The organism is Brevibacillus sp. MS2.2, assembly GCF_013284345.1.
Lineage (GTDB): Bacteria > Bacillota > Bacilli > Brevibacillales > Brevibacillaceae > Brevibacillus > Brevibacillus brevis_C.
The window spans coordinates 1-57,671 of the sequence record NZ_JABSUZ010000005.1 but is presented as its reverse complement, the minus strand read 5'-3'; the positions used below and the strand labels follow the sequence as shown (position 1 = coordinate 57,671).

Below are 57,671 nucleotides of genomic sequence, written 5' to 3'. Positions count from 1 at the left end.
CTTTTCTTCCCGGCCTTGATGATTTCCTTGACGATGTTTGCCTTCAACGTCTTCGGTGATGGCTTGCAGGACGCATTGGACCCAAGAATTCGCGAGTAACCTCGCCACGAAGATAGGAGGATCAGACATGGCGGATCATTTGCTACAAGTAGAAAACCTCCGCGTACATTTCAAAACGTACGGTGGAGAGGTACAGGCTGTACGGGGAGTTACCTTTCATGTTGATCGTGGTGAGACGCTTGCGGTAGTAGGAGAGAGCGGCTGTGGGAAGAGTGTAACCGCCCAAGCGATCATGGGCTTGATCCCGAACCCGCCGGGAAGAATTGTGGATGGTCAGATTCGTTTTGACGGAAAAGTCATCACGGGGATGAGCAAGAAGGAATTGCTTTCGGTTCGTGGAGCTGAGATTGGGATGGTCTTCCAGGACCCGATGACGGCACTGAACCCGACGATGAGGGTCGGTGCCCAGATTGTAGAGGGATTTGTTCGTACCCATCAGGTCAGCAAAGAAGAGGCGCGTAAAAAAGCGATGGAGATGCTTCGACTGGTAGGTATCCCCGATCCGGAGAAACGGGTCGATCAATACCCGCATGAGTTTTCCGGGGGAATGCGGCAACGTGTCGTCATCGCGATTGCACTCGCCAATAATCCAAAGCTCGTCATTGCAGATGAACCGACGACCGCATTGGATGTAACGATTCAAGCGCAAATCTTGGACTTGCTCCGAGAATTGCAGGAAAAACAGCAGCTCTCCATCGTGATGATTACACATGACTTGGGTGTCGTAGCCGAAATCGCGCACCGGGCCGTGGTCATGTATGCAGGAATTGTGGTGGAAACAGGTAAGGTAGAGGATATTTTCGCGAATCCGAAGCATCCATACACTTGGGGTTTGATGCGCTCTCTACCGCGGATCGATGGCGTGGAAAAGGAACGACTGGTACCGATTGAGGGAACGCCGCCAGATTTATTCCACCCGCCAAAAGGTTGTCCGTTCGCTCCGCGTTGTCAGTTTGCGATGGAAATATGCGAGCAGCAAATGCCGGACGCTTCCACATTCACCGAGGGTCACCAAGCTGCATGCTGGCTACATGATCCACGGGCACCGAAGCTGGAAGAATTGGTGGCAGCAGGGAGGCAAACGTAGATGAGCCAAGCGTTGGTTGAAGTCAAAAATCTAAAAAAGCATTTTGAGATCGGCAATGGGATTACGCTTAAGGCAGTCGACGGCGTGACTTTCACCATTAATCGCGGCGAGACACTCGGGCTCGTCGGAGAGAGCGGATGCGGTAAGTCGACGTTGGGCAGAACGATGATTCGCCTCTATGAAAATACAGACGGAGAAGTTTTGTTCAAAGGGAAAAATGCACACCGCATAAAAGGGAAAGAGGCAGAGCAGTTTCACCGCGATGTCCAAATGATTTTTCAAGATCCACAAGCAAGTCTGAATCCGCGCATGACCGTGATGGACATTATTGCGGAGGGCTTGGATATTCACGGCTTGTCTCGGGGGGCAAGAGCGGATCGGGTCAAAGAATTGCTGGAGCTGGTTGGTTTGTCTAAGGAACATGCGAACCGATTCCCCCATGAATTCAGCGGAGGCCAAAGGCAACGCATCGGGATTGCTCGGGCACTAGCAGTTGAACCGGAATTTATCATCGCGGATGAACCGATTTCGGCGCTTGATGTGTCGATTCAAGCGCAAGTCGTGAATCTATTGGAAGATTTGCAGCAGGACAGAGGGCTGACTTACTTGTTTATCGCCCACGATCTGTCCATGGTGAAGCACATTTCCACGCGAATCGGAGTAATGTACCTCGGCAAAATGGTAGAAATGGCAAACAGCTTCGAGTTGTACGCAAAGCCACTTCATCCATATACACAAGCATTGTTGTCCTCGATTCCGATTCCTGATCCGACGATCAAGCGGGAGCGCATCATTTTGCAGGGCGATTTGCCGAGTCCTGCCAACGCTCCAAGCGGTTGTGTTTTCCGAACAAGATGCCCAAAGGCCATGGAGCAATGCGCGGCACAAATTCCTGAATGGCAGGAAGCCGCACCGAACCATTGGGTCGCTTGTCATCTCTATCAGTAGTTCGATTTTCTATCTTAATATATAGGGGGAAACAACGTGAAGAAATTAGCTGCCTTTGCCCTGTCGCTCTCGCTCGTCATTCCGGCTCTAGCTGGTTGCGGCGGTAGTGGCGAGTCAGCATCGACTGGAGGTACCACTACGCCAGGCGCTGCTGCCAAACAAGAAGTTGTGTTCAATGCCAAATCTGAGCCACCAGACTTGAACCCGCTCACTTCAACGGATACCACGTCCTTCTGGATCATGGATCACTTGGGGGAAGGTCTGTACACCAAGGACAAGGATGGCAATCCAATCTTGGGAACAGCAAAGGAAGTGAAGCTGTCGGATGACAAGCTCAAGTACACGTTCATTTTGCGCGATGATGCGAAGTGGACCAATGGTGAGCCGGTTACAGCAGAGGATTTTGCTTACACGTATATGAAGCATCTTGATCCGGCAACAGCTTCGACTACTGCTTATCTGCTCTACTACATCAAAGGTGGAGAAGCGTACAATAAAGGTACAGGAAAAGCAGAAGATGTAGGCATCAAGGCGGTCGATGCAAAAACGCTCGAAATCGAGCTGGTCGCACCTACCTCGTATTTTGACAAAATGCTGGCTACCCGTTACTGGCACCCAATCAACAAGAAGCAGGCAGAAGCGAATCCAAAATGGGCAGCGGATGCGGACAGCTACATCTCCAATGGCGCTTACAAGCTCGTTTCCTGGAAGCATGACTCTGAGCTCGTGATTGAAAAGAACGAGCATTATTGGAACAAAGCTGACGTAAAAATGGATAAGATCACCTGGAAAATGGTGAATGACGCCACGACTGCTTATCAGATGTACAAGAGTGGCGAGCTCGACTTCAACAAAGAGATGCCTTCTGACATCCTCGCGCAAGAAAAATCGAGCCCAGATTTCAAATCCGTTCCTTACTATGGTACGTACATGTACATGTTTAACGTAACGAAAGAACCATTTACGAATAAAAAGGTTCGCAAAGCTTTCGCCATGTCGCTCGACCGTAAAGCACTGTCCGAAATGGTAAGCCAAGGTGGAGAGACACCAGCTTACTCCATGGTTCCGCGTGGAGCGATGCAACCAAACGGAAAAGACTTCCGCGAAGAGGGCGGGGACTACTTCAAGGAAGATTACGAAGCAGCGAAGAAGCTGCTGGCTGAAGGTATGCAAGAAGAAGGCTGGTCCACACTGCCAGAAGTTACACTCATGTACAACACCGATGAAAGCCATAAGAAAATAGCACAGGCGATCCAAGAAATGCTCAAGAAAAACTTGGGCGTAGAAGTGAAAATGACAAACCAAGAGTGGAAAGTGTATCTGGATACAACGAAACAAAAGAACTATCAAATGGGCCGTATGGGCTGGGTAGGTCAAATCAACGACCCTGCATTTAACCTGGACTACTATTTGGGTGAAAGCCCGAACAACCGTACTGGTTGGGTGAACAAAGAGTATGATCAGTTGAATATGGCGGCAAAAGTTGAGCAAGACCCGAACAAGCGTATGGAACTGCTTCACCAGGCAGAAGCCATTTTGATGGACGAAATGCCATTCATTCCAGTCTACCACTACCAGCAAAACTATTTGGTGAAACCGATTTTAGAAGGTCTCACTTTCCCAGTCAACGCGTTCCCAAGCGCTCGCTGGGCAACAAAAAAATAGAAAAAAAGAGGAGCTTCTCCTCTTTTTTCTCTTTACATACTCCAAGGAACAACTAGCAAAAGTGGAAAGGATGATTTCTCGTGATTTTGGACTATCTGCAAGTGAAATCCGCGTATCAATTGAAGGTGGTACCGCAGCGTAGAGAGATTACCTTTTTAACGAAGCTGACAGGTATTGCGCAGTTGTGGCGCTGGAATGAAGAGTACAACCGCTCGGAGCAAGTGACCTTTTTGCCTGATCGTGTGGTAGAAGTTGACCATTCCCCGTGCGGAACGAAAACGATTGTCGGTATGGACAACAAGGGTGACGAGCGACAGCAGTTCTTTTTGCTAACAGAAAATGGTGCAGTCGTGAAGCCCCTGACAGACGCTCCTGATTATTTTCACTATTTGGGAGGATGGTCTCCATGTGGGAAAAAGATCGCGTGGTCCAGCAATCGTCGCAATCCGCGCAGCTTTGATATTTTTGTACAGGATGTCGAGAGCGGTGCGTATGAAGAAGTCTTCCGCTATGATGGGCGCACAGATCCAATCGGCTGGCTACCAGACGGGACAGGACTCATTTTCAGCGTGCAGGAGACCAACATTGACAATTGCCTGTATTTGCTGAATCTGCAAACGAAGGAAGCACAAAAGCTCGCCATTTGTAATAAACATGCACGCTACCATTCCTTGGTACTGTCTAATGACGGACAAACGGGATATCTCGTAACCGACCGCGATGAAAACACAAAGGCGTTGTGCCGATTTTCACGGAGTACAGGAAAGCTGGACAAACTGGTGCACGACCCGAAATGGGACATCGAGGAGGCCAAATTATCCCCCGACGAGAAGCTACTTGCCTTCACGATCAATGAAGGAGGCTACTCCGTTCTTGCTCTCTATTCCTTGACAGAGCAACGCTGGGAGCGGGTGGAGGAAGCGCCACGGGGAGTGATCTCTTCCTTGGCGTGGGTGAGTGATGATCAGCTCGCTTTTACGCTGAAAAGTCCAACCCTTCCAGGCGATATCTGGACGTATACCATTTCGGAGAAAACCAGCAGACGTGTGACGAACATTGGTCAATCCGATGCTCTGGAGGATAAACTCATCGAGCCGGAATTGTCCACGTTTCACTCTTTTGATGGCTTGGAAGTGCCGTATTTCCTCTATGCCAAAGATACATCCGAGCATGCAGAGAAAAAACCAGTCGTCGTCTACGTCCATGGTGGGCCAGAGAGCCAAATTCGACCGGAGTATCATCCTGTTTTTCAATTTTTGGCGAACGAAGGCTTTACGGTGGTAGCACCGAATGTTCGCGGCAGTATGAGCTACGGTCGGGAATATGTCCAGCTCGATGATCGCCGCAAGCGGATGGATTCTGTAGCAGATTTGGCTTGGCTGGTCAAAGATTTGAGCAACCGTCCAAGCGTTGACCAGAATGCGATCGGCATCATGGGCCGCAGTTACGGAGGCTTCATGACACTAGCTGCGCTTACGCATTACCCTGACCTGTGGGCCGCGGGTGTTGATATTGTAGGGATTTCCCATTTCAAAACCTTTCTGGAGAACACTGGGGCATGGAGACGGAGATTGCGTGAGGTGGAGTACGGGTTCCTCGGCGAAGACGATGACTTTTTTGAAGAAATTGCTCCTTTGAATCATTCCCATAAGATCACGGCTCCGCTTCTCGTATTCCACGGTCGCAATGATACGCGTGTTCCTGTCAGCGAAGCAGAACAGCTCGTAGCTGACATGCGAGGCAGGGGACAAGAAGTCGATTTGCACATTTTTGAGGATGAAGGCCACTTTACCGAAAAGCTGGACAATCACATCACGTTGAATCAAAAGATTTCCCAGTTCTTTTTGGGGCAACTTGCATCCACCAATAAAATCGAGGAGTGAGTAGCATGACGCAAGCAAAAAGAGGCATAACGGCTGAAGATTTGTATCAAATGCGGTACGCGAGCGATCCGCAGCTATCACCAGACGGAAAAACGCTTGCTTATGTGGAAAATCAAATCGATGAGTCCCATGCTTACCAAAATCACTTGTATTTACGCAAATTGGATGCAGATGATCCACGGCCATTGACGTCTGGCTCCCGCGACACCTTTCCGCGCTGGTCGCCAGATGGTTCAAAGATTAGCTTTGTTTCGAACCGATCTGGAAAACCACAAATTTGGCTGATCGATGCAAACGGAGGAGAAGCAAGGCAACTCACGCGTTGCAAAAACGGTGTCAGCAATCCGATTTGGTCACCTGACGGCACATACATTGTCTTCTCTTCGATCCTGGATGAGGGTGAAACATTCGCAGACCTCGAGGGAACCGAGAAGAAAGAAAATGCCAAAGCCATTCATGTCGGAAGAATGAAGTACAAATCCGATGATCTCGGGTTCATTTACGAGAAAAACAAGCAGTTGGCCGTTGTTCATGTAGAAACAGGCGAGGTTACTCCACTCAGCGATGGCCCGTACAATCATACGATTGGTTCCTGGTCGCCGGACGGAAAATGGCTCGCCATTACGGCGAACCGAGCAGAAGACCCTGATATTCAGCATAGTGTTGACGTTTTTCTCATCCCTTCGGAAGGGGGAGAATGGAAAAAGCTGACTAACAGCAAGGGGATTTTTGCCTATCCAACCTGGTCACCCGACGGTAAGAAGCTAGCGTATATCGGAAGTGAATTGGACACGCATTTGTACGCAGCGCAGAAGCGCATCTGGGTATATGATTTTGAAAAGGGCGACTATACTTGCATCACAAAGGATTGGGACGTACAGGTTGGCGATTCCACCATCGGGGACATGCGCTCGCCAGGTCACCCGAATCCAGGCGCTGTATGGACAGCAGACGGAAGAGGCATGTATTTCATTGCCAGCGAGCGAGGAAATTCCGGCATTTATCACGTAACGCTGGACGGACAAGTCACGAATGTTGTAGCGGGCAACCGGAATATATACGGCTTTTCTCTGCATGAAAACGAACAAACGGTGGTTGCTGCCATTAGTGATCCGTTTACGCCGGGCGACTTGTATCAAGTAAGTCTGAAGGACGGAGAAGAAAAACGTCTAACAGCGCTGAACGAAGAGTTATTTGCGGGTATTGAGCTCCCTGTTCCAGAAGAAATGGAGTTTGTCGCGAAGGATGGCTGGAAGCTGCACGGTTGGATGCTCAAGCCTGTCGGTTTTGAAGAAGGAAAAAAATACCCGATGGTTCTGCAAATTCATGGCGGGCCTCACTCCATGTACGGAAATACGTTTTTCCACGAGTTCCAGCTACTCGCTGCAAAAGGCTACGCCGTACTCTATACGAATCCGAGAGGGAGCTTTGGCTACGGAGAGCGTTTTGTTCAGGCGTGCTGCGGTGACTATGGAGGGAACGATTACCGCGATTTGATGACGGCCGTGCAATTTGCATGCGATCATTTCGATTTTGTCGATGAGGATCGCTTGGGTGTAGCAGGCGGCAGCTACGGTGGCTTCATGACGAACTGGATCGTAGGTAAAACCAATCGATTCAAAGCGGGTGTAACCGATCGGAGTATTTGCAACTGGGTAAGCTTTTACGGTGTCAGTGATATCGGTTACTTCTTCACTGCCGAAGAGATTCAGGCAAATCCATTCACGAATCCGGAAAAAATGTGGCAGCATTCACCGATTCGCTTGGTAGAGAACATCGAGACGCCTCTGCTGATCATGCATGGAGAACATGACTACCGTTGCCCAATCGAACAGGCGGAGCAGCTTTATGTAACATTGAAGCATCAAGGCAAGGCCCCGGTGTCCTTTGTCCGTTTCCCGGGTGCCAGTCATGAGCTTTCCCGCAGTGGTGATCCTGAGCAACGCGTGTTGAGGCTGCAATATACGACAGATTGGTTTGACAGCTATTTGGTTGCACACCAAAAAGAGACAGTCGAATAAGCAGTAAGTGCCAATAGGAGGTGCCCGATCGTGAACAAAGAACAAGTGATAGGTATCGTGCAAGAAAATTTGCCGCATGCAATCGAGAAGCTGATGCAATATTTGCGTTTTCCAACCGTATCCGCACAGCATAAGGCCATCCCAGAGACGGTTGAATACGTGGTCAAGATGATTCATGAGGTTGGTGGAGAGACAAAGGTACTCGACAATCTCGGCGGCAATCCAGTCGTGTATGCGTTTTTTGCAGCAGGCAGTGAAGGAGACGCCAGCAAAACGATCCTGTTTTATGATCACTACGATGTTCAACCACCTGAGCCGTTTCATGAGTGGAACACGGAGCCGTTTAACCCTACGATCATTGATGGAAAGCTGTATGCCCGTGGTGCTGCCGACAATAAAGGTGATCTCGTTGCGCGTCTGACGGCGATTCAGATTTTGCAGCAGCAAGCAGGCGGTTTGCCTTGCAACATCAAGTTCCTGATCGAGGGAGAAGAAGAGATTGGCAGCCCGAATCTGGAGCCATATCTTCGAGCGTACAAGGATCTTTTCCAGGCGGATGCCTGCATTTGGGAATTCGGTGGAAAGGACGAAAATGAGCGAATCAGCATGGTTGCCGGGATCAAAGGAATGGCGTATCTGGAGCTGACCTGCGTTGGGGCAGATATCGACATGCACTCCTCTGTCGGAGCGTATGTAGACAATGCAGCATGGCGCCTCATACAGGCATTGGCGACGATGAAAAATCAGGAAAACGAGATTTTGGTCGCAGGCTTCTTCGATGGGATCGAGGAACCGACAGCGGATGAAAAGAAAGTTGTTTCCGAATTGCCGTTCAGTGAAGAGGCGACAGCAGCGCTATACGGTTTGAAACGCCCATTGATTACCGCGGCAAACCATGTGGACCCACGAGAAGCCATGGTTTTTCACCCGACTATGACCATTTGCGGTCTGGATAGCGGCTATACGGGAGAGGGCGCGAAGACGGTGCTGCCGAAAAGTGCGAAGGCCAAGTTGGATTGCCGTCTTGTCCCAGGACAAGATCCACAGCACATCATGAATTGCATCGAGCATCATTTGGAGAAGCATGGTTTTACGGATATTACCGTCACCATGATCAACGGACAAAAAGCGTATCGCTCCGATTTCCATCATCCATTTGTTGCTCACGTACTGGATACGGCTCGCGTTATTTACGATCAGGAGCCAGTGCTTTCTCCAAACGCGGCAGGCACGGGTCCGATGTATATTTTCGGTGAACAGCTCAAGCTTCCGGTTGTCAGTACAGGGGTAGGCTGGGTAGGCTGCAAAGTACATGCGCCGAACGAATCCATCCGTTTGAAAGACTTCGAGGAAGGAATTGCCCATATGGTTGTCATGCTCTCTGGATTTGCCAAAGCGCTGTCAGAGTAGCAACAGACGAGTGAAGGAATCATGCAATCCGATAGCGAAAAGGGGGCCTTTCGTGTAAAAAGGTCTCCTTTCCTATTTGGAGCCCTCTTGCAGCACTTCCAGAGTGGCTTTGCTTTTGCAAACCATGTACAATCGTAAATGATAGTGTACATACATTTACAGGAGGCGAAATGCGTGAACAGCGATACACATCCATACGAAATCGCAACCTTTGCAGGCGGATGCTTCTGGTGCATGGTCAGTCCGTTTGACAAGATGCCAGGCATTCAAAAAGTCGTCTCCGGTTATACAGGCGGTCATGTCGAAAACCCTACCTATGAACAGGTATGCTCTGATACGACGGGACACTATGAAGCCATCCAAATCACATTTGATCCGTCGCTCATCTCCTACGAGGAATTGCTGCAGATGTTTTGGAGACAGATCGACCCGACGGACGCTGGTGGTCAATTCGGTGATCGAGGTCAATCGTATGCGCCTGCGATCTTCTATCATAATGAAGAGCAAGAAAGGCTTGCGCAAAAATCCAAGCAAGAGCTGGATGCGAGCGGTCGTTTCCAAAAGCCCATTGCAACGCTGATTTTGCCAGCCAAGCCGTTCTATCCGGCGGAGGAATACCATCAGGACTACTATAAGAAAAATCCGGTCCGCTACCAATACTACCGCGCGGCATCAGGCAGAGCGAAATTCACCAAGGAAGCATGGCGCGACCGTACGAAGCTGGAAGAATTGAAAAAAATCTTGACCCCGCTCCAGTATGAGGTAACGCAAAATAACGGGACAGAACGTCCATTTACGAACGAATTTTGGGATCACAAGGAAGAGGGCATCTACGTAGACATCGTCTCCAACGAGCCTTTGTTCAGTTCCCTGGACAAGTTCGATTCCGGCTGCGGGTGGCCATCCTTTACCAAGCCATTGCAAGAGGAAAACGTAACCGAGCATGTGGATTTAACACATAATATGATTCGTACAGAGGTTCGCAGTAAAGATGCGGATTCTCATCTTGGTCATGTTTTCGAGGACGGGCCTGGAGAAAATGGATTGCGTTACTGCATCAATTCAGCCGCATTGCGCTTCATTCCGAAGGATCGTTTGGAGGAAGAAGGCTTCGGGGAGTATAAGCGATTATTTGAAAAAGAATAGAGTGTGGACCGCTACTCTCCGGGAAACATGGGAGAAGGGCGGTCTTTTTGCTAAACATACAACTAGGTAAACATATGAGTATGCCGGGAGGGTCCAATGTACACGCAGAAATCCTTACACAGACGAATTGGACTGTTACTCGCAGCAATCATCGCCATATCAGGCTGTTCCGGTCAGGAGCCGCCTCACAACAATCAAGTCGTACCGACACCCCAAAACGTTGCCGAGGGTGGAACGTTAATCATTGCACGTATGTCGGATGCCGCGAATCTCGATCCCCATTTTATTTTGACGATCAATGAGGCGAGTGTCGTACAAGGAAAAGTGTATGAAGGGCTCGTCAAACGTGATCGGAACATGAACATTCAGCCACAGTTGGCAACGGCATGGAAACAAATCGATGATCTCACGTGGGAGTTTACGCTTCGACAAGGTGTTGTTTTTCATGATGGAACTCCCTTTCATGCACAGGCGGTCAAGAAAACATTTGATCGCGTATTAGATCCAGCCGTGGCTTCTCCTCGGGCAGCCATGTTCGAAAAAGTAAAACAGGTAAGGGTCATCGATCCGTACAGAGTTCAATTCATCCTTCACAAGCCTTTCGCACCTTTGCTTTCTATTTTGGCCAGTCACGAGGGGAGCATCATCAGTCCTGCTGCGATCGATCAATACGGACGGGAATTATCGCATCACCCGGTTGGTACTGGCCCTTATCAGTTCCAATCATGGGAGCCTGGCAGTCAAATTACGTTGAGCAAAAACCAGACTTATTGGGGCGAGACTGCTACGCTTGATCAAGTCGTCTTCAAAGTTGTTCCCGATGATGCAGCTCGTATTGCGATGGTCGAAAATGGAGAAGCCCATATTGCAGAGTCCGTCCCTGTCATGGAGCTGGATCGGATTCAAGCGTCCAACCAGATGCGTGTGTACCGCAGCGATGCGCTCGGGACGGAGTTTATCGGGTTTAATGTATCACGTCCACCACTGAATGATATCCGTGTGAGGAAGGCCATCAGTATGGCGATCGAGACGGGAGCGATCATTAAAGGGGTGTATAACAACGTAGGAACGAAGGCGAACTCACCGATGGGACCACATGTGTTCGGCTACAGTCCGACTGTGAAAAGCTACCCGTACGACATCAACCAAGCGCGTCGGTTGCTCGCAGAGGCGGGCTATCCAGATGGTTTTCCTATTCACATGATTACCTACAACAGACGGGATCGAATCTTGGTTGCCCAAGTGATACGGTCGCAATTAAAAGGGATCGGCATCGACGCGGAGCTAAAAGTCGTCAGCTACGATGAGTTTGTCCGAACCATTGAGAAAACGAAAGATCATGAGATTTTTGTCAGCGGCTGGGCAAATGCAACCGGGGATGCCGACTACAATCAGTACAATTTATTTCATACATCAGGAGGCGGGGCTGGCAACAGTTTTCAATACAGCAATCCCGAGCTGGATCGTCTGATCGAGGCTGGTCGTATGGAAACTGATCCTGCCAAAAGACTCGCCATTTACGCAAAAGCACAAGACGTGGAACTGCAAGATGCTTTGGTTGTTCCGATTCGCAATCTGGAGAATTTGGCTGTGATTAGCAACCATATTCAGGGCTTCTCCATCAGTCCAGCGGGTTATTTAAATATCGATCAGGTCGTGATTTCTCAATAAACATGTAACGAAACGCCGGTCAATTATGTCATAATAGGTACGTACTTTTATTACCTACATAATTGGATCAGCTCCAAAATGAAAGGAACGTTACAATGAGAAGTTTTCGACACCGACTTTTGCATCCGCTCGTACTCGTAACGGCAATGACATTCGTGTTGTCTGGATGTAACAGTACAGCGGCTCCACAAGAACCACAGACACCATCAGCCGTGGAGACGCCAACTCCTCCAAAGAAGGAAGAAGAGAAGCCAAAGGAGGAGACCACACCTCCACCGGCTGAAACACCAAAGCAAGAACAACCGGAGCACCCCCAGAAACCAACGGAAACGAAGCCGGCAGAAAAGCCAACCGCGGGTCAGCCACCTGAGCTATCGTTCCCGGACATCGAGGTCGTGGGTGAGCCAGAGAGTGTTGCTGTACTGGTGAACAAACAACGCAAGCTTCCAGAGAACTATCAGCCAAATGATCTAGTGTTTCCAAACGTACCTTACTTGCTCCCGGAAAAGAGCGAGAAACGCAAAATGCGCAAAGAAGCTGCGGGTGCGCTTGAGCAGTTATTTGCGGCAGCCCAGGCTGACGGAATCCAGTTGGCAGGTGTTTCTGCCTATCGCTCCCACGCCTACCAGAAAGCGCTGTTTAATCGCTATGTAAAAAAAGACGGCGTGGAGAAGGCACGGACTTACAGTGCCGTTCCTGGAACGAGTGAGCATGAAACGGGACTCGCCATTGACGTCTCCGGTAAGGATGGCAAATGTGCAGCAACGAGCTGCTTTGCCGGAACCAAAGAAGCGAAGTGGCTAGATGAAAACGTCGAGAAATTTGGATTTATCATTCGCTACCCAGAGGGAAAAGACGCGATTACAGGCTATATTTATGAGCCGTGGCATTTGCGTTATGTAGGTGTCGAGATCGCGCAAGAAATCGGGGAAAAAGGGATTACGCTCGAAGAATATTCAGGTGCCGTGCCTGTTTCCACACCAACGAATTAAGGAAGAAACGCTGATCTCTCACCGAAGAGAATCGGCGTTTTTGCTATGCAGTTATGCTATAATGTTCACGGGTGAAGATAATGGTCGAAAAATCAATCAGAGAACGTATTATTGAAACATCCATGCGCTTGTTTGAGGCAAATGGCTACCACAAAGTGACTGTGGATCAAATTGTGAAAGAAAGCGGAACGTCAAAGGGAGGATTTTATCACAACTTCAAATCCAAGGATGAACTCCTCTACATCATTCATGATCAATTTATTACGTATGTGTTGGAGAAAGCAGAGGAAGCTTACGAGAAGTGGGATACCCCAACGGAGCGACTCCAAGCCATCGTAAAATCCTTCGTCATGATGATTGATCTGTACCGCTCGCAGGTTACGATCTTTTATCAGGAAAGCTTGTTTTTAGCTCCCGAGTACTACACGGATATTGAAACGAAACGGGATCGCTATAAAAAAATCATGTTCACCGTCATTTCGGATGGGATCGAATCGGGTGAGTTCCGTCCAGAGCTGCCAGTACCGATTGTGTCTATGGCTATCTTTGGCATGGTGAACTGGATTTACAAATGGTATCAAAAGTCAGGGACGTACTCGATCGAGCAAATCGCGGATATTTACGCAGATATGGTTCTTCATTCTGTTTTGAAATCAGAATCGATGGAAAACCCGGCATTTCAACGTTTTTTCCTGCAATCACAAGAAAATCCCTTCAAGCCATTGTAGGGGTGCTAACAAGGATCATGCGGCTACACTCAAGCTTTTCGATAGGAGACAGGGGCATAGTCGCTTGATGGTCCCTTATCAAATACATTGATCAGACCAACTAGTTGGTCTGTACTAGTATTCTGACATTTGTTATAATATCAAAAAGACCAACTGGTCGGTCTTGAACAATCATTACAGACCAACCAGTCGGTTCGTGAGGTTGTGACAGTCAGTATCGGAAATAGGGGAGGAATAGTTGTGCTTACCATTTACGAATTACGAGAACTTGTGAAGCTATTGGAGCAGACGGACATAGAATCTTTTGAGGTAAATGATGAAGATTCTTCTTTGCGTATCAAACGAAGTAATGGGAATCAAATCACAGCCGTACATCAGACCCCCGTACCAACCAAAAGCGCACCAATTGTGACGATGGCACCCGTTGTCCCTTTGCCTAAAAAAGAAACGATTGAGCGCCCGGTCGAAAAAGTCCCTGTAGAAGCGCCTCAGAAATCGGCGGAAGTGACGGAAAACTTGTACAAAATCACTTCACCCATGGTAGGAACCTTCTATGCAGCACCCGCAGTTGACGCAGCACCATATGTATCCGTCAATGATCGGGTAGAGCCAACTACCATTGTCTGTATTGTCGAAGCCATGAAGCTGTTTAACGAGATTGAAGCAGAAGTAAAAGGAGAGATTGTCCAAGTCTTGGTGGAAAACGGTCAGTTGGTCGAGCATGGACAGCCGTTATTCCTGGTGAAGCAGGCGTAATGGAGCAGCTTTTAAGGGGAGGACTGGAAGAGTGAGCAAACATACATGGTTCAAGGAATTCTCCGTTCCTACGTACGAGCAATGGCGGGAAGCGGCAGAAAAATCGCTAAAGGGCGCATCCTTTGATGTCAAGCTACTGACGAATTCGTACGAGGGGATTGTCCGCCAGCCAATCTATCGGTACGAAGATGTCAAAACATTGCCGCATCTGGAAGCGCTGCCAGGAGAAGCGCCTTTTCATAGAGGGAATCAACAGCCTAACGAGCGGAAGGAACACAAATGGCAGGTCTGTCAGGAAATTATCGCAACGAGTGCCAAGGCTTTCAATCAGGCGGCCGTAGAGGACTTAGGGCGCGGGCAAACGATGCTGCATTTGATGGTGGACCAAGCGACATTGGCTGGATTTGATCCTGACGAAGCATTGCCAGATACGATTGGTCACAAAGGGGTATCTGTTTTTTGCCGAGGGGATGTAGAGCAGGCATTTCAAGGGGTGAAGCTTTCAGAGGTCCCTCTTTTCGTGAACACAGGAGCACTTGGCTTGCCCGTACTTTCACTCATTTTGGCACATGTTGAAGCGACAGGCCAACAAGTCTCCGAACTTCGCGGATGCATCGGGCAAGACCCTGTAGCGGTTCTGCTCACAGAGGGCAAGCTCCCTTGTTCCTTGCAGACAGCTTATCACGCTATGGCAAGCATGACGAAATGGGCAAAAGATCATGCGCCTGCGCTGAAGACGATCCTGGTTCAAAGCAATCCGTATCAGGACGGCGGTGGAAACGCAGTAACCGAACTTGCTTTTTCTCTGGCTACAGGGGTCGACTATTTGCAAGCGATGCTTGAGCGGGGGCTTTCCATAGAGGATATCGCAACACGGATGCAATTCTCGTATTCGATCGGTTCAGACGTTTTCATGGAAATCGCGAAGTTGCGTGCAGCAAGAATGCTCTGGTCAAACATCGTGGCGGCCTACGGCGGATCAACGGAGGCCCAAAAGATGACGATTCACGCCAGAACTTCGGCCTGGACGAAGACGATTTACGATCCGTATGTCAATATGCTGCGTTCCACGACAGAAGCGTTCTCAGCCGTCATTGGCGGAGCAGACAGTCTGCATGTTTCCGCATTTGACGAAGCGATCCGTCCTGCCAATGAGTTTTCAAGAAGAATCGCCAGAAATACGCAAATTATTTTGAAAGAAGAAGCGCATTTGGCAAAAGTGATCGACCCTGCGGGAGGTTCTTGGTACGTAGAATGGCTCACAGATGCATTAGCGAAAAAAGCATGGGGGCTGTTCCAGCAGGTAGAAGCACACGGTGGCATGCTGAGTGCATTAGAAGCAGGCTTCCCACAAGGCTTGATTGCCCAGATCGCAGATCAAAAAGCAGCGAGCATCGATACGCGTAAAAAGCGTTTGGTTGGAACGAACATGTATGCCAATACGGCTGAGCAGCCACTGAAGGCCGAGAGTCTTCCGAGCATTCACGAAGAGCGAGCAGCAGAAGCACAATCCCTTCGGCTGAAACAGGACACGACTCTTCTCACAGTATCGCTCGATGAGTTGGCGAAACATACGGATGAGCTCGTGGAACGTGCAGTAAAAGCGGTACTTCATGGAGCGACTGTGGGCGATATCGCGAAAGCCATGAGACGTGAAGATTCAGTACAGACAATCATCCAGCCACTCCGTATCCACCGGGCATCCGAGCGCTTTGAAGCCTTGCGGATGCAGGCAGATGATTTCTTGAAAACAACAGGCAAAAGACCAACCGTGTTTCTTGCGACGATGGGTCCAGTGGCAAAGCATAAGGCACGGGCAGATTTCGCATCAGAGTTTTTTGCGGTTGGCGGCTTTGACGTATGGCGCATGCAAGCATTCTCTACCCCTGTAGAGGCGGCAGAAGCTGCGGTGGCATCGGGTGCGATGATTACGGTCATTTGTTCGGACGATGCGAGTTATCCGGAGCAGGTTCCACCTTTGGCACATGCAATCAAGCAACATGTACCTCAAATGACGGTTCTGTTGGCTGGCTTGCCTGACGCGGAGCAGTTGGCTACTTATAAGGCGGCCGGTGTAGATGATTGCATCCACATGCGTTCCAATTGTTACGAGATACTGCGAGAACTTCAGGAGCGGATAGGAGTGGGCACATAATGAAGCGACCTGATTTTTCACAAATGGCTTATCAGTCTAAAAGAGATGTGTCTGATTTGTTTCCTCAACTGGGTACAAACCCACAAGGAATGGAGCAAATGTGGCAGACACTGGAGCAGATCCCTGTAAAACCTCTTTACACAATGGAAGATGTGCAGGGAATGGATCATCTCGGCTACATGCCTGGCTTGCCCCCGTACACACGCGGACCGTATCCGACGATGTACGTGACTCAGCCATGGACAGTTCGGCAATATGCCGGATTTTCTACGGCGGAAGAGAGTAATGCTTTTTACCGACGGAATTTGGCTGCGGGACAAAAAGGGTTGTCGATTGCCTTCGACCTCGCGACACATCGCGGCTATGACTCTGACCATCCCCGGGTAGTTGGTGATGTCGGGAAAGCAGGCGTGGCAGTTGATTCCATTCTCGATATGAAAATTTTGTTCGACGGCATCCCCCTCGATAAAATGTCCGTCTCCATGACGATGAACGGGGCCGTTTTGCCTATTATGGCGTTCTATATCGTGGCAGCAGAAGAGCAAGGGGTATCGCAGGCGGAGCTCACCGGAACGATCCAAAATGACATTTTGAAGGAATACATGGTTCGGAATACTTACATTTATCCGCCAGAAGCGTCGATGAAGATCATTTCCGATATTTTTGCCTACACCTCCAAGCACATGCCCAAATTCAACAGTATCAGTATTTCAGGCTACCATCTGCAGGAAGCGGGTGCGACTGCGGATATTGAATTGGCCTACACATTGGCAGATGGCTTGGAATACGTTCGTACTGGTCTTGCAGCAGGCATCGACATCGATGCGTTTGCGCCGCGACTGTCCTTTTTCTGGGCGATTGGCATGAACTACTTCATGGAAGTGGCGAAAATGCGAGCAGGCCGCTTGATTTGGGCCAATCTGATCAAGCAGTTCCATCCGAAAAATGAAAAATCGATGGCACTGCGGACACACTCGCAAACGTCCGGATGGAGTTTGACGGAGCAAGACCCGTATAACAACGTGGTGCGGACGTGCATCGAAGCCATGGCCGCTGCTCTGGGGCATACCCAATCTCTGCATACGAACGCTCTGGATGAAGCGATTGCATTGCCGACCGATTTTTCAGCCCGGATCGCGCGAAATACACAGTTGTTTTTGCAGGACGAAACAGAGATAACCAAGGTCGTTGATCCGTGGGCAGGCTCCTACTACGTTGAGTCCTTGACTGCGCAGCTCGTAGAAAAAGCGTGGGCGCACATCGAAGAGATCGAAGCACTTGGCGGTATGGCAAAAGCAATTGAGACGGGATTGCCGAAAATGAAGATCGAGGAAGCGGCCGCACGCCGTCAGGCACATATCGATTCAGCAAAGGAAGCCATTATTGGCGTGAACAAATACCGTCTGGACAAGGAAGATCCACTGGAAATTCTTGAAGTCGACAACACAGCCGTCCGGGAAGCGCAAATCAGACGTTTGCAGGAGCTGCGCAATAACCGGGATGAGGCGAGAGTGCAAGCAACTCTTCAAGCCATTACGGAATGCGCGAAAACGGGCGAAGGAAATCTGTTGGAGCTGGCCATTGAAGCGGCGCGAGCAAGAGCTTCTTTGGGAGAAATATCGGATGCATATGAAAAGGTCGTGGGTAGACACAAGGCGGTCATTCGCTCCATTAGCGGCGTCTACAGTTCCGAATACGCAGATGCCGATGAAGTAGCGGCTGTGCGCAAGATGGCAGACGAATTCGAGCAGTGGGAAGGCAGACGTCCCCGTATTATGATCGCGAAAATGGGTCAAGACGGGCATGACAGGGGCGCGAAAGTGATTGCTACCGCTTTTGCCGATTTAGGCTTTGACGTCGATATCGGTCCGTTGTTCCAAACACCTGAGGAAACAGCGAAGCAGGCGATAGAAAATGACGTGCACGTCATCGGCTTCAGCTCGCTTGCAGCAGGACATAAAACATTGCTGCCACAACTGGTGGAAGAGCTCAAGAAGCTGGGACGCGAGGATATTGTCGTCGTCATAGGCGGTGTTATACCGGCGCAGGATTACGGCTTTTTGCGAGAGCATGGTGCGGCAGCTATCTTTGGGCCAGGAACAGTCATTCCTGTAGCAGCCCAGCACGTTCTGCAAGAGATCGTGTATCGCCTGGAGGCTGCTGGACAATGACCGGGGGCAAGGCTGACAAGAATTTCTTGAACGTTTCCTCCAAGGCACGTCTCCCACGCTTATCAGTGGATCAATACGTCAAAGGCGTACGGGAAAACAACCGAACGGTTTTGGCGCAGGCAATCACGCTGGTCGAGAGCAACGCTCCCGCTCATATGGATATGGCTCAAGAGGTAATCAAACAACTGCTTCCTCATACAGGTCAATCCATACGCATAGGGATATCTGGTGTGCCCGGTGCGGGTAAGAGCACGTTCATTGAAGCATTTGGCAGTATGCTTTGCGAAAAAGGTCATCGTGTCGCTGTTTTGGCCGTTGATCCGAGCAGTACGGTTACGCGCGGGAGCATTCTCGGCGACAAGACGCGGATGGAGCTCTTGTCACGCAATCAACAGGCGTTCATCCGACCTTCTGCCACGGGTGGCACGCTAGGCGGTGTCAATCGGAAGACGCGGGAAACGATGCTGATCTGCGAGGCTGCAGGCTATGATGTGATTTTGGTCGAGACGGTAGGGGTTGGACAGAGTGAGACGACAGTCAGGTCCATGGTCGATTTCTTTTTACTGCTGATGCTGACAGGGGCGGGCGATGAGCTGCAAGGAATCAAAAAAGGCATCATGGAAATTGCGGATGCGCTTCTGATTAATAAAGCCGATGGGGAAAATCGCACGCGTGCCTTGATCGCCAAAGGTGAATACAATCGTGTTCTGCATTACTTGCAGCCAGCAACCACTGGCTGGGAAACGAAGGCATATATGTGTTCCTCCCTGACAGGGGAAGGCATTGAAGATATTTGGGAGGTCATCGGTCAATTTCGTGAAACCACTATCCAATCAGGCGGCTTCGAGGCAAGACGCAAAGCGCAGCTACTCGATTGGATGCACAGTATGGCTCAGGACTACTTGCGCGCGACCTTTTTCGGCAATCAGCAAGTAGCCGAGCTGCTTCCAACCATTGAGGGAGCCGTTGCGAGTGGCGAAATTTCACCGACGAGCGCCGTACAGCAATTAGTGGCGATCTATGAGAATACGATCATGAAAAAGGAATAGAGAGATGGTGGCCCTTATGAGTAACAATATGTACGAAAAAATTGATGAATTGATGGAACGTAAATATAAAATCCAGCTTGGTGGCGGAGATGCTCGTATCGATGCTCAGCATAACCGCGGCAAGTTGACTGCCCGCGAGCGGATCGAGCTTCTGCTTGACCCAGACACCTTTATGGAGCTGAACCCGTTTGTTGAGCATCGTGCTACACATTTTGGTCTCGACCAGATGGAGGCACCGGGCGAAGGCGTCGTGACAGGCTACGGAAAAATCAACGGTCGTCCTGTCTATTTGTTCGCGCAGGATTTCACGGTATTTGGCGGTGCTCTGGGTGAGATGCACGCGATGAAAATTGCCAAGGTGATGGATTTGGCAGCGAAAAACGGCGCCCCCTTTATCGGTCTGAACGACTCAGGAGGCGCACGCATCCAAGAAGGGGTAAGCTCGCTGGATGGCTATGGCACGATTTTTTACCGTAATGCTATTTACTCCGGTGTGATTCCGCAAATCTCTGTCATCCTCGGTCCGTGTGCAGGAGGAGCGGTATACTCTCCAGCGATTACGGATTTCGTGTTCATGGTAGAGAAGACGAGTCAAATGTTCATCACAGGGCCAAAAGTGATCGAAACCGTTACAGGTGAAAAAATTTCCGCAGAGGATCTAGGGGGAGCCAAAGTCCATTCGACGGTGAGCGGCAATGCCCATTTTACGGCAGAGACCGAACAGGAAGTATTGGAAGGTGTGCGCAGGCTACTCAGCTTCCTGCCACAAAACAATCGCGATCGCGCACCTGTGATAAAAGCAGAGGAGAATAATGGTTGGCAAGAGGAGCTCCTGGAGCTGGTACCTGCTGAAAGCACCAAAGTATACGATGTACGTAAGGTCATCGAAAAAATCGTGGATCACGGTGATTTTATGGAAGTACAGCCGAACTTTGCCCGCAATATCGTTATCGGTCTGGCGCGTATCGATGGACACAGTGTCGGCATTATCGCCAACCAGCCGAAGGTCATGGCAGGCGGACTGGACATCCATTCATCGGATAAGCTGGCACGGTTCATTCGTTTTTGCGACTGCTTCAACATTCCGCTCTTGACCTTTGAAGATGTCTCTGGCTTTTTCCCGGGAATCAATCAGGAGCACGGCGGGATTATCCGTCACGGTGCGAAAATCTTGTATGCCTACTCCGAAGCAACGGTTCCCAAAATCACCGTGATTCTGCGCAAAGCTTACGGAGGCGCTTATGTGGCCCTCAACTCCAAGTCCATTGGAGCAGATGTCGTATATGCTTGGCCGAATGCAGAGATCGCCGTCATGGGTCCCGAGGGGGCAGCCAACGTCATTTTTGCAAAAGAAATCGAACAAAGTGAGGACCCGGCTGCGACTCGCGCAGAGAAAATTGCCCTCTACCGTGAAAAGTTCGCCAATCCATATGTCGCGGCAAGTCTCGGAATGGTAGATGATGTCATCGATCCGCGTGAAACCCGCCAAAAGGTGGCGCAAGCCTTGGAAATGCTTAGAAACAAGCAGGAAGACCGTCCGTACAAAAAGCACGGGAACATCCCACTTTAGAAAGGAGCTCTGATTGTGCTATGAAGCTGCATGAACTGCGTGAATTCATCAAGCTGGTGAATCAGTCTTCCATTGAGGAGCTGGAATGGGAGAAGGGCAAGACCCGCATCGTGATCAAGAAAAGCGCACCAGTCGAAGTCGTGGCTGGGAATGTGCCTGTACAGGTGGGAGAAGTGGAGCATGGTTATCAGGAGGCAGCCGCCACTGCTGAGTCCGTCGATGTCGTTGCTGAGGTACCTAAGGAAGTGACACAACAGGTCATGTCTTTAGGAGTAGGTCTGTTCTATGCGGAAGTGACAATAGGGCAGACTGTTAAAGCTGGCGAAAAGGTTGGACGATGCACGGCTGATGCTCTTCAGCTATCTGTCGACATTACGACTCCCGTTAGCGGCATTATCACGGAAATTCTCGTCGTGGATGGTCAATTTGTCGATTACGGAAAAGCATTGCTCGTTGTCAAAACTCAGTAGGAAGGAGTGCGCCTATGTTTACGAAAGTATTGATTGCCAATCGCGGCGAAATCGCTGTCCGCATTATTCGCGCGTGTCAGGAACTAGGGATACGTACAATCGCTGTCTTTTCTGAGGTGGATCGGGAAGCATTGCACGTAGAATTGGCGGATGAAGCGTATTGCATCGGACCTACGGCGTCCAAGGACAGCTATTTGAACATGGCACGGATTATGACGGTCGCTCTTCACACCAAGGCAGACGCTATCCACCCGGGTTATGGCTTCTTGGCGGAAAACGCTTCGTTTGCCCAGCTTTGCCAAGATTGCTCGATTACCTTTATCGGTCCCGATCCCGAAGCGATCACCAAAATGGGTGACAAAGCCGTAGCAAAAGCAACGATGAGTCAAGCGAATGTTCCATTAGTTCCGGGCACAGACGGCTTGATTGAAGACATAGATGAAGCCTTGCAGGTGGCGGAGAAAATTGGCTATCCTGTCATCGTAAAAGCAACGGCTGGAGGCGGCGGCAGAGGGATGCGTGTCGCTTTTGATGCCGATGAGTTATCCAAGGCGATTCGGCAAGCCCAGAAAGAAGCGGAGACGGCATTCGGTAACGCCGGCGTCTACTTGGAAAAATACGTGGAAGAGCCGCGGCATGTGGAGATTCAAATCATGGGCGACAAGCACGGCAACGCTGTGTACTTGGGAGAGCGGGATTGCTCCATTCAGCGTCGTCATCAAAAGCTGGTAGAGGAAGCGCCATCTCCTGCGCTAGACCAAAGTCTGCGTGAGCAAATGGGGCAAGCCGCGGTAGCGGCAGCCAAAGCGGTTTCGTACCACGGAGCAGGTACAGTTGAATTTTTGCTAGACAAGCATGGCCAATTTTACTTCATGGAAATGAATACACGGATTCAGGTAGAGCATCCCGTGACAGAAATGATTACAGGGATTGACTTGATCAAAGAACAAATATCTGTCGCAGCGGGCAATCCGTTATCTTTCTCACAAGAAGACGTGAAAATCAACGGATGGGCAATCGAGTGCCGAATCAACGCAGAGAATCCTGCGAAAAACTTTATGCCATCACCAGGCAAGGTTATCAATTACTTGCCGCCTGGCGGTTACGGTGTGCGCGTGGACAGTGCGGTTTATCCCGGCTACGAAATCTCTCCCTTTTATGATTCGATGGTTGCCAAGCTGATCGTTTGGGGAACAGATCGCAACGAAGCATTGGCTCGCATGAAGCGGGCGCTAGGTGAGTTTGTCATCGAAGGCGTGCATACGACGGTTCCCTTCCATGAGAAGCTGCTGGAGCACCCTGACTTTGTCGCAGGGAATTTCGCTACGAATTTTCTGGAGAAAAATACGCTGGAATTGTAACGAGCATGAAAGAACTGTAACAGAAACCGCTCTTTTGTTACAGTTCTTTTTTCATTTACCCGAAATAGACTGCAAACAAGTCTTCTGCGACCAGCGCTGGTTCCTCCCACTCCAAAAAGTGTCCTCCACATTCAAGCTGAACCCAACGAAGATAGAATGGAAAACAGAATAAGCCTCCTTCGCAGCTTTTTATGTTTCTTTGAAAGTGATCAGGAGACTGCTGCCAAAATGGATAGAGAACGATGAAGGAGGAAGGTATGGCTTACTGGATCTTGATTGCGGAGGATGACCCATCAGAGTCGCTACTGCGGTTTTTTTGGAAATTTCAATCCGATTGAGTTGCAGAGGGTACTGGATTCATAGCAGTGTTGACTTTATATTAGAATGATAGTAGTGTTCGAATATACTACTAAATAGGAAGGAGGTAACAGCTTGATTGATGAGCTTCGAAAAATCGGATTGTCAGACCTGGAAGCCAGATGTTATTTGGTGCTTCACGAGGAACCCAAAATATCTGGATATGAAGTGGCCAAGAAAGTTTCCGTCTCTCGGACAAACGTATATGCTGCACTTCGAGCATTAACAGAAAAGGGCATGTGCCGCATGATCGAATCGGAGCCTGTTCTTTATGATGCAGTACCGATCGAGCAGTTGATTCGTTTGTTACAATCGGAATTTGATCAAACAACCCGCGTCCTTCAAGAACAGCTGAAATCCACTCCCAGAACGTCTCCTTCCTTTTATAATTGGCAAGGTGATAAAGCGATTGAAACAGCCATCAAACGTATCATCTCAAATGCAAACAAAAGCATTGTTGTCGATATTTGGTCTGAAGATGTTCATTGGGTTGAGGAACCACTGGTAGAAGCAGAAAAACAAGGGGTTGCTGTCACGCTAATATCCATTGGTGAATGCCATGCAAAGCTAAAAAATGTTGTCGTACATAAAAGGAGTGCGGAATGGAATCAAGTGCAATCCAGGAAGTTCTCTATTCTTTGCGATGCACATTCGGCATTGCTGGGCGGCTTTGGGCGTGGGATCAAGCCCACTATTCTGGAGACGGACCACCCGTCACTCATTGAATTGCTGCAAAATGCCTTCTACCATGACATTATCATGGGTCAGATCGAGAAGGATTTCAGCCAAGTGCTGGAAGAGAAATATGGGAGTGACTATGCACGTATTATCACCCCTTACAGGGAATACTTATAACGAGTATTTCCTCTTTTTTCAACAAAATTATAGTAGTATTCATTAATACCTCTGATAATCATTGGCAGGGAACTGACTTCCGTATGAACTACACCCATTTAGAAACGACAAGGACGCTGGACAGAAAACGATGGTGGGCACTGTTTGTTTTACTACTCGGAACGTTTATGGTTATCTTGGATTCTTTTATTGTGAATGTTGCCATTCCTACGATCCAGGAGCAGCTTCATGCGAGTACAACACAAATACAATTCATTGTGGCATCCTACGTACTGTCTTATGCCGTATTATTGATTGCCGGAGCTCGCTTAGGGGATTGGCAAGGAAGAAAAAGGATGTTCCTTGTAGGCATGGGGATATTTATTGTGGCTTCGACGTTGTGTGGGATTTCAATGAGTGGGGACTTCCTCATTTTTTCACGCGTAATCCAGGGAATTGGGGCAGCGATATTGATACCTCAGGTGTTGTCGATTATTCAGGTGATTTTTCCGCCTGAGGAGAGAGGAAAGGCTATAGGCTTTTATGGCGCTGTTTGGGACAAGGATTCGTTGGGGCCCCGCTGATGGGGACGATTATGCCAGGTGTACCGAAAGAGCACCTAGGTTCAGCCTCTGGTATTTTAAGCACCTTTATGCAGACAGCCAATCCCTAGAGGGTTGGCTGTTTGTTATGGAGGAGCCTCTCTTCTACGATTTCAACTCGTCAAGAAAGCTTCTTGCGCTGACCACTGAAGGTGTGCAGGCTTGTGAGGCTGAACTTTGACTTGCATCTATGCTGCATGTGCGGCAGGATGGAAGTAGTTGGTTGGAAGGAAATGTAGCGAGAAGTGACATCTTGTTTTTGCAAAGTTCTTGCTTGGGTTGGGGAAAGAAGTGACTGTGCAGCATTCACAGGAAATAATGGACGGCATAAAACCGTATTTGGCAGAACGGATACACATTTACTTGCAATGAGGAGGTAACTATGGCATTACCCAAAAAAGGAACGCGGGGGATAACGGTAGGAGAGCAGCGATATCGGTGGGTCATTAGTCCAGCAGCGAAGGGTCTGCTCGCATTGACGATCCAGCACAATGAAGGGATAGGTCAATTGATTCGCGTGTATGTAAAATCAGATGTGAATGACTTTTGGGCGGAGTTTCCACTTGTGCAGCATTTGGATATGAGAGTGATAAAGCCAGCTGACGTTGCGGCCATCATTGAAGAGGCGATCAAGCTGGGATGGCAGCCTGACAAAAAGGGGACGCCTTTGAGCTTTGACTTCATCGGTAGTACGCTCGTCCAAAAAGGGGATACATAGGAATACCGGAACGGAAATTGTCTAGATAAGCAGAGGAGAAGAAGTCGGATGGAATGGGTAAATGTCAGTAAGACAAAGGATCTAGAGATCGTGCGAGCAGCAGTGGATCAATTAGATATCAACGAACGGGATCAACGCGGGCGAACACCGTTGATGCTTTTTATCACAAATCGAATGCCGCCAGAAGCGATTCAGATGCTTTTGGATAAAGGCGCAGAGCTGGAGGCGGAAGACAAGCTGGGCGATACAGCGTTGAAAAAAGCCGTCAAATTCAAGCAGGTCGAAGCCGTAAAACGACTGCTACAACAGGGAGCCGAGCTTGACTCTCAGCATGGCATTTTGGCCACTGCCTGGAATGCGGCCAGGAACGACAAAGCGATTGCAGACCTGCTGCTCGAAACGAAAGGCGCAGTACGTTTAACACTGTCTACTGAGGAAGAGGAAACGGTAGACGATATTTTATATGAGGAATCTGAGCAGAAGCGGTGCCAAAAAATAAAACTGCTTGATTCATCTGTCCTCCTTCATGCTGTAGTGAATGGCTACAACTGGGATAACGGACCGGAGGCGATGATTGCGGCCTTTGAGAACCCTGCCTGTGCAACGATCACTCTTATGGATATGTATGAATGGATGGATGCCGACTATTGGCTGGAAATGGATGAGGAGGAAATCGCGGAATCGGAGGAACGAAAACGCTGGAGAATGCTCGCCATCCAATTAAAAGAGAAACTGGCAGATGAATGGGATAGGGGTCGATCATCATGTGTCGATATGGGATGTATGGTCCGTATAAACAAATATACGCCTGTTTCCCTTGCCGAAAAGTGTTCAAGCAAACCTCCAAGTATGAGTTAACGGAGGAAGAGTGGAATAAGATCAAGCATAGCTGTCCGCAATGTGGGATTGGAATGAAGGATATGGGGCATGATTTCAAGGCTCCAAAGCAAACAGATGTGAAGCAGTGGAAAAAGGTTGAAATCCTCTATCAGCATGGGTTTACCTATCATTCCTGTGGCTGTGGTGGTCCAGGCTACCGACCAGCCCAATTAAATGAAGTGCACGAATTTCTCGAAAAGAACAAGCGGTTCAAAACAGAGGGAGAGAAATTGCTGAATAGACTCACTGTAAGAATGTAACAATGAGCAGGGGGCGGGGGATCGTGGCAACATTCTTTTTGATCATGATTTACTTGTCGTTTATCAGCTTGGGCCTTCCTGATTCGTTACTGGGGGCAGCTTGGCCAGTCATGCAAGAAGAATATGGCGCGGCATTTGGTGTGGCAGGTGTGATCAACATTGTGATTGCGTCTGGAACAATCGTATCTAGCTTGATGAGCGGTGCATTATTAAAACGTTTGGGGACAGGACAGATCACGCTGATTAGCTGTTTGATGACGGCGGCAGCCTTGCTCGGATTTTCTTTTGCCCCATCGATTATATGGTTGATGGTATTGGCATTACCTCTGGGACTAGGAGCGGGCTCTGTAGATGCAGCACTGAATCATTATGTTGCCACGCATTATCAAGCCCATCATATGAGCTGGCTGCATTGCTTCTGGGGGGTGGGTGCTACGCTCGGCCCCATTATTATGTCTGGCTTTATGCGAGATCATGATTTATGGCGGAATGGATACTTGACCATTTCGCTCATTCAATTTGCGTTAGTCGTACTTCTAGCGATTACACTTCCTTTGTGGAAACGGATGGAGAACATACAGAGACACGCTGTCAAAGAGTCACAGGTTCAGCCGTCTCATGGGCAGGTAGAGCAACCGTTACGGACAAAGGGCGTCAAGCTGACATTGCTGACCTTTCTCTTCTATTGTGGGGCTGAAGCCTCGGTGGGATTATGGGGGAGTAGCTTTTTGGTAAATGCGAAAGAGCTACCTGCGGCTGTGGCGGCAGTGTGGGTAGCTATGTATTACGGTGGCATTACGGTTGGGCGATTTATCACGGGCTTTGTTACCTTCAAAGTGAGCAACCGCGTCCTGATTCGCAGTGGACTTCTCGTATCGTTAGCTGGGGCAGCGCTGTTGATGTTGCCATTACCGACTTTTTGTTCGTTGATCGGTTTTCTATTACTTGGGTTAGGCTTTGCTCCGATTTATCCCTGTATGCTGCACGATACTCCTGAACGCTTTGGGAAAGAGCAAACGCAAAAGCTGATGGGCTATCAGATGGCAGTTGCGTACACGGGTGCCACACTACTGCCTCCGTTGCTAGGGTGGCTTGCTGCACAGACGACCGTTTCGATTTTACCGTTTTTTACAGCCTTCTACATTGTGTTCATGCTATATGGTTCTGAGAGAGTCAATCGAATCATGAAGCAACGGACTGCCCAGTCAGAAATGATCTAGCATGAGGGAATCGCTATTTTGACGATAGCATGTTTTGCAAAGCTTTTCCGTATAAAGACAGGGGTGCCTGGTCGCCGCTAATGTAATAGAAGATGCTCATGCCATTCTCAAGAGCAAGAATCGTCCATGCCATTTCATCCGCGGATAGAGTAGAGTCACTTTCTTTTGGCATCAATGTTTGTATGGCCTTGGAAAGATGCTGTACCGACTCGATGATCATGTTCGACCATCGCTTTCGAACAGACTCTTCACGCATGGCATAAAGCAAAAATTCCAGGTTCAGCATGGTCCACGTGCGATTTTGTTGCTGAACGGACATAAAATAGGCGTCCATGGCTTCGATAAAATGCGATAATGATGGCTGGCGATCAATTACATGATGGATATTGGACACATGTAATTGCATCTGACCTTCCAAAATAGCGAGAAAGAGATCTTCTTTGGACTGAAAATGAGCATAAACAGCTCCTTTGGTAAAACCCGCATGGTCTGCAATTTTATCAACGGAAGCTCCGTGGAAGCCTAACTGAGCAAAGGTCTCAATGGCTGCGTCAATGAGCAATTGCCGTGTTTCCTGTTTACGCTCTGCCTGGGTTAATCTGCGTCTGTTCATTCGTCCGCCTCCTTCTCTTGACAATCATACCATATAGAATTAACATTCCATATAGTATTTAAATCCTTAGTGGTATGTAAGATACAAATGGCAGTTTTGTAGGATTTAACCGTCTACTATGTCATGCTATTTTGGAGTACGATAGATATAGATCATCTAGTAAGAGGGGACAGTGTACGAATGCAGAGGGAAGAAAGCGTTGCAACGCGGAATCGGCCTATGTCCAATATTTTGGCGCAAACGGTTAAGACGGGGATTATCAAATCGAATCTGATTCCGATGTTTGCCGGATTAACATTGGCTTTATATACGTATCACTTCAGTCTAATAGATAAGCTGCCAGAAATCTTATTTGCTACAATCGGCTCTATTTTAATCATGGGTGCAGCGGGTGCCTTTAATAACGTGTATGATCGCGATATCGATTCGATCATGGAGCGGACGAAGAACAGACCTACGGTGACAGGGGATATATCAACGAAGACCGTTTTATGGCTCGCCTCCTTGATGACGATTTTTGGCTTGGTGGCTCTTGTCTTGGCAACACCGTTGGCTGCTATCATGGGTTTTCTCGGACTGTTTTTTTATGTCGTGCCTTATACGATGTGGACAAAAAGAAGGACGGTTTACAATACGGAGGTAGGAAGTATATCTGGCGCAATGCCGCCGCTCATCGGTTGGGCCGCCATTCACCCAGATATCACTCATCCTGCTATCCTTGGTCTCTTTATCATCATGGTCATCTGGCAAATGCCTCACTTTTATGCGATTGCGATTCGCAAGCATGATGAGTACAAGGCGGCTGGGGTTCCTATGTTGCCCGTCGTCAAAGGTGCAAGACGTACCTACATTCAAACAAATGTTTATTTGGTTATTTTGATTGCGAGCAGTTTTCTATTTTGGTCATTAAGTGCTGGTCTTACGTTTATGGCCCTGCTCCTGAATATTTTATGGCTGGTTCTGAGTGTTTTTGGATACCGGAAAATGGATTCACAGAAATGGTCGAAAACGATGTTTATATATTCACTGATTCATATGACGGTGCTGTTCTCGACGGTGATTATTTACTCGCTGATGGGCATTATCTTCAAATTGTAAATCAATGATCATCCAAGCTGCCTTCACTTTGAGGGCGGCTTCTTTTTTTGTCAGGGAACCTTGCCGCATAGCGGGTTTTTCTCATGTTCCACCAAAAATGGGCGCATGAACTGTGCACGAATACCCAACGTCACTTCATAAATCTAGAGTAGTTCCATGAAGTGGCGGAGGTGAAAATGAATGGATGAGTTCAAAAAAGAGCTGAAAAAATTGAAGGCTTCTGAAATAAAAGGAGATCGAATGCAGCGTTGGGACAAAGAAAAAATGAATGACGCGACGCTAGTTCGAAGTAGATGTGGCGGATGTGGTAGATGCCACAGATGTAGTTGTGGTCGTTGCAGTCGCTGCTCTTGCTTCTGTAGCTGTTCCTGCTCCTGCTCCTGCAGTTGCTCTTGCTCTTGCAGTTGCTCTTGCAGTTGCAGTTGCTCTTGCTTCTTCCCCTGCTTTATCGTGATTAATGACGATTTATAATCCATACGTAAATGAAGCCCCTGCCCCAAATTGTGTCTTGGCAGGGGCTTTGTTTTTCCAACTGGAATGTGAGACAAAGAGTGATACATAAAATAGTTGTGACATGTCTTGTCGCCAATTGGTTTATTTCACAACGTTAGGGGGAGGAGAATGGATAAGCTGAATCCTTCGATGCGCATAAAAGTGAAGCGGGATACAGTGTATATACCCGACTCAGATGGAAGCGTGTATTTTCGCAATAACATCGGGACTTTCCGGATGAAGGGCGACATGATCGATCGGTGGGTAGATCAGCTATTTCCCATGTTTAATGGTGTGCATACGTTGGAGCAATTGACTGACGATTTGCCGGAAGAATATCAGCAACAAATTTTCCAAGTGGCCGGTACACTTTTAGAAAATGGATTCCTTCAAGATGTGAGCCTGGAGAAACCACATGAATTATCACCAGAGGTCATGTCGAGGTATGCAGCGCAGATTGAATTTTTGGATCAGTTAGGTGGTTCAGGAGGGTATCGTTTTCAAAAATATCGAACGGAAAAAGTATTGGTGATCGGGGCAGGCTCTTTTCTCCTTTCTGCCATTCATGCATTGTTGGAATCGGGATGCGTGCAATTCCATTACGCCCTCACGAATGAGACTACGACCAATCGTGAGCGGCTAGAGACGATTTTAGAACATTCGCGTAGGAAAGACCCAGAAGTGAAGCTGGATGAACTCAAACCGACGTCATGGGAGGGTGCCGACTGGTCAGCGATCATCGAGCCATTCACTGGTATTTTGTACACGTCAGCAAACGTAAACAAGGGCGAAGTAAGTGTGATCCAGTGCGCGTGCAGAGAGCGGGAGAAGGTGTTTGTTCCGGCGTTATTTGTCCAGCAAAAAGGAATGGTAGGGCCGCTGATTCATCCACAGTCAGAGGCTTGCATTGAATCGGCTTGGCGTCGTTTACATCGACAGGCTTTGTGTGCGGACCCCGAGCAACATCCATATTCAATGACCGCAGCAGCCATGCTGGCGAACATCGCTGTTTTTGAATGGTTCAAATACGTATCAGGTGTCAATGAAGCAGAGGACCCAAACAAAATTTATTTGTTAAATCTGGAGACGTTGGAAGGAAGCTGGCAGTCCTACATGCCTCACCCAATGCAGAAAGAAGATAGGAGCATGGAGGTATTGGATGAGAAAGAGCTTGAATTACGGATATCCCAAGAGGCAGAACAGAAAGAAAGTCTATTGTCTCTGTTTCCGTCATGGACCTCCCCTGAGAACGGGATTTTTCACAATTGGGATGAGGGAGAGCTTACGCAGCTACCACTAACACAGTGTAGGGTGACAGCAGTCGATCCTGTAACAGATGGTCCCGCTGAGCTATTGCCAACAGTTGTATGCGCAGGATATACCCATGACGAGGCGCGTAGAGAAGCAGGATTGCTTGGGGCAGAGATGTATGCGGGAAGAATGGTGAACCACCTAAGCGCACAAAATTCAGCTTATCAAGCCGATCTAGAGAGCAATATCGGAATTGGAGCAGGGGAAACGGCAGCAGAAGGCTTATGTCGGGCGTTACAGCATTGTCTGACACTCACGTATGTGTCAGAAATGAAAGGACGACAACCAACGGCTAGACCTGTGCATGTGGACTCGATTGTGGATGAACAGTCTCAGTTTTATGTACGGTCATTCGCTACATTAGGTGAGAAGCTGACGATTGCAAAAGGTCATGAGGTGTGCGGATTTCCGGTGTATTGGGTGGAAACGCGCACGGGATGGTACGGGAGTATTGGCTTGCAGGAGCGAGAAGCATTGCGAAAAGCGCTGATGTATGCCTTACATCAGATTCAAACGCCAACCAATCACGTGTCCAAGTATGTACTGACAGCGCAATCAGTCGGCTTGACGGGTGAAGCCATCGAACTTGCACGCAGTAGCGTTCAGGAAGAATCGGAAAAAGAGGTCTGGAAACAAGCGGTTGAGATACTGGCGGGTCAAAACCTTTCTCCTCGAGTCATGAATGCCGCGATAGAACCTTTCCTGGAAGAAGGCCTTGGCGGTGTATTCGCCTTGCTGCTCTCGCGGGAGGTGCTTCAATGAACGTTGACATTCTTGTAGTTGGAGACGGAGTACTGGCGGAGCTGGTTTCAGAACATGTAAGCAAGGGCTATCGCGTGTGGCAGAGTGAAAACCTGGAGTCGGAGACAAGTAGAGCAAATTTGGCGCTCCTGTTGCACGATACGTATGATCCTGCTTTGCATGTACAGGCAGAAAAACATTTTCGCCAAGCAAATATTCCATGGCTGCGCGGCTTTGTTTCATTTGGGGAGGCCATCGTAGGTCCGTTGGTTCGTCCAGATCAAACAGGGTGCTCCCAGTGTGCAGATATGCGGCGCTTGATGGCAGGACGCGATCGCAAAGAGATGTGGAAGGTACAACGGATGCTGAGGGAGAAAGGCGGCATACCCCGTGACCCATGGTCATCCCGCTCTGGGTTGTTACAAGTGGCATACCATGTCAGTGCGGAGGCTGAACGCATAGTAGAGGGCAGGCAAGCCCAGTTATCCGAGCATATCCAGTTTATTGATTTGCAAACATTGACCAGTACGCGCCACTTCTTTTTGCCCAATCCGTTATGTCCGGTATGCAGTCAACTGCCTGAGGATTCTGAAGAGCAGGCAAGAATACGCTTGAAGCCTATCGTTAAGCAAAGTCCGGACAGCTACCGGACAAAATCCATAGCCGATTTAAAACAAGCTCTCACCAACGAATATTTGGATTCCCGAACCGGGTTTTTGAATGGGAAAGTACGTGATCTTGTCTCTGTGTTCGCAGATGTAAGTGTCAATCTGCCGTTATTTTCTCATGACGAGGGTACGGCTGGCAGATCTGTTTCATACGTGGATAGTGAGATAACAGCGATTTTGGAAGGAATGGAAAGATATTGCGGGCTGATGCCGCGTGGCAAGAGGACGATGGTGCGTGACTGTTACGCAAACCTTGTGCAGAATGCCCTTGATCCGACAACGGCGGGAACCCATTCAGAAGAGCAGTATGCCCTGCCTGATTTTCCGTTTCAGCCGTTTGATCCCAAGCGAGAAATGAACTGGGTATGGGGCTATTCCTTTAAAGAAGAGCGACCCATTCTTGTACCTGAGCTCATGGCCTACTACAGTATGGGATTCGGGGAGGGAGTTGTATTTGAGACCTCCAATGGCTGTGCGTTAGGCGGCAGTTTGGAGGAGGCGATTTTTTACGGCATCCTCGAAGTGGTGGAGCGAGATGCTTTTTTGTTGACCTGGTATGCCAAATTGCCATTGCCACGCCTCGATCCCGCTACGGTCAATGATCGGGAATTGCTACTGTTGATCGATCGGATGCAGACCGTTACCAATTACGATCTGTACTTGTTCGATGCGACCATGGAAAATGGTATTCCCGCTGTATGGACGATTGCAAAAAACCGCGGAGAAAAAGGTTTGCACCTCGTTTGTGCAGCAGGAGCGCATCCAGACCCCATCCGTGCTGTAAAAAGCTCCATTTACGAAACGGCTGCCATGCTTATGACGTTGGCAGACAAGTACGAAGCGAACCGAGACAAATACTTGCGCATGCTCCATGATTCGTCCTTGGTGAAAAAGATGGACGATCATGCGATGCTTTACAGCTTGCCTGAAGCAGCGGAGCGCTTATCCTTTCTCATGGATGATTCACGTCCGATGGTCTCTTTCGCTGAACGCTTTCCTAGAAGAAACCAAAATCATGATCTAACAGACGATTTGCGGGAGTTGCTCAGTGTGTTCCAAAAGTTAGATCTCGATGTCATTGTGGTGGATCAAACAACACCAGAGGTAGGGCGCCACGGCTTATCTTGCGTGCGAGTATTGATTCCTGGCATGCTCCCGATGACTTTTGGCCATCATCTCACGCGAATAACGGGATTGAAAAGAGTATTGGAGGTCCCTGTGAAGCTGGGGTATGCGAAACAACCGCTGCGTGTAGACGAGTTGAATCCTTTTCCGCATCCGTTTCCATAACATACATCTGGGAGTGAGCCGGATGAGTCTCGAAAATTTCTTGTACCGCCTTCATTTTGATACAGAAAACGCCAGACCAAGTGATCTCGAGGTGGATTGGGGGGATGCGCCACTGACATACAAGCTGTACAGGGGGCTACCTGTCATTCCACTGCCAGAAGAAGTGCCTCTATCACTCGTAGATCAAACGGTTTCACAAGAGATGTCTCTTCCTCAATTGGGCGCTTGGTTATGGTATAGCTATGGCCTCACCCAAATCAGCCAATCGTTGTTAACCACGACTTCGGCAGATGCAGGATCTGAGTCGTTTTTGCCACTTGTAACGAATCGAAGACCGGTTGCATCTGGAGGGGCGCTCTATCCGAGTGAGCTGTACGTGTATTTGAAGCTGTCGAGTATTCCTCCGGGACTATACCACTACGATGTGGCCCATCACAGACTCGTACAATTGCGCGAAGGAAATTTTGATCACTTTCTAAGCCGAGCGCTTGGCGGCAGTTGTCCGGTACAGGATTGCTTTGGAGTTGCGTTCGTATCCATCTATTTTTGGAAGAACTTTTTTAAGTATGATGAGTTTTCCTATCGATTGCAGGGCCTTGATGCTGGTGTACTGCTTGGACAATTGCAGGAAATGGCAAACCAGTTCGATGTAACGACTGCGGTGTATTACCAGTTCCTGGATAGAGCGATAAATACACTGCTAGGATTGTCTGACGATCAAGAGAGTGTCTACGCGGTAGTTCCCTTATCGCTTCAAACAGAAGGGGAGAGGCATTCGCACTCATCGGCACAATGGACAGAGAGAGGAGAGGTGACGGCAAGCGAGCTAATCAGGGAACTGCCTGAGCAAAAGTACGTGCAAGTGATGCGCTCAAAAAGAATGAGAAAATATCCTGCGCTCCTGCAAATAAATCAAGCTGCCATGCAGGAATCTACCCATTCGTTTACACATTATTCGGATGAGTTAGAAAGCAAGTGGTCTCGTCGTTCCGATGAGCGAATCCTTCTCCCGCGTTTGCAGAAACCAAGCTATGATCTGGTGCAATATTGCCGGGAGCGTTTTTCACCGGAAATGGACTTTATCAGGAGGAAAACAGACAAGGATCAGGTAGCGCGTATCATGGAAATGACGATGAGTGCTCTGTTGTACGGCAATGATTTGGGAAAAAATCTGGAAGCAGCGTCGAGAAGGCTTTCTCTCTTTGTAAGCATTCATCAGGTAGAAGGAATACAAGATGGGGCATACGCTTACGATCCACTGGAGCACGCTCTTTATCCAATTGTCTATGGAGATTTACGAGCACGCCTTCAAGACGGAATGACTCTGGACAACGTGAATTTGTATCAAGTGCCGCTCTGCTTTCATGTGGTGGGTAATCGCGATCATTTGATTAATCAGCTAGGGTTTAGAGGGTATCGCATCCAACATTTGGAGGCGGGAATCGTCGTTCATCAATTGCTTTTGGCCGCGTTCACGTGTGGAATGGGGGGCCATCCGCTACTCGGATTTGACGTGGAAAATTGCGATGATCTATACAACCTAGAGACCGAAGAGAAAACCTGCTTGATCCAAATTCCGGTCGGGCACTATCGCCCTCGCGCCAGATTTCAGGGCGTGCTGCATGGATAAAAACGTGGAAGACCCGAGTCGCGTTGACCCGGGTCTTGTTTTATGCCCTTATCATGGCTTGGATACCTTGAATGAAACGGTCTATTTCCTCGTGGGTATTGTACGGTGCCAGCCCCGCCCGTATCCAGCCGCCGCTTTCATTGATTCCCAAACAATTGGCGAGTGTTGTCGCATAGAAGTCTCCGTCCGCAACGAATATGCTATGCTCCTCGCACAATCGCTCACATATTTCTTGGGGAGAAAACCCTTCGATCCGAAAAGCGATCGTCGGTGTCTTCGGTACATCTTCACCCGCTTGATAGAGTGTGACACCCTTCATTGCGCCTAGTTCTTTTCGCAGCTTTTCTGCCAGCCGATTTTCATAGGCTTCGATCACCTCGTAACCAGAGCGGATTCTTTCAGCGAAGCTATCACCGAAACCAAGCGACGCAACAAATTCGATAGCCGGTCTGATTCCTGCGATCCCTTCATGATTTTGGGTTCCGGTTTCTAGTTTATCTGGAAATGAAGAGGGGGCAGGAACCAATTTGTAAACATCGAGTGCTTCAAAAATTTCTTTGCGGATGACAGCGATTCCTACATGAGGGCCAAAAAACTTGTAGGCGGAACAGAGCAGGATATCGGCTCCGATCTCGTCACGATGGATAGAGAAGTGAGGGACCGCATGCACGGCGTCGACAGCGACAATGACTCCTTTTGCACGTGCTTTTTGGGAAATGGCAGCGAGGTCGTGGATCGTTCCGACAGCATTGGAAGCAAGTCCGACTGCCACAAGTCTGGTTCTGGAAGTCAGTAAGGTATCGAGCTCATCTAGGTGTAACGTAAGTGTCTCTTTATTCACCTTCAACCACCGAACGGTCATTCCGCGATCTGCGGCAACAGTCAGCCACGGGTCTACATTGGCACGGTGATCCATCTCGGAGACGATAATCTCATCTCCTTCTTTCCAATGTCGACCTAATGCTCGGGCAATCGCAAAGGTCAGCGTGGTCATATTCGCACCGAAGGCTACCTCCTGCGGCCCCACGTGGAATAGGTCTGCTACGGCTTGCTTGGCATTTGCAAGGATGGCTTCTGTCTCCTTGCTGGTTGGAAAGGAGCCGTGTAAATTCGCTCCACCGTTCGCCATATAGCGATAGATCGCGTCCATGGAGGATTTTACGACTTGCGAACCGCCTGGGCCATCCAAATAAACAACTGGTTTGCCTTTGTAAGTTCGTTGCAGCGCAGGGAATTGCTCCCGGACTTTTTCAATGGGGAAATGTCCCGATGCAACTTCTAATCGCCAATCATTGGAGCGCATAAAACTTCCAGGAGGGTATTCAAAGACGCATTCTGATTGCAGAGTGAAACCGAGCTTACGGCAAATGGCATTGGAGGCAGGGTTGTCCACGGAGGGATAGGCATGAATAAACTGGTGTCTTCGTTCTTGGTTGATGCGTGTGATGAGTGAGGCTAAAGCCACAGAGGCGATTCCTTTTCCTTGAAAGGGGGGCAGGACGCTCCAGCCTACTTCGTATACGTTTTCTCCTTGCCAGATACGATCCCAATAGCCAATGCTTCCGACAGGGGTGTGATCTGGCAGCAGTACGATGCTGAACATCTTGCTCGTTAGCTGTCCGTCCTTATTGACGTATCGTTCGTGCCGAGCAAGGAGCTGCTCCTCCGTCTCCGGGCCTCCAAGATGGTCCATCATGGCAGGTGCATTCAAAAGACGCAGCAAGGGAAGATCGTGATCCGCCCAGGGCTGAATGCGGACAAGCTCAGTGTTTAGCTTTGTGGACATGTTTTCACTCCTTACCAACTGGATTTTGTGGTGTCCATCATCATTTGTTATCTCTCATTATTCGGAAAAGATGCGGATTAATCAATATTCAATTCGTTCTGAAAAAAGGGGGTGGAAAATCATGCTATAATGGGAGTGCCCGAGTGATTCTTCCTATCGGAGTATTGAAAGAGTAGCTGAGGTGTAGGAATAGACCCTTTCTGAAAAAACATATGGAGAGTAAATCCAACGTAAAAATCGTCACCGACATAAAGGAAAGAGGAAGGGGTACCTGTCCATGAATGAAAAAAGCATTCATACACAACGGCTCAAATTGATTCCATTTACACATAGAATAGCAACGAATATTTTGCAAGAAAATTACGAAGAGTTATTGGATATGGGGTTTACATTAGGCAAAGGCTGGCCTGATGAGGATGCGATGGAAACGATACCCAAAATCATCAAAGCACTCGAACTCACAGGGGAATCGACAGGATTTGAATCGTGGATGATCATTACAAAGGATGGCATGAAGATTATCGGCGATGTAGGGTTCAAGGGAGTCCCAAATGCGGATGGAGAAGTGGACATCGGCTATGGAATTATTGAAGCCGAGCGAAAAAAAGGCTACGCGTATGAGGCGGCAGAAGGCCTAGCGAATTGGGCGTTGTTGCAGCCAGATGTGAAAAAGATTACGGCGAAGTGCTTGCTAGATAACATAGATTCCGCAAAAATATTGGTCAAAATGGGCTTTACAGAAATAAAGAGGGACGAAACATTGATTTACTGGTCTAGGCAGAAGGAATAGCACGCCAGAACAGAATCAGAGTGAAACACGAAAAAAAGGACGCACACATAGCCGTCCTTTTTTTCATGGAGAACATCAGTTGCTGGAATTTTCTATGGGAATGTATGGAAGGCTGTCCCAGTCACATTGAGTTCGAAAATGAAAATTTTCAGAGGAAAGGTAACCCAAGCCTTCCTTCTTTCGTATTGAAATAAAGGAAAAGATTATCGCTTTTGATTGAACTATGCAACGCGTGTCTCTATACTGGAGAGATAAGCATTGGTAAATAATTGTGAGGGATAGCATGCAGAACTGGATGACCCAAATTATTGAACAATATAGTTACTTCGGTATCTTGCTCATGATGGCACTGGAAAACATCTTTCCACCCATCCCTTCTGAGGTGATCTTGACCTTCGGTGGATTTATGACGACACAATCATCCTTAACGGTTATTGGTGTAATCGTGTCAGCGACAATTGGTTCGGTGATTGGGGCAATCATGCTCTATGGTATCGGTTATTACCTAGACGTCCAAAAAATAGAGAAGATCGTAGAGAGATGGGGGCATCTTCTGCGCATTAAAACGGCAGATATCCATAAAGCGAATGAATGGTTCGACCGATACGGGTATTGGACGATCTTTTTTTGCCGCATGATCCCATTAATCAGAAGTCTGATTTCCATTCCTGCTGGTATGACCAAAATGAATTTCCCACTGTTTTTGCTATTTACAACACTCGGTACGCTTATTTGGAACATCGTCCTAGTGATGGCTGGGCACTTATTGGGGGAATCGTGGGAAGAGATTCTGTACTATTTCGATCTATATTCCAATGTCGTTTATGTTGTACTGGCATTTGCGGGGATAACCTTTCTCTTTTTTTTCCTACGCAAGCGAAAAGCGGATGCCTAAAACCTTCAAACCATCTTTCCTTCAAGGGAAGGTGGTTTTTCCATTTGGAACCAACAGGTAAACATATTATAAAAAGTTGTAATTTTCTTGCAAATACAAAGTGTCGAAAGTGCGGTAAGGTGTAGGAAGGGGGAGTAGGTGACATGGGCACCGCCCTTATTCTTGAGTCTGGAGGAGATGCAACTTGATCGATTTGTTACTCGTAAACGGTGTAGTCATTACCATGGACAAAGACCGTCGGGTATTACAGGACGGGGCAGTCGCCATTGATAAAGGAAGAATTTTGGAGGTAGGCGACACTCAACTTCTAAAAGACAAGTATCCCGCGCAAAAGGTAGTCGACTGCGCGCATCATTGTATACTGCCAGGCTTCGTTGACGCACATGGTCATGGTGGACATTCGTTGTTCAAAACGATTGCGACAGATAATATCAACGACTGGATGCCAATCATGACCAACACTTACAAGCATTACGTGACAGACGATTTCTGGTACTACGAGGGAAAGCTGTCAGCACTGGAGCGACTTAAAGCTGGGATTACAACAGGTGTTAGCGTCCTGGGCTCGATGCCGCGCTCAGATGATCCGATCTTTGCCTTGAATCACGCCAAAGCATACAACGAGGTTGGTGTTCGCGAAATCGTGGCGACAGGTCCATGCAATCCACCGTGGCCGCATCCCTTCAGCCGTTGGGTCGATGGACAAAAAGTAACAAAGGAAGTCACCTATGAGCAAGTGCTCGCTGGGGCAGAAGCAGTGATCGAAGCCCTGAATCACGCGAATAACGATAAAACTAGAGCGTACATAACTCCGTTTGTCATCGTGACCTCTGTCAATCCGTCCTATCCGACACCAGCTGACCAATTGTTCGGCTTAACCGATTTCGACCGCTACCAAGCACGAAAAATCAGGGAGATTGCGAAAAAGTACGACACGCGCATCCATTCCGATGCTTTTGGAGGCATGATTCACCTCGCGATCCAAGACAAAGAGTACGCGCTGCTTGGTCCAGACGTACACTTGCAGCATTGTCGGGGAATTTCTTTTGACGAGGCGAAGATTTTGGCCGAAACAGGAACGAATGTGAGTGCTTCTCCTGGTTTTGGTCAAATCAATGCACGCACACCCATTACGGAACTGCTGGAGATGGGAGCGACCGTTGCGATCACGACAGACGGTACTTCGCCGATGACTCCTTTTGACATGTTCCAGGCCATGCGCAGAATGCAATTGCTGCAACAAGCGGCGCTGCGCGATTATTATTACCTCCCCCCGGGCAAGCTGCTGGAAATGGTAACGATCGATGCAGCTCGCTGTGTCGGCTGGGATGACGAGCTTGGGTCGCTTGAGGCAGGTAAAAAAGCGGATGTCATTACTGTAAATATGCATCAGGCCCACTTGAATCCGGAGAACATGCACGTCCATCGTGTCGTTTATCAGGCAGTCGGTGGAGATGTGAACCATGTCATAGTCGATGGTAAGCTGATTATGGACGAGCGCCGTGTTTTGACTGTGGATGAAAAGCAAATCCTCAAAGAAGCCAATGAAGAGGCAAATCGTACAATCGAGCGGGCAGGTCTGGAAATCTACATGCAGCCAAGCAAGTATTTCTGGGGGCATGCGCGCGCTTATTTGGATGAGAGAAGATTTGATCCGACGAAGTTGTAGGGGAAAAAAGAGTAGTGAAAGAAGACGATGTGTAATGCTGCACATAATACTTGGATACTGCATTGAATAGGAGAAGGTGCCCGCCGCCTTCCCTTTTTTATTGGATTATAGTTGACAAAAACGATAGGATTAATCATTATTTATTCATAATCCCCATCGACAAAGTTGGAATAAAAAAGAGGTGCAGCCATGTATCTGACTATTGATAATGTTACGAAACATTTTTTGAATGAGCAGAAACAAAAAGTAAAGGTGCTGGATGATATCAATCTGGAAGTAGAAAAGGGCAGCTTCGTTTCCATTGTCGGACCCTCTGGCTGTGGAAAGTCAACGCTGCTCTACTTAATAGCCGGATTAGATCAACCGGACAGCGGTGACATACACGTTGCTGGCAACAAAGTGAATAAGCCCGGTCCGGACAGAGTCGTCGTTTTTCAAGAAGCGGGATTATTTCCGTGGCTGACAGTTTTGGGAAATGTTACATATGGACTCAAGTTGAAGAAAATGTCTGCAACGAAAGCCAACGAAAAGGCGTTGGAAGTGCTCAAAATGGTCCATTTAAGCAAGTATGTTCATTCCTATCCCCATCAGCTCTCCGGCGGGATGAAGCAACGTGTAGCCATAGCTCGGGCACTTGTCATGGAACCCGATATTTTGCTGATGGATGAACCATTCTCGGCGCTGGACGAACAGACGCGGATGGTTCTTCATAAGGAGTTGCTTGAGATTTGGCGGAAGACCAAGGTCACGATATTTTTCGTCACCCATAATATCCGGGAGGCCGTTCAGCTTGCCGAGAGGATCGTCGTTTTTGCCACACGCCCAGGCAAAATCAAGGAGATCATTGCGGTTCCTGCCATGCGCGATGGAGTCATGCCGGACAGTGTGACATTAAACACGGAGCAGAAGGTGCTGTCGATCCTGCAAGAAGAGATAGAAAAGGTGCTGAAGGAGGAAATGGGCAATGACTACAGCTTTAAGACGGGTCATCTTCATCGCTATGATAGCGGCGATATGGGAAGTCACATCTAGGTTATCTGGGCTGCCATCGTTCATGTTTCCCAGCTTGACCCAGGTTTTTGAAACACTCGTAAATGGACTGATAAGCGGGCAAATTACCGCTGCGATTGGAAAAAGCATGGGACGAATCCTGTTGGGCTTTCTCATTGCGATTATCGTCGGACTGATATTGGGCTACTTCATTTGGAGGTACAAACTCGTAGAAGACACGCTTGGCTTTGTGGTGACTGCGCTTCAGTCTATCCCGAGTATTGTCTGGTTCCCGCTTGCGATTATCTGGTTTGGCTTAAATGACTTCTCCATTCTTTTCATCGTGACGATCGGGGCGACCTGGACGATGACGGTCAACGCGACTAGCGGTTTCAAAAATGTCCCGCCGCTCTATCAGCGGGTAGCCAGGACGTACGGTTCGACTGGCTTTCACTTTGTACGAACAGTCATTCTTCCTGCATCCGTACCGCAGATCATCTCCGGACTTCGAATCGCTTGGGCATTTTCCTGGCGGGCACTCATGGCTGGTGAATTGCTCGGGGGTGGCGGTGGTCTCGGTCAATTGCTCGAGATGGGACGTTCACTTGGACAAATGGATTTGGTGATATCTGTGATGATCATTATTGCGATCATCGGTACCATCGTCGATAATGTTGTCTTTTCACGCATCGAACGCAACGTTCAGATGAAGTGGGGAGTCCATTCATAAAAGAAAAATGGCTAAGGGAGTGTGTCGTCACATGCTTAAAAAAGTGTTCAGTACCGTTGTCGCATCCCTATTATTGATGGGGATTGCGAGTGGGTGCTCTATAGGCGGAGCAGAATCCTCTGAGAAGGAAGTAAGAATCGGATATTTCCCAAACCTGACCCATAGCGCAACGATTATCGCGCTGGAAAAAGGCTATTTCAAGGAAGCCTTCGGTGCGGATGTGAAGATCCAAACAAAAACGGTCACCAATGGCGGATTATTTATGGAAGCGATGGCTACCAAAGCAATTGATGTAGGAACAGTCGGACCTGGTCCTCTTTTGAACTTTTATGTCAAGCATCCCGGGTATCGTTTGATTTCAGGTGCGGTCAATGGCGGAGCTGTGCTCGTCATGAATGATTCAACCAATATTACGGAACTAAAAGATGTAAAAGGCAAAAAAATCGCGATTCCGGTAATCGGCAGCACACAGGATGTCATGCTCAGAAAAGCACTGAATGAGGTTGGTCTGAAACCGACGACGAATGGTGGAGATGTGGAACTGTATGCGGCGGCTCCAGCTGATACGGCAGCATTATTCGTGCAAAAATCCGTAGATGGTGCAGCAACTCAGGAGCCGTGGGGATATGTACTGGAAAATCAGGCAGGAGGAAAATTGCTTCTGGACTGGGATCAATTCGCTTGGGGAAAAGAATCAACGAATACCGTGGTAGCAGCCAGCGATGAATTTTTGAAACGAGAAGGATTGGCAACCGCTTACCTGCAAGCACATAAAAAGGCAGTCAAATTTATTCAGGAAAATCCTGAAGAAAGCCAAGACCTGATCATCAAGCATTTGAAAAATCTGACTGGCAAAGAGCTGAGCAAAAAAGAAGTACAGGCAGCCTTTTCCCGTTTGGAAGTAACAACGGCGGTCAATGAAAAGGTTATTCAGGAAATGGCAGATATCAGCCAGGAAGCCGGTTATATTACCAGTAATAAAATCGATGGCTTAATCGATTTGAAATATTTGGAAGCAGCGAAATAAAATCGGGTAAGAAGGAGGGAGATTCAGCAGGAGGAACGAGGGGTGGAAAGGAATTAGATGGGAAAGGAGGTCATGCCGCGATGAGACCACATGAACAAGGAAGTAATCAACCGAACGACACTTCATTGGAGGCACAGATTCATACGGATTTCCAAAAAGAAATGACGTACGGCGATTATTTACAGCTCGATCAAATCTTGTCGAGTCAACGCTGTCAATCTACCCATCATGATGAAATGCTGTTTATTATCATTCATCAGGTGAGTGAGCTATGGATGAAACAAATTTTGCACGAACTGTCAGCAGCAAATGAATGCATCAGCAATCACGACCTGGAGCCTGCTTTCAAAATGTTCGCGCGTGTCTCGCGTATCCAGCAGCAATTGATTAAATCGTGGGATGTCCTTTCTACATTGACACCAGCCGACTACCTCCAATTCCGTGACAAGCTGGGTCATTCGTCCGGTTTTCAATCTTATCAAAATCGATTCATTGAATTTACGCTAGGATATAAGAACCAGCATGTCCTGGCGGTGTATGCGCATCAACCAGAACTTCACGCCAAGATGAGTGCAGCCTTGCAGCAGCCCAGCATTTACGATGCGGCAATCAGGGAAATGGCCGCTCGTGGCTTGCCAATTGATCCAGAATGTTTAGAGCGAGACTGGTCACAGCCATATCAACCAAATCATAGTGTAGAGCAAGCCTGGCTGACCGTGTATCGAAATGTCAACCAGTATTGGGATTTGTACGAGTTGGCAGAAAAACTGGTGGACATCGCCAGCCAGCAACAACAATGGCGTTTTAACCATATGACGACAGTCGAGCGCATCATAGGCCAAAAGCCGGGGACTGGAGGATCATCAGGCGTCATGTACTTACGCAGAGCGCTTGATCACCGTTTTTTCCCGGAGCTTTGGAGCTTGCGGACGTCGTTGTAAAAAAACTCTTCAAAAAAAGCGAGAAAAGCGTCTTGGGGACCCAAGGCGCTTTTTAGCATGTAGTACTCATTTCACAGCTTTTCACATATCTTTCCTAATATTGGGTACAAATACCCTTCTTTTCCTGACAAACATATGTTTTCATTTTTTATAGTATCCCTTATTTTTCAAGTACAACCAGAAATGGAGTGGGCATTTGGATGGAAACAATGAAGCCACCTATGGAAGTGTTATATGCGAAACAGCTGAATGCGCTGCGATCCCATGATACAGGGACAAAACCTCCCAATTGGCTGATGTCGCCGAGAGCTGTGCGCGATTTTATTTTAGGAACGGATGAACCCCTCTCTTATGAGGGTGAAAGTATACCGATTACGAAGAAGTTCTATGGAGACGATGTGCTTATTGAGCGTGCCATCGTCACATTGGCAGGCAATCGTGGCTTGATGCTCGTCGGTGAGCCTGGAACGGCAAAGACGATGCTGTCTGAGCTGCTGTCTGCGGCCATCTCCGGTACGAGCACGAATACGATCCAAGGCACCGCGGGAACGACAGAGGATATGATCAAATACTCCTGGAACTACGCAATGCTGCTGGACAAAGGTCCTTCTCTGCAAGCGCTGGTTCCTTCCCCGTTATACACCGGAATGAGCAAGGGAATCATTACCCGTTTTGAAGAGATTACCCGTTGTCCGTTTGAGGTTCAAGACGTGTTGATTAGTATTTTGAGCGACAAGGTGATGAACATTCCCGAGCTGTCAGACGGCATCCTGTTTGCGAAGCCCGGTTTTAATATCATTGCAACAGCGAACTTGCGGGACAAAGGTGTCAATGAAATGAGCAGCGCGCTCAAACGACGTTTTAACTTCGAGACAATCGCGCCGATTAATCATGTGAAAATGGAAGCGCAAATTATCGAATCCCAAGCAAAAGTGATTCTGGAGCAAAGTGGCGTAAACATCGAAATCGATCGGGATGTGGTTGAAATCTTGGCGACGACCTTCATGGAGTTACGCATGGGCGAGACCAAGGAAGGATTCAAAATCGATTCCCCTCAATCCGTGATGAGTACAGCCGAAGCCGTATCCGTCTATGTCCAAAGTGCAATGACGTCGCATTACTATGATGGCAGGCCGATTTCCATGGATCGACTGGTGCAGAACATGCTGGGAGCGGTCGTCAAAGAAAACCAAAAGGACGCAAATATCCTGAAAACCTACTTTACCAAAGTGGTCAAAGAACGGGCAAAGGAAGAGGGTCTATGGGGAACTTATTACAACGAGAAGAAATGGATCAAATAAACGGTCAAGACCGCTTCATAAAATCATTCGTCGAAGAAGAGGTCTACAACCTCAACAAACAGGTCGTCTATTTCCCGGTACGTCATCATAGTCCTGCCTGCGCGTTTCATTTAAAAAAAACAATCGAAGAGTATCAACCGGAAATCATTCTGATTGAAGGACCGGACCATAGCAATCATATCATTCCGATTTTGACGGATGAACGGACGAAGCCTCCTGTGAGCATTTATTATGCGTACGCCTCAGGGGAGCAAAAATACGTCTGTTACTTTCCGTTTCTTCTGTATTCGCCGGAATATGTAGCCTTGCTCGAAGCAAAACGCCGGCAGATACCTGCTGCTTTCATTGATCTAAGCTACGGAAGCCGCCTGGAAAGCTTGGAAGACGGCCATGATTTAAAAAAGAAGAATGAAAAGCTGTCCTATCACGATGAGCGCATGCTGGCTGGCTCGCAGTTCATTCAGCGATTAAGCCAGACGATGAGATGCCGGAACTTCGATGAGCTGTGGGAAAAGGTTTTTGAGATTGATGGTATCCGCAAAAAGACGCAGGATTTCGTCAAAGATGTCTTTGCCTACTGCTACCTGTCTCGAAAATGCTATGATGACGCCACTTTGGAGGCGGAAGGCGATTTGATTCGCGAGGCGCACATGCGTCAAAAAATTGCAGAGGCCAAGCACAAGCATGCGAGAATACTCGTGGTGACCGGGGGCTTTCATACATACGGACTCATCGAGGAACGCAAGACTTCCTACAAGATCCAAAAGGTGCAGGAAGAAAAAATATATCCGATGGTGTACACGTACCAGGAAGCAGATCAGTTGAATGGATACGCAAGCGGGATGCCGTACGTTCACTACTACGAGAGTGTGTGGAAGGCATTGGAGAAGAAGGAGCCTGCTCCCTTCTCGAAAAGCGCGTTGGTGTACCTCCCGCAACTACTCAAAAAACTACGTGGCAAGGGAGAAACGACGTCGACTGCGGATGCGATCGAAGCGTACAGCCTCATGAACGGCTTGGCTGTCATGCGGGAAAAGGCGGAGGGCGGTGCCTATGAGTTGATCGATTCCGTTCTCTCTGCTTTTACAAAAGGCGAACGCTCGATTGCAACCTTACAGCCGATCGAGACATTGCGAGAGCTGTTGACAGGGGACGGAATCGGTGAGGTTGCGCCAAATTCACTAGATGTGCCCATCGTTCGCGATTGCAAAGACAGATGTAAATCGCTAAAGCTCGCGATCACGACGACAGGGCGCAATCAAAAGGTGCTAGAGCTTTATGCCAAAAAGTCGCATCGCGAAGCCAGCCAGTTTTTTCACTGCATGCAGTTCTTGGGCACAGAATTTTGCGCCAAAGAAGCCGGACCAGACTGGATGAACAACCGAAATGTCAATCTTGTCCGTGAAACATGGCGCTACAGCTATTCCTCCTTTGTAGAAGCACGTCTGATCGAGAGCTCGGTCTACGGTGGGACGGTGAAGGAGGCAACAGCGCATAAGCTAGCCGATATGGTAAAAGAACTGCCGCAGCACCAGAGCCATGAGCTGGCAAAATGGCTCTTGATGGCGGTCGTTATGGGGTTGGAAGAGCTGTCAGAAAGGCTCTTTGAATCTGTAGTAGAGTCCGTTAGGCAGGATGGACATTTTCTCTCTCTTTGCAAAACGTTGAAGACACTCACGATTCTTTTGGAGCAAAAAAGGTTGTTCGGTCTTAGCGAGACAGAACGGCTGGAGAATTTGGTGGAAGAAGTCTATTACCAGGCTGTGACCAAAATCGTCGAGCAGGGAAACCCGAACCCCAACGAACTGGATGAGTTGGCCGATCAGCTCAAATTCCTCTATATGCTAAGTGAGAAGAGACAAGCGGATGACTCCTGGGAGATTTTCAGTGATCAACTGCTGGAATTGCTGCGTAACGACAAGCTCCCCGCGAAACTGGAGGGGGTAGTGGTCGCGATCTTGTGCAATCTCGAAGTGATCGAACGCACAGAAATCTCCAGACGTGCGCGTGCCTATATGTTCGGCTCGCCTGAGCAAATGCTGCATACCGCCGCGTATTTACATGGCGTTTTTATCGTGGCTCGTGACTACCTCTTTCATCAAGAAGAAATCTTGCGCGATCTGCATCAGATGATTACATCCTTGGCCTACGACGACTTTTTGCAGGTGGTGCCTGAACTGCGATTGGCATTTACATATTTTAGCCCAATGGAAATTAGTATGCTCTCGGAAAAAGTGGCAGCTCTCTTCCAAACGACGGTAGAACAAGTCACGAATCCAGTCATCGATGAGCGGACGTTGCGTGATGCCCGCATGCTCGATCAAGCGATCAAGGAGGAGTTTGCCAAATGGAACCTGATTTGAGCCGCGAAGCCTTGAATCGCTGGCGGTTGTTATTAGGCTCTCATGCCGAGGAATCATTGGAAGGCAGTGGGGTCTATCAATCATCCGAGTTTTCCTATCAGGAACTAGACTCAATTCTTGAATTTTTATACAACCGTGAATACGGGGAAGAGCAAGGCTATCGAAAAGAAGGTGGCCGGGGAGATTCGGCATTGACGGTTCCCTCCTGGCTGAACAAAATTCGCAAGCTGTTTCCCAAAAAGACAGTAGAAATCCTCGAGCGGCAAGCTCTGGACCGCTATAACATGACAGAGCTGCTGACAGACAAAAAAGTGTTGGAAAGCATGGAGCCCAACATGACGCTCTTGAAAAACATCCTCCAATTTAAAGGCAGGATGAAAGGAGAGGTCGTGAAAAGTGCAAAGGAAATTGTACGCAAGGTCGTAGACGATCTGCGGCGACAGCTTGAAAATGAAGTGCAGACCAGCATCGTCGGCAAACGCAATCGCCACAAACGCGGCTATACGAAGTCGATGAAAAATCTGGATGTCCATAAAACGATTCGCAAAAATTTGAAGAACTACGATCACAAAAAAAGCCGTTTTATTATCGATGAGCTGTATTTCCACAGCAATATCCAGCATCACAACAAATGGAACATCGTCATTGTTGTGGACGAGAGCGGCAGTATGATGGACTCTGTGATTTACAGCTCCGTTATGGCAAGTATTTTTTACAAGCTCGCTGCCTTGAAGACACATTTGGTTATTTTTGATACGAAGGTCGTTGATTTGAGCGATAGACTGGATGATCCGGTCGATGTGCTGATGAGTGTGCAGCTTGGTGGGGGGACTCATATTGCACAAGCGCTCAAATACGGAAGGACACTGCTCGAAAATCCATCGAAGACGATATTTATCCTTGTCAGTGATTTGGAGGAAGGCTATCCGATCAAGGAAATGTATCGCCAAAGCAAGGAGATTATCGACGCAGGCTGCAAGTTTTTAGTCTTGACGGCTTTGGATTTCAATGGCAACGCTACGTACAACCAGCATGCTGCCAGGGTATTGAGTGATATGGGAGCAAATGTAGCCGCGATCACGCCCGATGAGCTCGCGCAGTGGATTGGAAAGGTTATCAAATAGAGATAGAGAGAAGGAGGAGTAAGGAATGGTTTTACGAAAGACAGATCTGAATCCGGTTACGAAGAAATTTGTGGAGGAGTTTATCAGTGCAAGTGATCGAAACAAGCATTTGTATGATCAAATCGCTGATTACGTTGCGGGTGACACAGACGAATGCCCGGCAATCGCAGAGGACCCGCGGTTTTACAGCTATACGGTTCGATCCGAATTTGACAAGCTGAAAAAACGCGGCGAGGAGTTGGCCTTCTATCGAGCAGCTGTACTGATCTACAAGGCTAGCAATCGTTTTTACGATAAGAAAAATGTGATGGATGAGTGCTTCCTGGATCAGATCGAACTTCAAGGTATGAAGGACATCGATGATGCTGATATCCGAGCAACAGATCAGAAAGCAATGGAGGCCATGAGAAAAACAATCGAGCATTTCGGACATGCGTTGTTTGCCGAATTCTTGTTAAAAGCCGCGGAGGATTATCGCGTAAGTATCAGCCGTGATTACTCCTCGACATTTAATCGGGCCGAGTTTTTACTATTCATTTCGTATGCGTACACGATTTCTCCGAGCTTATTGGAAGAAGCAAAAGAAAAGCTTATGCCGAGCTACTATTACCTAGTTACAGGTGATACGCGCGAATATATAAAAGAGCTGCATGCCATTGCCAAAGAAGTCGTGACCATGCAGTTTTCGAGCAACAATTTTCTGACCAACGAGTCGTTGTATCCTTCATACGTCAAAGAGAAAAAGGCTGCGCTGCGAGAAAAGTATTATCCGGGAGAGCAGGTCAAGGAAGGCTCCCTTTTGAACCAGAAGCATTTGAAGCGTTATATGGAGCTGGTCATCAGCTTGCTGTATTTCCGCATTCACGTCAAAGGCGGAATCAGTGCATTCCTGAAGAAGGAAGAGGAGATAGATCGGGAGCTGCACGACACTTTGCAGATCTTGTTTGACATGTTCCCGCTTGATATCTTGTCCGAAGATAAGCGACTTACTGACCTCGTGCACATGGAAGAGCCTTACGATCTACTGCTGGGCCTACGCGAGCATTTGCTATCCCCGCCGACAAATTGGGAGCAGGTGAAGCAACTGGCGCTGGAAGACGTAACCAAATCAAAACGAGCGCTTGAGCTTGCTTCGATCCCGATGGTTAAAGGATTTTTGCACAAAACGTTGGCGGCAGAAGGTGTGGATCTCTCCGAATTCCAGCCTTCTTTGGAAGGAATTATTCAAGACGCGCTGCGACGTGCAAAGGGCTCGACAAAGCTGGCGAACTATTTGGATGAAAAAGTTGTCCTGGAGGATGTGCTCGAGCATGTGCATCTGGAGGACTTACAACTCGTAAGACAGCAGATGATCCTGCTGAGCTTCTTGCCTGTGGACCATCCGTTTATTGCGCGTCTGATTCCGTTCATGTGCCAATACAAAGACAAGTCCAATCGAAGAGTAGGCCATATGTGCTTCGCTCATGCGTTCCAGGATCGATTGACAGCCTTTATCGATCATTATCGGAAGGACGAATCTGTAGATATCCAGACACTTTTCTATCAGATTTTATCGATCAAGGAGACGCACTATTATTACACAGACGTCAATGAAGAGGTGTATCGTTCGTTGGTCGTAGCGAATCCAGAAATGAGTCTGGCTCAATTTGACAAGCTGGACACGGAGCTTCGCGTGTTTGTGACGCAAACCCTTTTAGCGGCAAAGGAGACGCTGTCAGAGGAATTGCGTAACCAAGCGATTTTGCTCGGGTTGGCTGACAGCTCGAAAAAAGTGAGCGGCCTCGCTGGTGCAGCGTTTCTTCAGGCCAAAGACAAGGAGCTTTATTTGCACGTCTATCAAACCGAGAAAAAAGCAAAGGTCAAGGAAATGGCGCTGGATGCGATTCGTTCCCTGGACAATAACAAGGAGATTTTCCAGGAGCTACTGACAAATGAAAAAAGCAGCAAATTTAAAACGCTGCTGCAAACATTTATCGACGCCGAGGAGCAAGGTCCGGATGCGAGCTTGACCCATTTGGGCAACCTGACCGACAAGCGCAAACTGACACGGATTAAATGGATGCCATTGGAGCGAATGCCAGTCCTTCGCGACCAAGACGGCAACGAGCTGGGTCAGGAAGTAATGGAGTACATGCTAACCGCTTCGATCGATTTCCCGACAGCGCCAAACCAGTTGGTACTTGACTTGAAACCGTCTCTGCAAGCGGCATCTGTTGCTGACTTTAGCGCAGAAGTTTTGCGCACATGGCTCGATAATGGAGCGGTCGCCAAAGAAAAATGGGTTATGCCGCTCTGCGTGGCTTTCGGAGACCGACGTATAGTCGATACGATTGGTCAATGGATTAAGGAGTGGACAGATCACTCTCGCGGAGCTTTGGCTGCGGATGGCGTGCGTGCCCTGTCGTTCTCGAATGATTTGACTGCGCTGCGTCTAATCGACCAGATCAAACGTACGATCAAAAACAGGCAAGTCAAATCAGCAGCAGAAGAGGCGCTGTCCATGGCGGCTGCGAATCAGAACATTTCCGCGATGGAATTGGAAGACCGACTGGTTACCACACTTGGTTTCGATGCGTCAGGCAAGCAAGTGTTTGACTACGGCGACCGTACCTTCACGGTCAAGGTGAGCAACGAGCTGGAGCTGGAAGTTACGAACGACAGCACAGGAAAAGCGGTCAAAAATCTGCCTGCGCCGTCGGCGAAAGACGATCAGGAGAAGGCAGAACAAGCGCGATTGACTTTTGCTCAATTGAAAAAAGACCTGAAAAATATGGTGAAAGTACAATCTCTTCGTCTGGAGGAGTCTCTGTCCAAATCGCGTTATTGGTCAACGGCAGCATGGAAACGTCTCTTTGTGGAGAACGTGTTGATGCAAAAATTCGCAATCGGGCTAATCTGGGGCGTATACGAGGACGGAAAGCTCGTAGATACGTTCCGCTATATGGACGATGGGACATTTAACACCGTGGACGAGGATGAGTATGAGTTGGCAGATGAGCAGCTCATTGGTTTGATTCATCCACTGGAGCTGGACGAAGAGACGTTGAACGGCTGGCGTACTCAGCTGGAAGATTACGAAATTACGCAACCGTTCGAGCAAATGAATCGTGAAGCGTTCCTGCCTACGGAAGAAGAAATAAAAGCCAATGAATTGCTCCGCCTGCCTGTTGAAGCGTATTCACCTACTGCTTTTGCGAAAATGATGGAGAAATTCGGTTGGGTCAAAGGAACGCCGCTCGATGCCGGTTATTATTACGAGTTTTACAAACTGTATGACGGTATGGTGGCTGAGTTGAAAATCAGCGGGGCGAGCATTTCGTATTGGGAAGGAATGGAGGATGTGAAGCTGGAATCGTTGGCTTTCTATCCGAATAAAGATGCCGAGTACAAGCATTTTTACTTCAAACCAGTGGATCGGCTGAAGCTCACTGATATTCCAACACGCATTTTCAGCGAAACCGTCTATGATGTTATGCGAGCAGCAGGAAAATAACGATGGCGGATTTCACATCGGAATTTCATCGGTTTATCGCGCTGTGCAACGAAGAGTATCTGATCAAATACGCGAACAAAGGAATTTACAACCGTTCTATCAAAGAAATGGAAAAAGGAATCACCGTTTCCTACGAGTTCGGGGATGATTACGTCGAGTGTGCGCTGTCAGATGACAGCGTATGCCGACTTTATGCGGATATTACTCGCTTTTCCTGCTCGTGTCCATCTGACAAGATATGCAAGCATGTCATCATCGCCATCGTCAACTATGCCCAAAACCATTTGCAAGCAGGGGCAGAGAGTGTGGAAGAGCTGGATACCTACAAGCCTGACTTTAGCTGGCTGTTGCAATTGCAGCCGTCTCACATCAGTAAGGCTTTTACTCCAGCGCAGCTAGAAGAAGTGCTGTTTCGCCTCGACTATTTCGAGGAGCTGGAGGTCGTTGAAACATCCTTTTTAACCATGACATTGCGCACCCAAGATATATCCGTATCTTTTGACAGTGAATCGGAGATCGGGAAGAGCATGTGCACCTGCAAGGCGAAGGGCAATTGCTTGCACAAGCTGGAGGTCATTTTACGCTATCGGGCCATGCATCAGCTACAGGATCGTGAGCAGTTACAAGCATCCGTAACCGATGTCAGCTACGAAACAGATGTCGTAGCGGAAGCCAAATCACTGATCGCAGAGATTCTAGGCATTGGCTTGGCGAAGCTATCCCAGACGATTTGTACACGGCTGGAGCTGCTTGCTATCGCTGCGCATAACGGCAATCTTCCCCGCGTGGAAAAGGACATTCGCGGCATTCATGGGGAGCTGAACTTATTTTTTCAGCGTCATGTCAAGTTTTCAACAGAAGCGCTGCTCGATCGACTTTCCCGGGTGTATCTTAGCTTGCTTGCGCTAGAGAAGACCGATCACACTGAAGCGAAAAAGCAGTTGCTCGGCAGCTTCAAGAGTAAGTACCATATGGTTCCACAGTTAAGTCTGTATGCCTTGGGAGCAAATCCATGGGAGACGCGCTCAGGGTACAAGGGGATTACGTATTACTTTTATTCGCTTACTGATCAACGGATATACACGTATACAGAAGCGCGTCCCGTCTATTATGAAGGCATATCCTTTTCCTTTAAGGACAGCTATAAAGGCAAGGTACCCTGGGGCGGGTTGATCTCGATGGAGGAGCTCTCACATTCACAGGTCATCCTGACACAGGCGAAGACGAATCGGGAGCAGCGCTTGTCTTCCAGTGAGGAGACGCGGCTAACCCTTGTTCCCAGGGACAATATTGAAGAGCTAGATCTCGGCAAGGTGTTCGTTTGCGACTGGTCAAGTGATTGGAAGGATGCGGCAGGAGATATGTTTGAGACTGCGATGGACTCCGTTTTTATATTAAAAGCGAAGCAGTTCAACCAAGTCGATTTCGATCAGAAGACGCAGGAGCTGATTTTGACGATCGAAGACGAGCAATGTCATTCCCTCCAATTGAGCATCTCCTATCAGGGGGAATTTGCCCGCAATATACGTCATCTCGAACAAAACAAACGGCTCCTAGAATTGCGCGATGTGTATTTGCTTGTGCAAAAAATAGGAGATGGGCTTTATCCGATCAGCATCATGCAGGGCAAATCGCTGACGAGCTTTAAATTAGACCTATAACGGTGAGGGAGTGGACGTAAAATCATGGAGGAGTTATATTCCTTTACCGAAAAGCTGACGGATTGGCAGGAACGCTTGTTACTCAAAGGAATCCATAAACTTGATAAGCAAGATTTGCAGGAGCTGAAAAAACTCCAAGAGCTCGCGAACGAATACGATATGAGCTTCCTCGGCTCATTGATAGAAGACCTACATGTGGAGGGCAATCGTTATTTGCAGGAAGTAAAAGCGGATACGGAGTTGTTGACACAGCAGTATTTGTATGTGGTGCAGTACGTCAATATGATGAAAAAGCCTTTAACACGATCATCGTAATAAGGTGTAGGAAAGGAAGAGAGATTCTTGAAGAGTCTCTCTTTTTTCTATGGCGGTACGTATAACTAGAATCCGGATGGTTGATTGTTTCAACCTGTGGTATCCTTTTTTTGGAAAGGGGTTGACTCCTGTGCAAGAGCATCTGATGCCATTTATTTTCCTCGCTCAGAAGAGGGAGCGAGAGTGTGGACAGAGCAACAAGCAGCCAGAGTCCCTAACGGAGACAATATGCGGCTTGCGATTGAAACCTTGGATGGAGAATTGGTAGGGACGATCAACTCGCATCACTGTGATCCCCGGAATGGAAATTTTCAATACGGGGTGGCCATTTTCCGCGACTATCATCGCAGAGGGTATGCTTCGGAAGCCGTAACCATTTTTCTCCGCTATTTTTTTCAGGAGCTGCGTACTGAGAAAGTGACGGCACATGTTTTTGCTTTTAACGAAACATCGAAACGATTGCAGGAACATCTCGGCTTTCAATTGGAGGGCACACTTCGAAATATGATCTATACGAACGGCCAACATTATGATGAATACATATATGGGCTGTTAAAAAGTGAATTTGTCAGCTAATACCTTGAATCACTCTCTCGCTACCATAGGGGGGAGTTTTTTGTTTATATACAAAGTTGTAAAGAAACTGAAAATAAAGGTAAACAAAGTGAAAATATGATGACTGAATATTATCTAAAATAAAACATGTTTGAATGCTAAAACATTTGCAACAAGAATTGGGGGAACACAGATGAAAAAGAAGAGCTTTTATCACACGTTGATTGCCATGACAATCGCAGTATCAGCGGCTTTGGCCGGGTGTTCGTCGGCGCAGGATACGTCCACTAGCGCTGGACAAGCAGGGGGTACTGCGGAAGCAGGCAAAACAGGAGGAACCCTCGTCATCGCTCGTCTGTCCGATGCGAACAACCTCGATCCGCATTTTCTATCTCAAATTCCTTCAGCAGCAATCGTTCATCACAAAGTATACGAAGGGCTTGTCCGCATGGATAAAGAAAGCAAATACGTCCCATCGCTGGCAAGTGAGTGGAAGCAGGTCGATGATTTGACATGGGAGTTCAAGCTGCGTCAAGGCGTGACGTTCCATGATGGCGCACCTTTCAATGCGGAAGCGGTAAAGGCAACGATCGCTCGCGTCCAGGACCCTGCCGTTGGCTCGAGCCGGATTAATATGTTTGAAGCAATCAAAGAGGTAAAAGTGGTAGACGAGTACACGGTACAGTTTCTTCTGAATTACCCGTATGCACCGCTCTTATCTGTTTTGGCGAGTGCAGAGGGAAGCATCATCAGCCCGAAAGCCATTGAACAATATGGAAAAGATTTGAGCAAGCATCCAACCGGCACGGGCCCGTACAAATTCGAAAAATGGACGCCGGGCCAAGAAGTAGTTCTCGTGAGAAACGATAGCTACTATGGCGGTACACCAAATTTGGATAAAGTCGTTTTCAAAACCGTACCGGAAGACACAACTCGCCTTGCCATGGTTGAGACAGGAGAAGTTCAAGTGGCAGAAAACCTGCCTGTGACGGACATCGATCGCGTACAAAATTCTCCATCCATGCAATTGGGTCGATACCCTGGGTTCTCTGTCGATCACATCGGATTGAATACAAAGAAAAAGCCGTTTGATGATGTGCGTGTCCGCCAAGCCATTGCCCACGCAATCGACAAGAAGACCATTATTGAAGGCGTTTACAACAACGTGGGAACACCAGCTCACTCCTCGATTACACCAGCGATGGTTGGGTACAGTCCGAATGTAAAAGACATTCCGTATGACGTCGAGAAAGCGAAGCAATTGCTCGCAGAGGCTGGATATCCAAACGGCTTCAAAGCAAAAATCGCGTTGAATGACAACAAAGCAAGGATTAGCGTAGCGGAGGTTTTGCAGCAACAACTGAAGCCAATCGGTATTGACTTGCAACTAGATGTTATGGAATTCGGGGCTTATATCGATGCAGCATCCAAAGGGGAGACAGACCTTTTCATGAGTGGATGGGGAAATGCTACGGGCGATCCCGATTACAACCAGGCCAACCTGTATCATTCGAAAGCACATGGCGCACCTGGTAATCATTCCTTCTACAATAATCCGGAAGTAGACAAGCTGATTGACGAAGGACGCAGAGAACCAGACGCAGAAAAACGCAAACAAATCTATGAAAAAGCACAACAAATCGAAATGAACGAAGCTCCGCTCATTCCGTTCCGATTCTCCGAGAACCTGGCTGCCATTCAAAAGAATGTACAGGGTGTATGGATTAGCCCTGCTGGCCATATCGAAATTGACGAAGTAACGATTCAGTAATACGCGGCGCCGCTGACATGCTTGTGTCAGTGGCGTTTTTTGGTTGAAAAGTGGAACGCCTTCCCCTAAGATAGATTATATTTTGTTGACCAGTGCATAGCGGAGGTGAAATGGCGTGAAGCAAGGAAAAACGAATGCGATGCGGATATTGGATAAAGAAAAAATTGCATACACCATGCTGACATATGCAACTGATGATGGAAAAATCGACGGAATCGCTGTTGCCCAAAAGATCGGTCGCGAAGAGAGCGTTGTCTATAAAACATTGATTTCTCAAGGGACGAGCAAATCGTATTATGTGTTTGTCATTCCCGTTGAAGCAGAGCTTGATCTCAAAAAAGCGGCAAAAGCAGTCGGCGAGAAAAAGATCGAGATGATTCCTGTGAAAGAGATTACCAAAGTAT

The 57,671-nt window shown here is 48.2% G+C and carries 47 protein-coding genes (1 of these 47 running past the window's edge); 45 read left to right on the top strand and 2 right to left on the bottom strand.

The annotated features are described in order from the left end of the window. The 24 genes from HP568_RS05905 to HP568_RS05790 form a co-directional block, all read left to right on the top strand. A protein-coding gene (locus tag HP568_RS05905) for an ABC transporter permease (protein WP_173628600.1) crosses the window boundary here: on the top strand, positions 1-99 show its final stretch. It extends 846 nt beyond the left edge of the window; the window shows 99 of its 945 coding nt (coding positions 847-945); the start codon falls outside the window, past its left edge; the stop codon is at positions 97-99. A 28-nt stretch (positions 100-127) separates the two neighbouring features. Further along, positions 128-1,147, top strand: coding sequence for an ABC transporter ATP-binding protein (locus tag HP568_RS05900; RefSeq protein ID WP_048032807.1), 1,020 nt, complete (start codon positions 128-130; stop codon positions 1,145-1,147). Beyond that, positions 1,148-2,095, top strand: a complete 948-nt coding sequence (locus HP568_RS05895; protein WP_048032808.1) for an ABC transporter ATP-binding protein — start codon at positions 1,148-1,150, stop codon at positions 2,093-2,095. It abuts the gene before it with no gap. Between the two features lie 36 nt (positions 2,096-2,131). Next, complete coding sequence (locus HP568_RS05890) at positions 2,132-3,760, top strand: peptide ABC transporter substrate-binding protein (protein ID WP_173628599.1); 1,629 nt, start codon at positions 2,132-2,134, stop codon at positions 3,758-3,760. An 80-nt stretch (positions 3,761-3,840) separates the two neighbouring features. Next, the gene (locus HP568_RS05885) at positions 3,841-5,643 is read left to right on the top strand and encodes a S9 family peptidase (RefSeq protein ID WP_173628598.1); all 1,803 of its coding nucleotides are present in this window, start codon (positions 3,841-3,843) and stop codon (positions 5,641-5,643) included. Between the two features lie 5 nt (positions 5,644-5,648). Continuing rightward, entirely contained in the window at positions 5,649-7,664 is a 2,016-nt protein-coding gene (locus tag HP568_RS05880) for a S9 family peptidase (RefSeq protein WP_173628597.1), read from the top strand. Positions 7,665-7,694: 30 nt separating this feature from the next. Next, positions 7,695-9,074, top strand: a complete 1,380-nt coding sequence (locus tag HP568_RS05875; RefSeq protein ID WP_173628596.1) for a M20/M25/M40 family metallo-hydrolase — start codon at positions 7,695-7,697, stop codon at positions 9,072-9,074. A gap of 174 nt (positions 9,075-9,248) precedes the next feature. Then, positions 9,249-10,220 carry a peptide-methionine (S)-S-oxide reductase MsrA gene (gene msrA / locus HP568_RS05870; protein ID WP_048032813.1) on the top strand — a complete coding sequence of 324 codons (972 nt, stop codon included), beginning with the start codon at positions 9,249-9,251 and terminating at the stop codon, positions 10,218-10,220. 96 nt (positions 10,221-10,316) lie between these two features. After that, on the top strand, positions 10,317-11,891 hold the full coding sequence (locus HP568_RS05865) for a glutathione ABC transporter substrate-binding protein (RefSeq protein ID WP_173628595.1): 1,575 nt from the start codon (positions 10,317-10,319) through the stop codon (positions 11,889-11,891). Positions 11,892-11,986: 95 nt separating this feature from the next. Then, entirely contained in the window at positions 11,987-12,883 is an 897-nt protein-coding gene (locus tag HP568_RS05860) for a M15 family metallopeptidase (protein WP_173628594.1), read from the top strand. Positions 12,884-12,963: 80 nt separating this feature from the next. After that, positions 12,964-13,611 (top strand): TetR/AcrR family transcriptional regulator, encoded by a 648-nt coding sequence (locus tag HP568_RS05855; protein ID WP_007726477.1) that lies wholly within the window; start codon positions 12,964-12,966, stop codon positions 13,609-13,611. 240 nt (positions 13,612-13,851) lie between these two features. After that, entirely contained in the window at positions 13,852-14,367 is a 516-nt protein-coding gene (gene accB / locus HP568_RS05850) for an acetyl-CoA carboxylase biotin carboxyl carrier protein (protein ID WP_173628593.1), read from the top strand. A gap of 31 nt (positions 14,368-14,398) precedes the next feature. Next, on the top strand, positions 14,399-16,522 hold the full coding sequence (locus HP568_RS05845; protein ID WP_173628592.1) for a methylmalonyl-CoA mutase family protein: 2,124 nt from the start codon (positions 14,399-14,401) through the stop codon (positions 16,520-16,522). Further along, positions 16,522-18,693 (top strand): methylmalonyl-CoA mutase, encoded by a 2,172-nt coding sequence (scpA, locus tag HP568_RS05840; protein WP_048032818.1) that lies wholly within the window; start codon positions 16,522-16,524, stop codon positions 18,691-18,693. The genes HP568_RS05845 and scpA overlap by 1 nt, the downstream gene beginning before the upstream one ends. Beyond that, complete coding sequence (gene meaB / locus HP568_RS05835; RefSeq protein ID WP_173628591.1) at positions 18,690-19,742, top strand: methylmalonyl Co-A mutase-associated GTPase MeaB; 1,053 nt, start codon at positions 18,690-18,692, stop codon at positions 19,740-19,742. The genes scpA and meaB overlap by 4 nt, the downstream gene beginning before the upstream one ends. Before the next feature lie 4 nt (positions 19,743-19,746). Beyond that, a complete protein-coding gene (locus HP568_RS05830) occupies positions 19,747-21,312 on the top strand; it encodes an acyl-CoA carboxylase subunit beta (protein ID WP_048032820.1) in 1,566 nt (521 codons plus the stop codon). A gap of 20 nt (positions 21,313-21,332) precedes the next feature. Continuing rightward, complete coding sequence (locus HP568_RS05825) at positions 21,333-21,782, top strand: acetyl-CoA carboxylase biotin carboxyl carrier protein (RefSeq protein ID WP_048032821.1); 450 nt, start codon at positions 21,333-21,335, stop codon at positions 21,780-21,782. Positions 21,783-21,796: 14 nt separating this feature from the next. Continuing rightward, the gene (accC, locus tag HP568_RS05820) at positions 21,797-23,143 is read left to right on the top strand and encodes an acetyl-CoA carboxylase biotin carboxylase subunit (protein ID WP_173628590.1); all 1,347 of its coding nucleotides are present in this window, start codon (positions 21,797-21,799) and stop codon (positions 23,141-23,143) included. 432 nt (positions 23,144-23,575) lie between these two features. Further along, complete coding sequence (locus tag HP568_RS05815) at positions 23,576-24,355, top strand: TrmB family transcriptional regulator (RefSeq protein ID WP_173628589.1); 780 nt, start codon at positions 23,576-23,578, stop codon at positions 24,353-24,355. Between the two features lie 83 nt (positions 24,356-24,438). Beyond that, the gene (locus tag HP568_RS05810) at positions 24,439-24,918 is read left to right on the top strand and encodes an MFS transporter (RefSeq protein ID WP_173628588.1); all 480 of its coding nucleotides are present in this window, start codon (positions 24,439-24,441) and stop codon (positions 24,916-24,918) included. Positions 24,919-25,318: 400 nt separating this feature from the next. Beyond that, positions 25,319-25,654 carry a hypothetical protein gene (locus HP568_RS05805; protein ID WP_048032826.1) on the top strand — a complete coding sequence of 112 codons (336 nt, stop codon included), beginning with the start codon at positions 25,319-25,321 and terminating at the stop codon, positions 25,652-25,654. Positions 25,655-25,702: 48 nt separating this feature from the next. Beyond that, entirely contained in the window at positions 25,703-26,512 is an 810-nt protein-coding gene (locus tag HP568_RS05800) for a DUF4274 domain-containing protein (protein ID WP_173628587.1), read from the top strand. After that, the gene (locus HP568_RS05795) at positions 26,419-26,793 is read left to right on the top strand and encodes a hypothetical protein (RefSeq protein WP_048032828.1); all 375 of its coding nucleotides are present in this window, start codon (positions 26,419-26,421) and stop codon (positions 26,791-26,793) included. Before HP568_RS05800 ends, HP568_RS05795 begins: the two co-directional genes overlap by 94 nt. Before the next feature lie 23 nt (positions 26,794-26,816). Beyond that, positions 26,817-28,013 (top strand): MFS transporter, encoded by a 1,197-nt coding sequence (locus HP568_RS05790; RefSeq protein ID WP_082195921.1) that lies wholly within the window; start codon positions 26,817-26,819, stop codon positions 28,011-28,013. Between the two features lie 13 nt (positions 28,014-28,026). On the opposite strand, the gene HP568_RS05785 is transcribed toward HP568_RS05790, so the two are convergent. Next, the gene (locus tag HP568_RS05785; RefSeq protein ID WP_173628586.1) at positions 28,027-28,626 is read right to left on the bottom strand and encodes a TetR/AcrR family transcriptional regulator; all 600 of its coding nucleotides are present in this window, start codon (positions 28,624-28,626) and stop codon (positions 28,027-28,029) included. Between the two features lie 180 nt (positions 28,627-28,806). On the opposite strand from HP568_RS05785, the gene cyoE reads away from it, so the two are divergent. From cyoE to HP568_RS05760, 5 genes are all read left to right on the top strand, one after another. Further along, positions 28,807-29,724 (top strand): heme o synthase, encoded by a 918-nt coding sequence (cyoE, locus tag HP568_RS05780; protein ID WP_048032830.1) that lies wholly within the window; start codon positions 28,807-28,809, stop codon positions 29,722-29,724. 180 nt (positions 29,725-29,904) lie between these two features. Next, the gene (locus HP568_RS30205) at positions 29,905-30,195 is read left to right on the top strand and encodes a heterocycloanthracin/sonorensin family bacteriocin (RefSeq protein ID WP_082195922.1); all 291 of its coding nucleotides are present in this window, start codon (positions 29,905-29,907) and stop codon (positions 30,193-30,195) included. A 150-nt stretch (positions 30,196-30,345) separates the two neighbouring features. Continuing rightward, complete coding sequence (locus HP568_RS05770; RefSeq protein WP_173628585.1) at positions 30,346-32,289, top strand: putative thiazole-containing bacteriocin maturation protein; 1,944 nt, start codon at positions 30,346-30,348, stop codon at positions 32,287-32,289. Then, a complete protein-coding gene (locus tag HP568_RS05765) occupies positions 32,286-34,226 on the top strand; it encodes a TOMM precursor leader peptide-binding protein (protein WP_173628584.1) in 1,941 nt (646 codons plus the stop codon). The genes HP568_RS05770 and HP568_RS05765 overlap by 4 nt, the downstream gene beginning before the upstream one ends. A gap of 22 nt (positions 34,227-34,248) precedes the next feature. Then, positions 34,249-35,856 (top strand): SagB family peptide dehydrogenase, encoded by a 1,608-nt coding sequence (locus HP568_RS05760; RefSeq protein WP_173628583.1) that lies wholly within the window; start codon positions 34,249-34,251, stop codon positions 35,854-35,856. Between the two features lie 40 nt (positions 35,857-35,896). On the opposite strand, the gene HP568_RS05755 is transcribed toward HP568_RS05760, so the two are convergent. Further along, positions 35,897-37,642: a cysteine desulfurase-like protein gene (locus HP568_RS05755; RefSeq protein ID WP_173628582.1), complete on the bottom strand. Its 1,746-nt coding sequence runs from the start codon at positions 37,640-37,642 to the stop codon at positions 35,897-35,899. A 277-nt stretch (positions 37,643-37,919) separates the two neighbouring features. Between HP568_RS05755 and HP568_RS05750 the strand changes: the two genes are divergently transcribed. From HP568_RS05750 to HP568_RS05675, 16 genes are all read left to right on the top strand, one after another. Continuing rightward, positions 37,920-38,432, top strand: coding sequence for a GNAT family N-acetyltransferase (locus tag HP568_RS05750; protein ID WP_173628581.1), 513 nt, complete (start codon positions 37,920-37,922; stop codon positions 38,430-38,432). A gap of 283 nt (positions 38,433-38,715) precedes the next feature. Next, a complete protein-coding gene (locus tag HP568_RS05745) occupies positions 38,716-39,327 on the top strand; it encodes a DedA family protein (RefSeq protein WP_048032835.1) in 612 nt (203 codons plus the stop codon). Between the two features lie 184 nt (positions 39,328-39,511). Continuing rightward, complete coding sequence (locus HP568_RS05740) at positions 39,512-40,996, top strand: amidohydrolase family protein (protein ID WP_173628580.1); 1,485 nt, start codon at positions 39,512-39,514, stop codon at positions 40,994-40,996. A 189-nt stretch (positions 40,997-41,185) separates the two neighbouring features. After that, positions 41,186-42,028 (top strand): ABC transporter ATP-binding protein, encoded by an 843-nt coding sequence (locus HP568_RS05735; protein ID WP_173628579.1) that lies wholly within the window; start codon positions 41,186-41,188, stop codon positions 42,026-42,028. Next, positions 41,961-42,716 (top strand): ABC transporter permease, encoded by a 756-nt coding sequence (locus HP568_RS05730; protein ID WP_048032837.1) that lies wholly within the window; start codon positions 41,961-41,963, stop codon positions 42,714-42,716. Before HP568_RS05735 ends, HP568_RS05730 begins: the two co-directional genes overlap by 68 nt. Before the next feature lie 31 nt (positions 42,717-42,747). After that, positions 42,748-43,743, top strand: coding sequence for an aliphatic sulfonate ABC transporter substrate-binding protein (locus tag HP568_RS05725; protein ID WP_173628578.1), 996 nt, complete (start codon positions 42,748-42,750; stop codon positions 43,741-43,743). 80 nt (positions 43,744-43,823) lie between these two features. Beyond that, positions 43,824-44,684, top strand: coding sequence for a tryptophan 2,3-dioxygenase (gene kynA / locus HP568_RS05720; RefSeq protein WP_048032839.1), 861 nt, complete (start codon positions 43,824-43,826; stop codon positions 44,682-44,684). Positions 44,685-44,884: 200 nt separating this feature from the next. Beyond that, positions 44,885-45,985, top strand: a complete 1,101-nt coding sequence (locus HP568_RS05715) for an ATP-binding protein (RefSeq protein WP_173628577.1) — start codon at positions 44,885-44,887, stop codon at positions 45,983-45,985. Beyond that, positions 45,946-48,348: a DUF5682 family protein gene (locus HP568_RS05710; RefSeq protein ID WP_173628576.1), complete on the top strand. Its 2,403-nt coding sequence runs from the start codon at positions 45,946-45,948 to the stop codon at positions 48,346-48,348. Before HP568_RS05715 ends, HP568_RS05710 begins: the two co-directional genes overlap by 40 nt. Next, positions 48,333-49,472: a VWA domain-containing protein gene (locus HP568_RS05705; RefSeq protein ID WP_048032842.1), complete on the top strand. Its 1,140-nt coding sequence runs from the start codon at positions 48,333-48,335 to the stop codon at positions 49,470-49,472. The genes HP568_RS05710 and HP568_RS05705 overlap by 16 nt, the downstream gene beginning before the upstream one ends. Before the next feature lie 25 nt (positions 49,473-49,497). Continuing rightward, positions 49,498-52,965 (top strand): DUF4132 domain-containing protein, encoded by a 3,468-nt coding sequence (locus HP568_RS05700; protein WP_173628575.1) that lies wholly within the window; start codon positions 49,498-49,500, stop codon positions 52,963-52,965. A gap of 2 nt (positions 52,966-52,967) precedes the next feature. Then, a complete protein-coding gene (locus HP568_RS05695; protein ID WP_173628574.1) occupies positions 52,968-54,626 on the top strand; it encodes a hypothetical protein in 1,659 nt (552 codons plus the stop codon). Between the two features lie 24 nt (positions 54,627-54,650). Further along, positions 54,651-54,941, top strand: a complete 291-nt coding sequence (locus HP568_RS05690; RefSeq protein ID WP_173628573.1) for a hypothetical protein — start codon at positions 54,651-54,653, stop codon at positions 54,939-54,941. A 96-nt stretch (positions 54,942-55,037) separates the two neighbouring features. Then, the gene (locus HP568_RS05685; protein ID WP_309142208.1) at positions 55,038-55,517 is read left to right on the top strand and encodes a GNAT family N-acetyltransferase; all 480 of its coding nucleotides are present in this window, start codon (positions 55,038-55,040) and stop codon (positions 55,515-55,517) included. Between the two features lie 172 nt (positions 55,518-55,689). Further along, on the top strand, positions 55,690-57,267 hold the full coding sequence (locus HP568_RS05680; protein ID WP_048032847.1) for a glutathione ABC transporter substrate-binding protein: 1,578 nt from the start codon (positions 55,690-55,692) through the stop codon (positions 57,265-57,267). Positions 57,268-57,382: 115 nt separating this feature from the next. Beyond that, the coding region (locus HP568_RS05675) for a YbaK/EbsC family protein (protein ID WP_309142206.1) at positions 57,383-57,671 on the top strand (289 nt) is incomplete at its 3' end.

What these genes read in the sequence shown, in the direction of transcription:
- HP568_RS05900 (WP_048032807.1), top strand. Translation starts at nt 128, where the DNA reads ATGGCGGATCATTTGCTACAAGTAGAAAACCTCCGCGTACATTTCAAA.
- HP568_RS05895 (WP_048032808.1), top strand. Translation starts at nt 1,148, where the DNA reads ATGAGCCAAGCGTTGGTTGAAGTCAAAAATCTAAAAAAGCATTTTGAG.
- HP568_RS05880 (WP_173628597.1), top strand. Translation starts at nt 5,649, where the DNA reads ATGACGCAAGCAAAAAGAGGCATAACGGCTGAAGATTTGTATCAAATG.
- HP568_RS05865 (WP_173628595.1), top strand. Translation starts at nt 10,317, where the DNA reads ATGTACACGCAGAAATCCTTACACAGACGAATTGGACTGTTACTCGCA.
- HP568_RS05860 (WP_173628594.1), top strand. Translation starts at nt 11,987, where the DNA reads ATGAGAAGTTTTCGACACCGACTTTTGCATCCGCTCGTACTCGTAACG.
- HP568_RS05855 (WP_007726477.1), top strand. Translation starts at nt 12,964, where the DNA reads ATGGTCGAAAAATCAATCAGAGAACGTATTATTGAAACATCCATGCGC.
- scpA (WP_048032818.1), top strand. Translation starts at nt 16,522, where the DNA reads ATGAAGCGACCTGATTTTTCACAAATGGCTTATCAGTCTAAAAGAGAT.
- meaB (WP_173628591.1), top strand. Translation starts at nt 18,690, where the DNA reads ATGACCGGGGGCAAGGCTGACAAGAATTTCTTGAACGTTTCCTCCAAG.
- HP568_RS05830 (WP_048032820.1), top strand. Translation starts at nt 19,747, where the DNA reads ATGGTGGCCCTTATGAGTAACAATATGTACGAAAAAATTGATGAATTG.
- HP568_RS05825 (WP_048032821.1), top strand. Translation starts at nt 21,333, where the DNA reads ATGAAGCTGCATGAACTGCGTGAATTCATCAAGCTGGTGAATCAGTCT.
- accC (WP_173628590.1), top strand. Translation starts at nt 21,797, where the DNA reads ATGTTTACGAAAGTATTGATTGCCAATCGCGGCGAAATCGCTGTCCGC.
- HP568_RS05810 (WP_173628588.1), top strand. Translation starts at nt 24,439, where the DNA reads ATGAACTACACCCATTTAGAAACGACAAGGACGCTGGACAGAAAACGA.
- HP568_RS05805 (WP_048032826.1), top strand. Translation starts at nt 25,319, where the DNA reads ATGGCATTACCCAAAAAAGGAACGCGGGGGATAACGGTAGGAGAGCAG.
- HP568_RS05800 (WP_173628587.1), top strand. Translation starts at nt 25,703, where the DNA reads ATGGAATGGGTAAATGTCAGTAAGACAAAGGATCTAGAGATCGTGCGA.
- HP568_RS05795 (WP_048032828.1), top strand. Translation starts at nt 26,419, where the DNA reads ATGTGTCGATATGGGATGTATGGTCCGTATAAACAAATATACGCCTGT.
- HP568_RS05785 (WP_173628586.1), bottom strand. Translation starts at nt 28,626, where the DNA reads ATGAACAGACGCAGATTAACCCAGGCAGAGCGTAAACAGGAAACACGG.
- cyoE (WP_048032830.1), top strand. Translation starts at nt 28,807, where the DNA reads ATGCAGAGGGAAGAAAGCGTTGCAACGCGGAATCGGCCTATGTCCAAT.
- HP568_RS30205 (WP_082195922.1), top strand. Translation starts at nt 29,905, where the DNA reads ATGGATGAGTTCAAAAAAGAGCTGAAAAAATTGAAGGCTTCTGAAATA.
- HP568_RS05770 (WP_173628585.1), top strand. Translation starts at nt 30,346, where the DNA reads ATGGATAAGCTGAATCCTTCGATGCGCATAAAAGTGAAGCGGGATACA.
- HP568_RS05765 (WP_173628584.1), top strand. Translation starts at nt 32,286, where the DNA reads ATGAACGTTGACATTCTTGTAGTTGGAGACGGAGTACTGGCGGAGCTG.
- HP568_RS05760 (WP_173628583.1), top strand. Translation starts at nt 34,249, where the DNA reads ATGAGTCTCGAAAATTTCTTGTACCGCCTTCATTTTGATACAGAAAAC.
- HP568_RS05755 (WP_173628582.1), bottom strand. Translation starts at nt 37,642, where the DNA reads ATGTCCACAAAGCTAAACACTGAGCTTGTCCGCATTCAGCCCTGGGCG.
- HP568_RS05750 (WP_173628581.1), top strand. Translation starts at nt 37,920, where the DNA reads ATGAATGAAAAAAGCATTCATACACAACGGCTCAAATTGATTCCATTT.
- HP568_RS05745 (WP_048032835.1), top strand. Translation starts at nt 38,716, where the DNA reads ATGCAGAACTGGATGACCCAAATTATTGAACAATATAGTTACTTCGGT.
- HP568_RS05735 (WP_173628579.1), top strand. Translation starts at nt 41,186, where the DNA reads ATGTATCTGACTATTGATAATGTTACGAAACATTTTTTGAATGAGCAG.
- HP568_RS05730 (WP_048032837.1), top strand. Translation starts at nt 41,961, where the DNA reads ATGACTACAGCTTTAAGACGGGTCATCTTCATCGCTATGATAGCGGCG.
- HP568_RS05725 (WP_173628578.1), top strand. Translation starts at nt 42,748, where the DNA reads ATGCTTAAAAAAGTGTTCAGTACCGTTGTCGCATCCCTATTATTGATG.
- kynA (WP_048032839.1), top strand. Translation starts at nt 43,824, where the DNA reads ATGAGACCACATGAACAAGGAAGTAATCAACCGAACGACACTTCATTG.
- HP568_RS05715 (WP_173628577.1), top strand. Translation starts at nt 44,885, where the DNA reads ATGGAAACAATGAAGCCACCTATGGAAGTGTTATATGCGAAACAGCTG.
- HP568_RS05710 (WP_173628576.1), top strand. Translation starts at nt 45,946, where the DNA reads ATGGGGAACTTATTACAACGAGAAGAAATGGATCAAATAAACGGTCAA.
- HP568_RS05705 (WP_048032842.1), top strand. Translation starts at nt 48,333, where the DNA reads ATGGAACCTGATTTGAGCCGCGAAGCCTTGAATCGCTGGCGGTTGTTA.
- HP568_RS05700 (WP_173628575.1), top strand. Translation starts at nt 49,498, where the DNA reads ATGGTTTTACGAAAGACAGATCTGAATCCGGTTACGAAGAAATTTGTG.
- HP568_RS05695 (WP_173628574.1), top strand. Translation starts at nt 52,968, where the DNA reads ATGGCGGATTTCACATCGGAATTTCATCGGTTTATCGCGCTGTGCAAC.
- HP568_RS05690 (WP_173628573.1), top strand. Translation starts at nt 54,651, where the DNA reads ATGGAGGAGTTATATTCCTTTACCGAAAAGCTGACGGATTGGCAGGAA.
- HP568_RS05680 (WP_048032847.1), top strand. Translation starts at nt 55,690, where the DNA reads ATGAAAAAGAAGAGCTTTTATCACACGTTGATTGCCATGACAATCGCA.